At 38.2% G+C, this 57,671-nt stretch carries 54 protein-coding genes (2 of these 54 cut by a window edge); 36 read left to right on the top strand and 18 right to left on the bottom strand.

Translation table 11 applies throughout. The features are described from left to right. Positions 1–2,189 carry the 3' portion of a methionine synthase gene (gene metH / locus QF042_RS25545; RefSeq protein ID WP_307532960.1) on the top strand. The gene continues 1,528 nt to the left of window position 1, outside the view, so the window shows 2,189 of its 3,717 coding nt (coding positions 1,529–3,717); its start codon lies beyond the left edge, outside the window; it ends in the stop codon at positions 2,187–2,189. Between the two features lie 143 nt (positions 2,190–2,332). Then, positions 2,333–3,286 carry a methylenetetrahydrofolate reductase gene (locus tag QF042_RS25540; RefSeq protein ID WP_307532959.1) on the top strand — a complete coding sequence of 318 codons (954 nt, stop codon included), beginning with the start codon at positions 2,333–2,335 and terminating at the stop codon, positions 3,284–3,286. A 38-nt stretch (positions 3,287–3,324) separates the two neighbouring features. Here the strand turns inward: QF042_RS25540 and QF042_RS25535 are convergent, their stop codons facing one another. Next, on the bottom strand, positions 3,325–3,519 hold the full coding sequence (locus QF042_RS25535; RefSeq protein ID WP_307532958.1) for a hypothetical protein: 195 nt from the start codon (positions 3,517–3,519) through the stop codon (positions 3,325–3,327). Positions 3,520–3,574: 55 nt separating this feature from the next. On the opposite strand from QF042_RS25535, the gene QF042_RS25530 reads away from it, so the two are divergent. From QF042_RS25530 to QF042_RS25520, 3 genes are all read left to right on the top strand, one after another. Next, entirely contained in the window at positions 3,575–4,966 is a 1,392-nt protein-coding gene (locus QF042_RS25530) for a pyridoxal-dependent decarboxylase (RefSeq protein ID WP_307532957.1), read from the top strand. 45 nt (positions 4,967–5,011) lie between these two features. Continuing rightward, positions 5,012–5,314, top strand: coding sequence for a hypothetical protein (locus QF042_RS25525; RefSeq protein WP_307532956.1), 303 nt, complete (start codon positions 5,012–5,014; stop codon positions 5,312–5,314). A gap of 78 nt (positions 5,315–5,392) precedes the next feature. Beyond that, complete coding sequence (locus tag QF042_RS25520; protein WP_307532955.1) at positions 5,393–5,806, top strand: tail fiber domain-containing protein; 414 nt, start codon at positions 5,393–5,395, stop codon at positions 5,804–5,806. A gap of 102 nt (positions 5,807–5,908) precedes the next feature. Here QF042_RS25520 and thrC read toward each other — a convergent pair whose 3' ends face one another. From thrC to thrA, 3 genes are all read right to left on the bottom strand, one after another. Then, positions 5,909–7,216, bottom strand: coding sequence for a threonine synthase (thrC, locus tag QF042_RS25515; RefSeq protein ID WP_307532954.1), 1,308 nt, complete (start codon positions 7,214–7,216; stop codon positions 5,909–5,911). 90 nt (positions 7,217–7,306) lie between these two features. Further along, the gene (locus tag QF042_RS25510; protein ID WP_307532953.1) at positions 7,307–8,239 is read right to left on the bottom strand and encodes a homoserine kinase; all 933 of its coding nucleotides are present in this window, start codon (positions 8,237–8,239) and stop codon (positions 7,307–7,309) included. A 15-nt stretch (positions 8,240–8,254) separates the two neighbouring features. Then, entirely contained in the window at positions 8,255–10,708 is a 2,454-nt protein-coding gene (gene thrA, locus QF042_RS25505) for a bifunctional aspartate kinase/homoserine dehydrogenase I (protein ID WP_307532952.1), read from the bottom strand. 1,550 nt (positions 10,709–12,258) lie between these two features. On the opposite strand from thrA, the gene pckA reads away from it, so the two are divergent. The 22 genes from pckA (at position 12,259) to QF042_RS25395 (ending at position 33,869) form a co-directional block, all read left to right on the top strand. Then, positions 12,259–13,854, top strand: coding sequence for a phosphoenolpyruvate carboxykinase (ATP) (pckA, locus tag QF042_RS25500; protein ID WP_307532951.1), 1,596 nt, complete (start codon positions 12,259–12,261; stop codon positions 13,852–13,854). Positions 13,855–14,153: 299 nt separating this feature from the next. Continuing rightward, on the top strand, positions 14,154–14,984 hold the full coding sequence (locus QF042_RS25495) for a MotA/TolQ/ExbB proton channel family protein (protein ID WP_086548865.1): 831 nt from the start codon (positions 14,154–14,156) through the stop codon (positions 14,982–14,984). Between the two features lie 79 nt (positions 14,985–15,063). Next, positions 15,064–15,678: a biopolymer transporter ExbD gene (locus tag QF042_RS25490; protein WP_307532950.1), complete on the top strand. Its 615-nt coding sequence runs from the start codon at positions 15,064–15,066 to the stop codon at positions 15,676–15,678. Positions 15,679–15,681: 3 nt separating this feature from the next. Further along, positions 15,682–16,188: a biopolymer transporter ExbD gene (locus QF042_RS25485; RefSeq protein WP_131028084.1), complete on the top strand. Its 507-nt coding sequence runs from the start codon at positions 15,682–15,684 to the stop codon at positions 16,186–16,188. 19 nt (positions 16,189–16,207) lie between these two features. Beyond that, positions 16,208–17,026, top strand: a complete 819-nt coding sequence (locus QF042_RS25480; RefSeq protein ID WP_307532949.1) for an energy transducer TonB — start codon at positions 16,208–16,210, stop codon at positions 17,024–17,026. A 237-nt stretch (positions 17,027–17,263) separates the two neighbouring features. Beyond that, positions 17,264–18,166 carry a PstS family phosphate ABC transporter substrate-binding protein gene (locus QF042_RS25475; protein ID WP_307532948.1) on the top strand — a complete coding sequence of 301 codons (903 nt, stop codon included), beginning with the start codon at positions 17,264–17,266 and terminating at the stop codon, positions 18,164–18,166. A gap of 79 nt (positions 18,167–18,245) precedes the next feature. Continuing rightward, on the top strand, positions 18,246–19,961 hold the full coding sequence (locus tag QF042_RS25470) for a hypothetical protein (RefSeq protein WP_307532947.1): 1,716 nt from the start codon (positions 18,246–18,248) through the stop codon (positions 19,959–19,961). 81 nt (positions 19,962–20,042) lie between these two features. After that, entirely contained in the window at positions 20,043–20,414 is a 372-nt protein-coding gene (locus tag QF042_RS25465; RefSeq protein ID WP_307532946.1) for an NADH-quinone oxidoreductase subunit A, read from the top strand. A 206-nt stretch (positions 20,415–20,620) separates the two neighbouring features. Further along, positions 20,621–21,163: an NADH-quinone oxidoreductase subunit B gene (locus tag QF042_RS25460; protein WP_307532945.1), complete on the top strand. Its 543-nt coding sequence runs from the start codon at positions 20,621–20,623 to the stop codon at positions 21,161–21,163. Beyond that, positions 21,163–21,663: an NADH-quinone oxidoreductase subunit C gene (locus QF042_RS25455; protein ID WP_307532944.1), complete on the top strand. Its 501-nt coding sequence runs from the start codon at positions 21,163–21,165 to the stop codon at positions 21,661–21,663. The genes QF042_RS25460 and QF042_RS25455 overlap by 1 nt, the downstream gene beginning before the upstream one ends. Positions 21,664–21,666: 3 nt before the next feature. Beyond that, positions 21,667–22,881 carry an NADH-quinone oxidoreductase subunit D gene (locus tag QF042_RS25450; protein ID WP_307532943.1) on the top strand — a complete coding sequence of 405 codons (1,215 nt, stop codon included), beginning with the start codon at positions 21,667–21,669 and terminating at the stop codon, positions 22,879–22,881. Next, complete coding sequence (nuoE, locus tag QF042_RS25445) at positions 22,874–23,389, top strand: NAD(P)H-dependent oxidoreductase subunit E (RefSeq protein WP_307532942.1); 516 nt, start codon at positions 22,874–22,876, stop codon at positions 23,387–23,389. Before QF042_RS25450 ends, nuoE begins: the two co-directional genes overlap by 8 nt. A 75-nt stretch (positions 23,390–23,464) precedes the next feature. Next, entirely contained in the window at positions 23,465–24,832 is a 1,368-nt protein-coding gene (nuoF, locus tag QF042_RS25440; RefSeq protein WP_307532941.1) for an NADH-quinone oxidoreductase subunit NuoF, read from the top strand. 87 nt (positions 24,833–24,919) lie between these two features. Further along, positions 24,920–25,459, top strand: a complete 540-nt coding sequence (locus QF042_RS25435) for an ORF6N domain-containing protein (protein WP_307532940.1) — start codon at positions 24,920–24,922, stop codon at positions 25,457–25,459. Between the two features lie 66 nt (positions 25,460–25,525). Then, positions 25,526–26,536 (top strand): 2Fe-2S iron-sulfur cluster-binding protein, encoded by a 1,011-nt coding sequence (locus QF042_RS25430; RefSeq protein WP_029274750.1) that lies wholly within the window; start codon positions 25,526–25,528, stop codon positions 26,534–26,536. Next, the gene (gene nuoH, locus QF042_RS25425; RefSeq protein WP_029274749.1) at positions 26,536–27,573 is read left to right on the top strand and encodes an NADH-quinone oxidoreductase subunit NuoH; all 1,038 of its coding nucleotides are present in this window, start codon (positions 26,536–26,538) and stop codon (positions 27,571–27,573) included. The genes QF042_RS25430 and nuoH overlap by 1 nt, the downstream gene beginning before the upstream one ends. Before the next feature lie 2 nt (positions 27,574–27,575). Next, positions 27,576–28,079, top strand: a complete 504-nt coding sequence (locus QF042_RS25420) for an NADH-quinone oxidoreductase subunit I (RefSeq protein WP_025146332.1) — start codon at positions 27,576–27,578, stop codon at positions 28,077–28,079. Between the two features lie 181 nt (positions 28,080–28,260). Then, positions 28,261–28,764, top strand: coding sequence for an NADH-quinone oxidoreductase subunit J (locus QF042_RS25415; protein WP_108197414.1), 504 nt, complete (start codon positions 28,261–28,263; stop codon positions 28,762–28,764). Continuing rightward, positions 28,764–29,093, top strand: a complete 330-nt coding sequence (gene nuoK / locus QF042_RS25410) for an NADH-quinone oxidoreductase subunit NuoK (RefSeq protein ID WP_029274746.1) — start codon at positions 28,764–28,766, stop codon at positions 29,091–29,093. Before QF042_RS25415 ends, nuoK begins: the two co-directional genes overlap by 1 nt. A 13-nt stretch (positions 29,094–29,106) precedes the next feature. Then, positions 29,107–31,011, top strand: a complete 1,905-nt coding sequence (nuoL, locus tag QF042_RS25405; RefSeq protein ID WP_373459096.1) for an NADH-quinone oxidoreductase subunit L — start codon at positions 29,107–29,109, stop codon at positions 31,009–31,011. 20 nt (positions 31,012–31,031) lie between these two features. After that, positions 31,032–32,495, top strand: coding sequence for a NuoM family protein (locus QF042_RS25400; RefSeq protein ID WP_307532939.1), 1,464 nt, complete (start codon positions 31,032–31,034; stop codon positions 32,493–32,495). Between the two features lie 3 nt (positions 32,496–32,498). Next, complete coding sequence (locus tag QF042_RS25395; protein WP_307532938.1) at positions 32,499–33,869, top strand: NADH-quinone oxidoreductase subunit N; 1,371 nt, start codon at positions 32,499–32,501, stop codon at positions 33,867–33,869. A gap of 53 nt (positions 33,870–33,922) precedes the next feature. Here the strand turns inward: QF042_RS25395 and QF042_RS25390 are convergent, their stop codons facing one another. Continuing rightward, on the bottom strand, positions 33,923–35,026 hold the full coding sequence (locus QF042_RS25390) for a J domain-containing protein (RefSeq protein WP_307532937.1): 1,104 nt from the start codon (positions 35,024–35,026) through the stop codon (positions 33,923–33,925). A gap of 192 nt (positions 35,027–35,218) precedes the next feature. Here QF042_RS25390 and QF042_RS25385 point away from each other — a divergent pair, with 192 nt between their 5' ends. From QF042_RS25385 to QF042_RS25360, 6 genes are all read left to right on the top strand, one after another. After that, positions 35,219–35,878 carry a DedA family protein gene (locus tag QF042_RS25385; protein WP_307532936.1) on the top strand — a complete coding sequence of 220 codons (660 nt, stop codon included), beginning with the start codon at positions 35,219–35,221 and terminating at the stop codon, positions 35,876–35,878. Positions 35,879–35,880: 2 nt separating this feature from the next. Beyond that, positions 35,881–36,432, top strand: coding sequence for an inorganic diphosphatase (locus QF042_RS25380; protein WP_025146339.1), 552 nt, complete (start codon positions 35,881–35,883; stop codon positions 36,430–36,432). After that, the gene (locus tag QF042_RS25375; protein WP_307532935.1) at positions 36,432–37,856 is read left to right on the top strand and encodes a hemolysin family protein; all 1,425 of its coding nucleotides are present in this window, start codon (positions 36,432–36,434) and stop codon (positions 37,854–37,856) included. Before QF042_RS25380 ends, QF042_RS25375 begins: the two co-directional genes overlap by 1 nt. An 8-nt stretch (positions 37,857–37,864) precedes the next feature. Next, positions 37,865–38,569, top strand: a complete 705-nt coding sequence (locus QF042_RS25370; protein WP_307532934.1) for a 16S rRNA (uracil(1498)-N(3))-methyltransferase — start codon at positions 37,865–37,867, stop codon at positions 38,567–38,569. Between the two features lie 125 nt (positions 38,570–38,694). Further along, positions 38,695–39,279, top strand: a complete 585-nt coding sequence (locus QF042_RS25365) for a DUF4159 domain-containing protein (protein WP_307533336.1) — start codon at positions 38,695–38,697, stop codon at positions 39,277–39,279. 3 nt (positions 39,280–39,282) lie between these two features. Next, the gene (locus QF042_RS25360; RefSeq protein ID WP_307532933.1) at positions 39,283–39,783 is read left to right on the top strand and encodes an acetyl-CoA carboxylase biotin carboxyl carrier protein subunit; all 501 of its coding nucleotides are present in this window, start codon (positions 39,283–39,285) and stop codon (positions 39,781–39,783) included. Positions 39,784–39,995: 212 nt separating this feature from the next. Here the strand turns inward: QF042_RS25360 and QF042_RS25355 are convergent, their stop codons facing one another. After that, entirely contained in the window at positions 39,996–41,681 is a 1,686-nt protein-coding gene (locus QF042_RS25355) for an SUMF1/EgtB/PvdO family nonheme iron enzyme (protein WP_307532932.1), read from the bottom strand. A 649-nt stretch (positions 41,682–42,330) separates the two neighbouring features. On the opposite strand from QF042_RS25355, the gene porV reads away from it, so the two are divergent. Both porV and ispF read left to right on the top strand, forming a co-directional pair. Next, positions 42,331–43,518, top strand: a complete 1,188-nt coding sequence (porV, locus tag QF042_RS25350) for a type IX secretion system outer membrane channel protein PorV (RefSeq protein WP_307532931.1) — start codon at positions 42,331–42,333, stop codon at positions 43,516–43,518. Between the two features lie 20 nt (positions 43,519–43,538). Further along, positions 43,539–44,018: a 2-C-methyl-D-erythritol 2,4-cyclodiphosphate synthase gene (gene ispF / locus QF042_RS25345; RefSeq protein ID WP_108197423.1), complete on the top strand. Its 480-nt coding sequence runs from the start codon at positions 43,539–43,541 to the stop codon at positions 44,016–44,018. A gap of 6 nt (positions 44,019–44,024) precedes the next feature. On the opposite strand, the gene QF042_RS25340 is transcribed toward ispF, so the two are convergent. The 11 genes from QF042_RS25340 to QF042_RS25290 all read right to left on the bottom strand — a co-directional run bounded on the left by QF042_RS25340 (position 44,025) and on the right by QF042_RS25290 (position 56,305). Then, positions 44,025–44,483 (bottom strand): hypothetical protein, encoded by a 459-nt coding sequence (locus QF042_RS25340; RefSeq protein WP_307532930.1) that lies wholly within the window; start codon positions 44,481–44,483, stop codon positions 44,025–44,027. A 172-nt stretch (positions 44,484–44,655) separates the two neighbouring features. Further along, on the bottom strand, positions 44,656–48,060 hold the full coding sequence (locus QF042_RS25335) for a glycosyltransferase (RefSeq protein ID WP_307532929.1): 3,405 nt from the start codon (positions 48,058–48,060) through the stop codon (positions 44,656–44,658). Positions 48,061–48,400: 340 nt separating this feature from the next. Continuing rightward, entirely contained in the window at positions 48,401–49,270 is an 870-nt protein-coding gene (locus QF042_RS25330) for a pirin family protein (RefSeq protein WP_307532928.1), read from the bottom strand. A 67-nt stretch (positions 49,271–49,337) separates the two neighbouring features. Beyond that, positions 49,338–49,868 carry a YceI family protein gene (locus QF042_RS25325; protein ID WP_307532927.1) on the bottom strand — a complete coding sequence of 177 codons (531 nt, stop codon included), beginning with the start codon at positions 49,866–49,868 and terminating at the stop codon, positions 49,338–49,340. Between the two features lie 226 nt (positions 49,869–50,094). Then, a complete protein-coding gene (locus QF042_RS25320) occupies positions 50,095–50,682 on the bottom strand; it encodes a Crp/Fnr family transcriptional regulator (RefSeq protein ID WP_029274727.1) in 588 nt (195 codons plus the stop codon). A 12-nt stretch (positions 50,683–50,694) separates the two neighbouring features. After that, entirely contained in the window at positions 50,695–50,853 is a 159-nt protein-coding gene (locus QF042_RS25315) for a FeoB-associated Cys-rich membrane protein (RefSeq protein WP_082458743.1), read from the bottom strand. Positions 50,854–51,077: 224 nt separating this feature from the next. Next, on the bottom strand, positions 51,078–52,265 hold the full coding sequence (locus tag QF042_RS25310; protein WP_307532926.1) for a hypothetical protein: 1,188 nt from the start codon (positions 52,263–52,265) through the stop codon (positions 51,078–51,080). Positions 52,266–52,435: 170 nt separating this feature from the next. Further along, on the bottom strand, positions 52,436–53,260 hold the full coding sequence (locus tag QF042_RS25305; protein WP_307532925.1) for a type 1 glutamine amidotransferase: 825 nt from the start codon (positions 53,258–53,260) through the stop codon (positions 52,436–52,438). A gap of 7 nt (positions 53,261–53,267) precedes the next feature. Then, positions 53,268–54,368, bottom strand: a complete 1,101-nt coding sequence (locus QF042_RS25300; protein ID WP_029274724.1) for a carboxylate-amine ligase — start codon at positions 54,366–54,368, stop codon at positions 53,268–53,270. A 28-nt stretch (positions 54,369–54,396) separates the two neighbouring features. Then, complete coding sequence (locus QF042_RS25295; RefSeq protein ID WP_307532924.1) at positions 54,397–55,476, bottom strand: RimK family alpha-L-glutamate ligase; 1,080 nt, start codon at positions 55,474–55,476, stop codon at positions 54,397–54,399. A gap of 121 nt (positions 55,477–55,597) precedes the next feature. Next, positions 55,598–56,305 (bottom strand): esterase family protein, encoded by a 708-nt coding sequence (locus tag QF042_RS25290; RefSeq protein WP_307532923.1) that lies wholly within the window; start codon positions 56,303–56,305, stop codon positions 55,598–55,600. A gap of 181 nt (positions 56,306–56,486) precedes the next feature. Between QF042_RS25290 and QF042_RS25285 the strand changes: the two genes are divergently transcribed. Continuing rightward, entirely contained in the window at positions 56,487–57,299 is an 813-nt protein-coding gene (locus QF042_RS25285; protein ID WP_307532922.1) for an esterase family protein, read from the top strand. A gap of 4 nt (positions 57,300–57,303) precedes the next feature. Here QF042_RS25285 and QF042_RS25280 read toward each other — a convergent pair whose 3' ends face one another. After that, on the bottom strand, positions 57,304–57,671 hold the final stretch of the coding sequence (locus tag QF042_RS25280) for a hypothetical protein (protein WP_307532921.1). 541 nt of this gene lie beyond the right edge of the window; the window shows 368 of its 909 coding nt (coding positions 542–909); its start codon lies off the right edge, out of view — the gene reads right to left on this strand; the stop codon is at positions 57,304–57,306.

Here is a 57,671-nt window from a genome sequence, read left to right as displayed (position 1 = left end):
CGGCAGAGGATATTATTTTCGATCCGAACATCTTAACCGTCGCAACCGGATTAGAAGAGCATAATAATTATGCTGTCGATTTTATAAATGCTACCCGCTGGATCAAAGAAAACCTGCCTCATGCCAAAGTGAGTGGTGGGGTTTCTAACATTTCTTTCTCTTTCAGGGGGAATAATACCGTTCGCGAAGCCATGCACTCCGCATTTCTTTATCATGCCATTCAGGCCGGTTTAGATATGGGAATTGTAAATGCGGGGATGTTAGAGGTTTATCAGGAAATTCCACCCGAATTGTTAGAAAGGGTAGAGGATGTGCTCTTAAACCGAAGAGACGATGCTACGGAGCGTTTGGTAGAATATGCCGATACCGTAAAATCGAAAGGTAAAGAAGTGGTTAAAGATGAAGAGTGGAGGAAAGGTTCTGTTGAAGAAAGATTATCTCATTCCTTAGTTAAGGGAATTGTAGAATATCTGGATGATGATGTGGAAGAAGCCAGGCAAAAATATGCCCGCCCGATTCAGGTAATCGAAGGGCCATTGATGGACGGGATGAACATCGTAGGTGATTTATTCGGCGCCGGGAAAATGTTCCTGCCTCAGGTAGTAAAGTCGGCAAGGGTAATGAAAAAAGCCGTAGCCTATTTATTGCCATTTATTGAACAGGAGAAATTAGATAATCCCGATCAGGATCAGAATTCGTCAGCAGGAAGAGTATTAATGGCCACTGTAAAAGGTGATGTGCATGATATTGGGAAAAATATTGTGGGCGTGGTATTGGCCTGTAATAACTTCGAAATTGTTGATATGGGTGTGATGGTTCCTGCGCAGGAAATCATCAAAAAAGCCAGAGAAATAAAAGCCGATATTATTGGTTTAAGTGGTTTAATTACGCCATCGCTGGATGAAATGGTTCACTTTGCCAAAGAAATGGAGCGCGAAGGTTTCACCATTCCATTAATTATCGGTGGAGCAACTACTTCAAGAATCCATGCTGCTGTAAAAGTAGCACCGCATTATTCGGGACCTGCTATCCACGTGTTAGATGCTTCCAGAAGTGTTACCGTTTGCAGCACCCTGATGAATCCTGAAACAAAAGATGACTATGTAGCAGGCATTAGAGCTGAATATGATAAAGCACGTGAAGCGCATTTAAATAAGCGATCGGATAAACGTTTTAAAACCTTAGATGAAGCACGTGCAAATAAATTTAAGATCGATTTTCAGCCCAACTTACCTGTTCCGGAATTTACAGGCACAAGGGTTTTCGATAACTATCCCTTAGAAGAATTGGTTCCCTATATCGATTGGACGCCTTTTTTCCATACCTGGGAACTCCGCGGAAGTTATCCGAAAATTTTCGACGATAAAAATGTAGGCGACGAAGCGAAGAAACTTTTTGATGATGCACAGACTTTATTAAAACGCATCCTCGACGAAAAACTGTTAACAGCAAGAGCCGTGATCGGTTTCTGGCCAGCAAATGCGGTAGGAGACGACATCGTTTTAGAAGTCCAGAGTCCGGAGTCCAAAGTCCGAAGTCAACCTAGTGACTCAGGACTCAGGACTGAAGACTCAAGACTAGTTACTATCCACACCCTCCGCCAGCAGGCCGAAAAAGTAGATGGGCAGCCTTATTACGCCTTATCTGATTTTATTGCACCGAAAGAAAGTGGTATTCAGGATTATTTCGGTGGTTTTGCCGTAACGGCGGGTATCGGGATTGATGAACTGGTGAAAGAGTTCGAATCCAATTACGATGATTATAACAGTATCATGGCCAAAGCACTGGCCGATCGTTTGGCTGAAGCCTTTGCCGAGCGCCTGCATGAACGTGTACGCAAAGAATATTGGGGTTATGCACAGGATGAAAATCTGAGCAATCAGGAATTGATTAAGGAAGAATACGCAGGGATCCGTCCCGCGCCAGGTTATCCTGCCTGCCCGGAACACACCGAAAAAGGAACTTTATTCCAGTTGCTTGATGCGGAGAATAAAATTGGACTTCACTTAACCGAAAGTTATGCCATGTATCCAACAGCAGCGGTAAGTGGGTTTTATTTCGCGCACCCTGATTCGAGGTATTTTGGATTAGGAAAAATTACCAAAGATCAGATTGAAGATTATGCCATCAGAAAGAATATGCCGGTTGAAGAAGTGGAGCGGTGGTTAAGTCCGAATTTAGCTTATTAACATCGTCGATTTGTCATCCTGAGTGAACGAAGGATCTCGAACCGAAGAACATATAAATTGATATTTGCAGTCATCAAAAAAATAGGAACTGCTATATGTTAGAGATGCTTCATTAGCATTCAGCATGACAACCAAAACAGGGTATGAAGATTACAGACCATATAAAAAACGCAAAGGGTAAAACCTTATTCTCTTTTGAATTATTGCCGCCTATTAAAGGGCAAAGTATACAGTGGATTTATGATGCAATAGAACCGTTGCTAGAGTTTAATCCTCCTTTTATTGATGTGACTTCGCTTCGTGAAGATTACATTTATAAAGAACAAGCCAATGGTTTGCTACAAAAGGTATCTTATCGCAAGCGGCCGGGTACCATTGCCATTTGTGCGGCTATTATCCATAAATATAAGGTTGATGCCGTTCCACATCTTATTTGCGGTGGGTTTACGAAAGAAGAAACCGAAAATGCATTGATCGATTTACAGTTTTTGGGTATTGATAATGTTTTGGCTTTGCGTGGCGATGCCCGTAAGGCAGATGGAAATTTTGTGCCAACTCCCGGTGGACACTGTTATGCTACAGATTTGATTGAGCACATTAAGAACCATAACGAAGGTAAATTTCTCCATGAAGATGTAGAAACCTTTAAAAGCGATTTCTGTATCGGCGTAGCTGGCTATCCTGAAAAACATTTTGAAGCACCTAATTTAAATACTGATTTTAGGTATTTGAAAAAGAAAGTAGATTTAGGGGCTGAGTTTATTGTAACGCAGATGTTTTTCGATAACCAGAAGTATTTCGATTTTGTAAAGAAATGTAGGGAAAACGATATCAATGTGCCGATTATACCAGGTTTGAAGCCCATCAGTACCTTATCGCAGTTAAATGTATTGCCTAAGATTTTTCATATCGACTTACCTGATGAATTAACGGATGCGCTATCGCATGCTAAAAACAATAACGAGGCAAAAGAAATTGGTACTGAAGCCATGATTAAACAATGTAAAGAACTGATTGATTTTGGCGCTCCGGTATTGCACTTTTATACCATGGGCCGCCCTGAACAGACTAAAAAGATAGCGAAGGCTATATTTTAATGAGAGCCGTCACTCTGAATTTATTTCAGAGTCACTGGTTAGTCGGGATTTGTAATCCCGTCTTCTGATTTAATTTTTAATGGATTTAAAATCCACAGTGCATAACGTCGAGATTTATTCTTGACTAGGAAATGAAAGTCAGTATTCCATTGATGCTTTAGCCCTGCCATTTGCTGTAGCCCGATAGAAAAAATCGGGGCTGCCGCTGCTGTCAGGTTTATTAATATTGGCATAATATCACTTGTTAGTCGGAATTTGTAATCGACGCTAGAAAAATTGAAAATAATCATGAATAATTTAAATACCGATCAACAAAACCTTGATGCCATACTCACAGAAGTTAAACAACAGGGTATTGATTATTTAAACCACATTCAGGAACGCTCAACAGCGAGTTCGGGTGAAGTGGAGATTGTTAGTGATTTAAACGAGCATGGCTCAGGTACTATCGAAGCCTTGAAACAATTTAATCAGCGTTTTGAGCCTATTATGGTGGCGTCATCCGGTCCAAGATACTGGGGCTTTGTAACCGGCGGAACAACACCTGCGGCCATTGCCGGCGATTGGTTATCAACGATCTACGATCAAAACACACAGAGCGCAAAAGGCGATGGAGATGTTTCGGCGATCATCGAACTCGAAACTATCCAATTATTACTTTCCTTATTTAATTTACCCAAAGATTTTTTTGGCGGTTTTGTAACAGGTGCTACACTATCTAATTTTGCCTGTTTAGCCGTAGCCAGACAATGGATTGGTAAACAACAAGGTAAAGATTTCGCCATAGAAGGTATATCAGGTACTGTAAAAGTGCTATCGGCTACACCACACTCATCAGCCATCAAATCCTTATCAATGCTGGGCTTAGGTAGTGGCAATTTTATTCCGGTAAACGTAATGCAGGGCAACCGCGAAGCATTGGACGTTGCCGATCTCGAACTTAAAATACAAGCCTTAAAAGGAGAACCATTCATTTTAATTTCCAGCGCCGGAACAGTAAATACGGTTGATTTTGATGATTTTGAAGCCATTAATACCTTAAAAGAGAAATATAATTTCTGGTGGCATATCGATGCAGCCTTTGGTGGTTTTGCAGCCTGCTCTCCTAAATACAGCCATTTGCTTAAGGGCTGGGAAAATGCCGATAGCATTACGGTAGATTGCCACAAGTGGCTAAATGTACCTTACGAAAGCGCGGTGTTTTTTGTCAAAGAAAAACACCAGTTGCTGCAGGTAGAAACCTTTCAGAATTCAAATGCAGCCTATTTAGGCAATCCGATGGAGAATTTTAGTTATTTAAATTTCCTGCCCGAAAACTCCCGCCGTTTAAAAGCTTTACCTGCATGGTTTACCCTTACAAGCTACGGAAAACAAGGGTATCAGGAAATTGTAGAAAGTAATGTTGAAATGGCCTTACGGTTTGCCGATTTCATTAATGAAAATCCGAACTTCGAACTACTGGCACCTGTACGTTTAAATACTGTTTGTTTTTCGTTGATAGATGAAAGTTTAGTTGCAACATTTCTGAATATGTTAAACGCAAGCGGAAAAGTATTTATGACCCCTACATTTTATAACGGGAAGAAAGGAATACGCGCTGCTTTTGTAAACTGGCGGACCTCAGCCGCTGATGTTGAGCTGGCTACGAGAGCTATGCTCGAAATTCTTACAGAACTTTAACCTGAAAATTATTGTTTTAATGCTATAGCTTTTATCTTTGTACCGATGAAATTGGAAGGCCTTAAATATGTACTGATTGCCTGCATTGCAATAGCTTTTTTCTTAAAAGTAAGCCATGCGATTTCGTATTTAAACTATTCTGCCAGTAATGTTGAAGTTTTATCTACAAATGATGACGCAACAGAGAAGGAAGAAAAGAAAGTGGAAACCGAATATGCCGTGCAGCAGATCGTGTTTCACGGAGCGTTATATTTTCCACTTCAAACTTCAAAAAAAGTGCTCATTCCTGACCATTCTTTCCAACTGGCTTATTTTCCAGAGGTTTTAACACCACCACCATCCGTATAACCATATCCTTTTTTGTTTATATCCCGCTTCGCAAAAGCGGAACCAATTCTCTATTTTAAAAATTACAAATAATAAGATATGAAACGAGCAATTTCATTTACCGTGCTGTTAATCGCAGCTACTTTAAAAATCAGTGCACAAGAAGTGGTGCAGAACAATGTTAAACCAGTAGAAAATGCCTTAAGTCAGGTTGCAAGGCTCCAGCCGGTAAGCTTTAATTATGATAAAGCCTGGGCCGAAAAACTGAGGTTATCTGCCAAAACACAATATGGTTTTGTAGGGGCTGATGCTAAAACCGCTTTTCCTGAAATTGTTTCTGTACAAGCCAAAAGTTATCCATCGGGCAAAAATGCTTTTAAAAATGCTACTATTACCAAGGTAGATTATGAAAGTTTAGTACCACTTTTAGTTGCCAGCATAAAGGAGCAACAGCAACAGATTGAAGCGCTGCAGCGCGAGCTGAAAACGCTAAAATCGCAGAATGCTAAGTAAGAGAAAGGAGTCGTCATCTCGACTGAAGCGCAGTGGAATGGAGAGATCTATCTCGTTAGATTTCTCGGCTTCGCTGCACTCCGCTCGAAATGACGATCAATTTTATCCTTTAAGCAAATACTTTTTAAATCCTTCAAAATCTACACCTAATTGATCAGCATGCTTAGGTTTGCTTTCTAAAGCTTTTACCTGCTCAGGGATTTCTATTTTAGCTGCAATATCAGCAGGAAAAATATCAGGGAATTTACAGGCATGTGCGGTAGATAAGAAAACTGCAGCACTTTCATCTGTTGGATTTTCGTTTCTGTATTTTTCAACTGCTAAATAAGCAATAGCAGTATGAGGACAAGCAACATAGTTTAATTTGCTATCAATTTCTTTAATGCCTGCTAATGTTTCATCATCTGTAAAACGGTAAGAAGTAACCACTTTTTTTATGGCTTGTACATCCTGATTAAACAGGTCCATAATGCGTATCCAATTGCTTGGTGCACCAACATCCATGGCATTCGAGTAGGTTTGGGTTGACGGCTTGGTTTCATAAACACCACTTTCTAAAAAACGTGGCACAGTATCATTAACATTGGTAGCTGCTATAAACTGTTTAACAGGCAATCCTAGTTTGTATGCTAACAAACCTGCGCCAATGTTTCCAAAGTTTCCGCTGGGTACTGAAAATATCACATCATTAAAACCTTGCTTTTTTAGTTGAGCATAAGTGTTAAAATAGTAAAACGTTTGCGGAATCAATCGGGAGATATTAATCGAATTGGCAGAGGTTAATCTGAATTTTGTATTCAAATCCTCATCAGCAAAAGCCTGTTTTACCAAAGCCTGGCAATCATCGAAAGTTCCTTTAACCTCAATGGCTCTAATATTTTCTCCGTTGGTGGTTAACTGAAGCTCCTGTATCGGACTCACTTTCCCTTCCGGATAAAGGATCGTTACCCTGGTATTTGGTACGCCTAAGAAACCCAAAGCTACTGCGCCGCCAGTATCACCTGAAGTAGCGACCAGGACATCTAAAAGTTGTTCACCATCTTTTAAGAAATAAGCCATTACACGGCTCATAAAACGGGCGCCAAAATCTTTAAAAGCTAAAGACGGACCATGGAACAATTCGAGCACAAAGGTTTTGTCATCTAATTTAACAGCCGGTGCTTCAAAATTAATGGCATCATCAATTAAGGCTTTTAAATCTTCAGCCGGAATCTCATCTTTTAATAATGTTGAAGCTACTTTGTAAGCTATTTCTGGTAAAGAATACTGTTCGATATTCTGAATGAATTCGGGGTCAAGCTGCGGGATTTCAACAGGCATATATAGGCCTTTATCCTGTGGCATGCTGTTAAAAACGGCTTCTTTAAAAGAAACACGTAAATCTTTATTGTTGGTTGAGTATAGTTTCATTTTTAATGAGGTTGAAGGGTTGAAAGGTAAGGTTGGAAGGTTTTGGGTGTTTAACCCTCAGCCTAAAAGCCCTCTACCTTCCAGCCTACTTTAAAGTACTCTTGGTCCTTCGGCATTAACCGGAGATACAAAGGCTTTGCTGTTAATATTTATTTTATGTAAATGTTGCTGTTGCGATTTGGTTATTTTTCTGGCTGTTTCTTCATCTTTCGTTAATGCGAAAACAGATGGACCGGAACCTGATATTCCGAAGCCGATTGCCCCATTTTCCATCGCCAGTTTTCTCATTTCTTCAAAACCTGGTATCAAGATCGAACGTGTTGGTTCTACCAGAACATCTTTCATGCTTCTTCCGATCAGATCAAAATCATTCATGAATAGTCCACTCACTAAACCTGCAACATTTCCCCATTGTGTAACCGCATCTTTTAAGGCAACTTTACTGCGGATCATTTGGCGTGCATCTTTAGTAGGTACATCTACTTCCGGGTAAACAATTGCTGCATACATGCCAGCGGGAGTAGGTAAAGAGATTACATCCAGCGGTTCGTAACTTCTTACCAGTACAAAACCGCCTAATAAAGCAGGCGCAACATTATCAGCATGGCCGTAACCACAGGCAAGTTCTTCACCTTTCATGGCAAAAGGAACCAGCTCCTTAGTGGTTAATAAGTCGCCCATTAATTTGTTAATGGCAAATAAACCAGCAACTGTACTGGCCGAACTTGAGCCCAATCCACTACCAATAGGCATTTTCTTGTGCAGTTCAATTTCTACACCAACATCCAAACGGTTTATATGCTTTAAATAATGCTGAACACTGGCACTTACGGTATTTTTCGTTGCATCTAATGGTAAACGGCCATCATCGCCGGTAATTCTTTTGATCACCACACCTGGTGTATCGGTAAATCGCATTTCAACTTCATCACCTGGTTCGTTTACAGCGAAACCAAGTACATCGAAACCACAAACTACGTTTGCAACGGTAGCCGGGGCGAAAACTTTTATACTATTTTTCATTATTAATTGGCTTAGCTATTTGTTTAAAGTACCTACGTTAATGATATCAGCAAAAACACCAGCAGCAGTAACTTCGGCACCTGCACCTGGGCCTTTTACCACGAGTGGACGGGTTTTATAACGATCTGTAGTGAAAGAGATGATGTTATCACTTCCCGATAGCATATAAAAAGGGTGGCTGTCATCAACCATTTGCAGACTGATTTCAACATTTCCATCTTCAAGCTTACCGATGTAACGCAAAACTTTTCCATCGTTGGCTGCGGTATTCTTTAAATTTTCGAAGTAAGCTGCATTGGCCTGTAATTCAGAATAGAAATCTTCAACAGATGTGGCATTTAAACAGGCTTCCGGCAAAATGTTGTCGATTTTCACATCACTGGCTTCTAACGGATAGCCAGCATCGCGGGCAAGGATTAGCATTTTACGCATAAAATCTTTTCCATTTAAATCATCGCGTGGATCTGGTTCAGTATAGCCCAGTTCCTGCGCTTCCTTAACCGTTTCATAAAAGCCGGCATCGCCTTTGAAATTATTGAAGATGTAAGAAATCGTGCCTGATAAAATGGCCTCGATCCGGGCTACCTTATCGCCGCTCATCATCAGTTCTCTTAAAGTTCGGATGATTGGTAAACCTGCACCTACATTGGTTTCGTAATAAAAATCCACACCGAATTTACGGGCTGTATCTTTAAATGATTTATACTGAGCATAATCTGCTGAGTTTCCTTTTTTATTGCAGGTTACTACTGAGATGCTGCTCTCAAAGATGCCTTGATAAAATTCTATTGGCGATTCTGCAGCGGTGTTATCTACAAAAACACAGTTTGGTAAGTTTAGGGCTTTCATTTTGGCAACAAAACCAGCTAAATCTGCCTGTTCACCATTTGTATTTAATTCCGCTTCCCAATTTTCTAAAGAAAGACCATCAGCATTGAAAATCATTTTGCGTGTATTGCTGATGCCCGTTACCTTAACTTGTAAATCGTTATTGGCTGCCAGAAATGGCATCTGCTCTTTCAATTGGTTAAATAATGTTTTACCTATGTTTCCAGTGCCCAAACAGAAAACATTTAATGTTCTTTTCAGATCGGTAAAAAAAGCATCATGTACTGCATTTACTGCTTTCGATAAATCATCTTTGCTGATAATAACCGAGATGTTATATTCTGAAGAACCTTGAGCGATAGCCCTTACATTGATACCGTTACGACCTAAAGCGCTGAATAGACGTCCGCTCATACCTGGTGTACGTTTCATGTTTTCACCAACAATAGCCAATACAGCCAAATTATTTTCAACTTCCGGCAGTTCCAGTTTTTTAGCATCTAACTCCAGCTCGAATTCTTTTTTGATTAAAGAAATGGCCTGCGAGGCATCTGTTGGTTTAACCGCGAAAGTAATACTATGTTCTGATGAAGATTGCGTAATCAATACTACATTGATCTGTTCACGCGAAAGCAGTGAGAATAATCTTCCGCTAAAACCTGCCTTACCCACCATACCACTTCCGGTTAGGTTGATGATGCTGATATGATTGATAGAGGAAATTCCTTTTATGGGTAAACTTGATGCTTTTACATCGCTTTTGATATAAGTTCCTGCGAAATCAGGTTCGAAAGTGTTTTTAATTACAATCGGAATCTTTTTCATAAAAGCAGGGATCATTGTTGGTGGATAGATCACTTTTGCGCCGAAATAACTCAGTTCCATGGCTTCGGTATAACTCAGTTCAGGTAATGAGAAAGCCTTTTTCACCATGCGCGGGTCAGCGGTCATCATACCATTTACATCCGTCCATATTTCTATCTCTTCAGCATTTAAAGCTGCACCCCAAACCGCTGCGGTATAATCAGAGCCTCCACGGCCTAAAGTGGTTACCCTGCCTGCTGCATTGCTCGCTATAAAACCAGTAACAAAAAGTACTTTGCCTTTATGTTCCTGGTAAAAATTGTTGATCAGCAGCTCGGTCAGCACAGTATCTACCTTTGCCTGCCCAAAATTGCTGTCGGTTTTAATCAGGTCAGAACCGTTTACATAAACCGCATCACCAAAATTTTGCGAAGCAATATGACTGATCATAAAGGTAGAACAGCGTTCACCGTAGCTCAGAATCTGATCTTTGGTTTGCAAGCTCAGTTCCTTTAAATTGCTTACTGCCTGTAATAAATCTTCTAACTCGTTAAAAAAGATTTTCAAACGCGTAAACACGGGGTTTTGTGCTGCCGCAGGTAAAAGCGCACGGATTACAGCAAAGTGTTTTGCTTCGATTTCTTTTAAATGGGTGTCGTAATCTTCCCCACGCTCGGCCATTTCGGCCATATCGGTAAGTAAATTGGTTACACCACTCATTGCCGATAATACAACTACCGGGCTGTTCTTCTGTTTTTCTTCGCCCACCAGGCGTAAGAGGGTTTTAATGTTCTCGGCCGAACCTACGGATGTGCCGCCGAATTTAAGTACTTTCATTAGTCTATAATTGGTTTTAACTGTTTGATGCTGTTCGGATAATTATGGTTGCTCGTACAGGTTTCATTCAGCATGGGTTAAAAAAAAAGCGTCCCGACTTTCATCGGGACGCTCTCTGTGTTTTATGTTTTTTCAATTTACAACAAATTAGCCCCGCTGGTTTATACCGGTGGTAATAATAATCGTTGTAATAATCGAAGTGTTAAAATTCATCTTGTCTTTGTGTACTTTATACACCGTAAAGTAGGAGATTATTTTTTTAAAATGCAAATGTTTTTTGATTTTTATTTCGAAATTTCTATTAAAACGTTTAAGTGGATGAAATAGCTGTATTTTTTGAACCCAAAACTGATATGGGTTTTACTACGATGGTTCTAACTCCACTCCTTTTTTTAAGGAGGGGTGCCCGCAGGGCGGGGTGGTTTTTATGCTGTCTATACGCGAAAAGATAATTCAACTCCCCTCCTTTTTTTAAGGAGAGGTGCCCGTAGGGTGGGGTGGTAAATGATAATAGTTTATTTATTAGAAAAGGTGCTGTCGTAATTCTTCGGATAAGGCAGTCCTGCTAACCGCTGTAGTCCCGATGGCAATGCTGTTTGATCGATAGGGGATCGGGAGCTGCCGCTTTTATCAGGTTTAGTTAAATTTAGGTTGTGGTACTATTTAGGTTAACTACCTTTCTAGCGCTGATTTATTCCCCTCTTGAGGGGTGCCCGAAGGGTGGGGTGGTTTTTATGCTACCTATATGCGAAAAAGGTAATTTCAACTCCACTATGTATTTTCAAAGAGGGCGAACCCGTTGGGCGGGTGGTTAATAAGCGGTTTAAATATTAGAAAAGGTGCTGTCGTAATTCTTCGGATAAGGCAGCCCTGCTAACAGCTGTAGTCCCGATGGTATTGCTTTTTGATCGATAGGAAGATCGGGTAATTTCCTTTCTAGCGCTGATTTATTCCCCTCTTGAGGGGTGCCCGCAGGGTGGGGTGGTTTTTATGCTGTCAATATGCGAAAAAGATAATTCAACTCCCCTCCTTTTTTTAAGGAGGGGTGCCCGTAGGGTGGGGTGGTCAATAATAGTTTATTTATTAGAAAAGGTGCTGTCGTAATTCTTCGGATAAGGCAGTCCTGCTAACCGCTGTAGTCCCGATGGTATTGCTTTTTGATCGATAGGGGATTGGGAGCTGCCGCTTTTATCAGGTTTAGTTAAATTTGGGTTGCCGTACTATTTAGGTTAATTACCTTTCAGCGTCTAACTCCCCTCCTTTGGAGGGGTGCCCACTGGGCGGGGTGGTCAATATTTAATCATTTAACAATGCGTCATTGATTTTCAAAACCTTACCTATTAAAAGTTTAAACCAGCTAAAACCATTTAACTGATTTTACTTAGTGTAATTTTTTAATTTTTTTTGCCTTGTAAAAACGAATGTAAATAGCTGTAAATAAAATGTTTACATAATAGTGTATTTGCTACAATATGTAAAAAATTACGCTTCAAAACTAGTTTTTGTCGAAGATAAGTATTTACCTTTGCTGTACTAACTAACTTATTGTTATGAGCAAAAAGAAACTGCAAACGCCAGATTTAAGCTATTTAAATCTAGGTGGAAACATTGCTGTAAAGTACCAATTATCTCCAACGGAATTAATTGATGATGCCTTATTAAATAAAGAAGGTACGCTGGCCACTTCGGGGGCACTGGCGGTTGATACCGGAAAGTTTACCGGACGTTCTCCTAAAGATCGTTTTATTGTATGCGACGAAGTAACCGAAGATCAGGTTTGGTGGGGCGATGTAAACATTAAAATTTCTCCGGAAAAATTCGATCAGCTATTTTATAAGCTAACGAATTACCTTGAAGATAAGAAAATCTATGTTCGCGATTCTTCCGCCTGTGCCAATCCGGATTATTCGATATCAATCAGGGTAATTACAGAAACGGCTTATCAGAATCTTTTTGCTCATCATTTGTTTATTCGCCCACAAGAAGATCATTTGGGGATCACACCAGAGTGGACCATCATTGCTGCGCCAGGCTTCCTGGCCGATCCGGCTATTGATGGAACCAGGCAGGAAAATTTCTCCATCATCAATTTTACCAAAAAAATGATTTTGATTGGAGGAACAGGCTATACAGGTGAAATCAAAAAGGGAATTTTTTCTATTTTAAACTTTGTTCTGCCCGTATATAAAAATACCCTTTCCATGCATTGCTCGGCCAATGTGGGTAAAAATGGCGATACCGCTATATTTTTCGGTTTATCAGGCACAGGAAAAACCACCCTGTCAGCCGATCCCGAAAGAGGATTAATAGGCGATGATGAACACGGCTGGGGCAAAGATTCGGTATTTAATTTCGAAGGGGGTTGCTATGCAAAATGTGTAGATTTAACCGAAGAGAAAGAGCCTCAGATCTTTAAGGCGATTAAATTTGGCTCATTACTGGAGAATATTAATTTTTTTCCGGGTACGCAGGAGGTTGATTATAGCAATATCAGTAAAACGGAGAACACCCGTGTAGCCTATCCTATAGATTATATTGACAATGCCATTTTACCATCAATAGCGGCCGTTCCGAAAAATATCTTTTTCTTAACCGCAGATGCGTTTGGGGTATTGCCTCCGATTTCAAAATTAAATGTAGAACAGGCCATGTTCCACTTTATGAGCGGCTATACTGCAAAGGTTGCAGGAACAGAAACAGGGGTAACAGAGCCTCAGTTAACGTTTTCGGCTTGTTTCGGTAAAGCTTTCTTACCACTGCATCCATCTAAATATGCCGCATTATTAGGTGAGAAGATGGAAAAACACCAGGTAAACGTATGGTTAGTAAATACAGGTTGGAGCGGAGGCGCTTATGGTGTAGGTAAAAGGATGAAATTAAGTTATACCAGAGCGATGATTACCGCGGCATTAAACGGAGATTTAGATCATAATAAATATAAGCAACACCACGTATTTAAATTGATGATGCCATTAAATTGTCCAGGGGTACCGAACGAAATTTTAGACCCCTCTAAAACTTGGGATAATCAGGAAGAATACTTTTTAAAGGCCTATGAACTGGCTAATGCCTTCACCGAGAATTTTAAGCAATTTGAACTGACAAAAGTACCAAAAAGCAGACACGAAGCGTTAAAATTATGTTAAATGCACTTTAAAATGCATTTTTTGCACGAAAAATTTGCAATTCGATTTTTTTTTAGTTTTTATTGTGAAAGAATTGCCTCGGCTGGGGCAATTTTTTTGTTATACACCCTTTGGTGATTTACCGGAACAAAATTCTAAGTAACGATTTAATTGCTTATTGATTTATTAATTTGTAATTTAAAATCAATTTATAAATTTGTTTTTCGCAACAATTTCGGATATGAAACGTTGAGTGTAGTACAAAAGAAAAAAACAGCTAAAAATTAAAAACAAGAACTAAAACTAAAATTTCAAAAAAAATGGCAAACGCACCAAAACCAACAACTGTTAAAAAAGAGAGCTCTTCTAGCGCTTCAAATGTATTTGCAACATTCGTTATTCCAATTTGTATTATCATTGGATTCTGTGTTTGGAGATTCGTATTCGGAGAAGGAAGTAACTTTATCGATGGTGACAGAGAAAAATTACCATTACCTGGTAACTATCTTGGAACAGCTTACAAAGGAGGTCCTATCGTAGCGATCCTAGTTGGATTACTATTAGTGGTAATTGTATTCTCTATCGAACGTTTCATCGTTATTGGTAAAGCAAGTGGAAAATCTAGCTTAGACACTTTCATTCGCAAAGTACAAGGTTTATTAAGCGCAGGTAACATCGAGGCTGCAAAAGCTGAGTGTGATAAACAACAAGGTTCAGTTGCTAACGTAATTAAATCTGGTTTGAAAAAATACAGCGAAGTTGAAGCTGATACTAATATGGATGTTGAGCAATCAATCGTTGCTATCCAAAAAGAAGTAGAAGAAGCTACAGCTTTAGAAATGCCAATGTTAGAGCAAAACTTAACCGTAATTGCAACTTTGGTATCAATTGGTACATTAGTAGGTTTATTGGGTACAGTAACAGGTATGATCCGTGCATTCGCCGGTTTAGCAAACTCTGGAGCACCAGATCAGTCAGCATTAGCGGTAGGTATCTCTGAGGCATTGATCAACACTGCAACTGGTATCTTGGTATCTACTGTGGCAATTATCATGTATAACGTATTAACTTCTAAAATCGACAAGTTAACTTACGCTATCGATGAGGCTGGTTTCAGCATCGTTCAAACATACGCTAGTTCGCATAAATAAGAATTTTGAAAAAATTTTTACCGGCTTTATGGAAAACCGGAAAAAAGATCATCATTATTAAAAACTAGTAAAAAATATTATGCCTAGAATTAAAGTTAAAAGAACAAGTACAGTAACAGATATGACGGCCATGTGTGATGTGGCATCATTGTTACTTACTTTCTTCATCTTAACTGCTACAGCAAGGCAACCAGAACCTCTGGCCGTTTCTACACCCTCATCTACGTATGAGTTTAAAGTACCGGCAGAAAATAATGCGATTTTAACAATCGGACAAGGTAAGGTATTCTTTGAAGTAGCAGGAAATAACGTAAGAAGAAGAACATTAGAACTAATGGGCGAGCAATACAGTGTAAAGTTTACACCTGAAGAACTTCAACGTTTCTCAGTAATATCAACTTTCGGTGTGCCGTTTGCAAGTTTAAAAGGATTTATCGCAATGAATGGGTCAGACCGCATGAAACCAGGAGTACAAACTGGTATCCCTACCGATTCTACCGATAATCAATTAAACTCGTGGGTTCTTAATGCTCGTAAAGCAACTAAAGAAATAAATAATCAGGATATGCGTGTGAGTATCAAAGGTGATGCTAAAGAAGAATATCCAGTTGTGAAAAAGATTATTGATGTGCTTCAGAAGCAAAGTGTAAACAAATTTTTATTGGTTACTAACGCTGAAGCTAAAAAGAAATAAGAAATGGCAGAATTAAATACAGGCGGGAAGAAAGCCACACCAAGGGTTGATATGACTCCAATGGTGGATCTAATGTTTCTTTTGGTAACGTTCTTTATCTTAACTACATCAATATCTACACCACAGGCGATGGATATTGCAAAACCAGATAAAAACGAAAAGTTACCTGAAAACAGATTAGAACTGAAAGCAAGTAAAACCATGACCATCTTATTGGGTAAAAAAGATAAGGTAGCTTGGTACATGGGCGTAGCAGGTGAAACTGCTCCAAATATCGAATCTGTATCACAAGTTGGCGAATCTATTGTTAAAAATAGAAAAACTGCTGATGCTTCTGGCGTGGCTGGAGACTTTGTTGTGTTGGTAAAGCCAACCTCAGGATCTACTTTCCAGAACTTTGTTGATATTATGGACGAATTGGAAATTCTTAAAGTTAAGGTTCGTCAGATTGATGATGATAATATCCTTGATAACGAGAAACAGGCCATGAAGGAACAAGGAATTTTATAATCAATAAAAACCAATAGTTATGTCGAAGTTAGATATATTCAGAAAAGAATGGCTTGAAGTGGTTTTTGCGGATAAAAACAAAAGCTATGGTGCGTACCAATTGCGTAAAACCAATGGTGCAAACACCACAAAAGCATTAATTATTGGCTCTGTAATATTTCTAGTGTTATTTTTCTCACCTAAAATCTATAGCCTGATTAAAGGCTCAATGGAGCATGAAGATGAGCAATTAAAAGCACAGGAAGTAATTTTAGCGCCACCACCACCAGTAGATCCTAAAACACCACCACCACCACCGGTAGAGCCGCCGCCACCGAAAGTTGACCAGGTGAAAATGCCACCTCCAATTGTAAAACCTGATATCGAGGTTCGTGATGAACCACCTACGGTTGAAAAGTTGAAGGAAGCAGATCCAGGTCAGAGAGATATCAAAGGTGACCCAACAGCTGATATTGTTATCGCTGAACCGGTAGGTGAAGGACCAAAAAGAGAAGCTGCTGTTGCGGTTGATGATAATAAAGTTTACGACTTTGTTAGTATCGAGAAGCAACCAGAATTTCCTGGAGGTATCTCTAAGTTCTATGGATACTTAAGTAAAGCAATAAAGTACCCGCCAATGGCACAGGAAAACAACGTTCAAGGTAAAGTGTTTTTATCATTCGTTGTTGAAAAAGATGGTAAATTGACTGATATCACAGTTACCCGTGGTTTGGGTAGCGGAACTGATGAAGAAGCCATCCGTGTATTGAAAGCTAGTCCACGTTGGAACCCAGGTATCCAAAATGGTAAGCCGGTAAGGGTAAAATACAACATCAACGTTAACTTTACATTGAACTAATAGTAGATGTTAAATTTTGATATTTTTAAGCAAAAATCGCCTAAACAGCGGTTTTTGCTCATTTTAGGCCTTATCATGTTCGTCTTTTATGTGGTATTGGGGCTTGCATTTATCTTTTGGGAACCAATAGCCCTACGCTTGAGCGCTATTCCGCACTGGGGTAGGATCGCGATTGGAATTTTCTTAATTATTTATGCTTTTGTAAGACTATTAAGCCTAAGCAGGCGAGACTAATCAATGAGAAATTTCCTTTTTATATTCTTAATCCTGGCCCTTGTAGCCTGTAAGCGTAAAAACAAGACTGAAGCAGTTAAAGAAACCCGCACAAGCGGTACACTTAAAATGCTGGTTGATGAAAGCGTTAGCCCTATTGTGCAGGATCAGATTGATATATTCAGTCTGGATTATCCACAGGCAAAAATCGAAACTACAGTAAAGCCGGAAGAAAAACTTTTACCTGTATTTTTAAACGATAGTGTAAGGGTAATTGTGTTGCCAAGGTTATTAACCAAGGCCGAAGAAAAATATTATAACCAGCGGAGTATAAAAATAAACACCTCACGATTTGCTGTAGATGGTATTGCTTTAATTACAAATCAGGGCAATATTGACAGTACAATTAACGTTAAAGATGTGATTGATATATTACGGGGGAAGAAATCAGATAAAAAATTGGTCTTTGATAACGCTTATTCAAGTACCTTTCAATATTTTAAAGAACTGGCTAATATCAGCCAATTTCCAGCTACAGGTGTTTACTCTAAAAATTCCAGCAAAGAAGTAATTAAACTTATTGCAGAAGATAAAAATTTTATTGGTATTTTGGGCGTGAATTGGATCACGGGTAAAGATACAGAGATGAGTGAATACCTTTCTCAGATAAAAGTCCTGGGCGTAAAGAATGTAAAAGGCAAGGTAGGAGATGATCAGTTCTATAAACCAACTCAAGATAACTTAATCAACGGTGTTTATCCTTTCCTAAGAAATATAAATATTATAGATTGCGAAGGAAGAGATGGTTTAGGCACAGGATTTGCAACATGGTTAAGAAGTCAGAGGGGACAATTAATTGTACTTAAATCTGGACTTGGTCCACATAAATTAATGCCAAGACAAATTAACCTGACAAAAGGAAATTAAATTAAAAATTATAAATTGAACCACGAAGTAAATCTAAAGAGACACTTCATTTTTATTAAATAAAAAAACAGAATATCCGATGAAAATTTTAAAGAAAGCAATAACCTTAAATGTAGGTTTGGTGTTGATGGGTTCTGCAGTTTTTGCTCAAGATTTAAATGACGCGAAAAAAGCCATCGACGCGGAGCAGTATCAAAAAGCATCATCAATGCTTAAATCATTGGTGAGTTCAAAAGCATCAGATGGTAATAACTATTACAATCTTGGTTTGGTTTACTTAAAAACCGGTTACATCGACTCTGCTAGAGCCGTATTTACCAAAGGTGTTACCGCTGATCCGAAAAACAACTTAAACTTAATCGGTTTAGGTGAAGCAGATATGTTATCTAATAACCCAAGTTCTGCTAAAACGAACTTCGACAAGGCAGTAGCTTTGGCGTCGAAAGATTACAAAACTTATTTGTATATCGGTAAAGCCTATTTAGCACAGGATAAACCTAGCGATGACGTATCTAAACCTGATTTCACTAATGCTTTGGCCAACATTACTAAAGCAGACGAATTAGATTCTAAAGATAAAGATGCTGAAGTTTTCTTAGCACTGGGTGATGCCTATGCTTTACAGAAGAAAAACTCTGAGGCATTAGGTCCATACATGCGTGTTGGTGATGTTGATCCAAACAACAGAAGAGCTAAAACGCAAATTGGCAAAATGTATAAAGAGTCTAGAGCTTTTCCTGAAGGCGAAAAAGAATTACAAGATGTAATTGCTGCTGATGCAAACTATGGTCCGGCTTACCGCGAGTTAGGTGAGTTATATTTACAATGGAGTAGCTTTGGTACAGATAAAGAAAAAGCAAAAAAAGCTATTGAGAATTACAAAAAATACATGGATTTAACTGATAAATCTTTGGAATCTCAATTGCGTTATGCTCAATTCTTATTTTATGCAAAGGATTTTCCAACTTTAGAGCAAGTAGCAACAGCGATACAAGCCCCTGCTAATGATCCTAAAAGTGCAATTGTTTCTAGAATGAAGGGTTGGGCAGCTTATGAAAATAAAAACTATCCAGCCGCACTTACAAGTATGAATGATTTTTTTGCTAAAGAAAAAGATCCAAACAAAATTCTTGCCTTTGATTATTTATATTTAGGTAAAGCTCAATTAAAAGCTGGTCAAGATAGTTTAGCATTAATCAATATCACTAAAGCTGTAGAAAAAGATTCAACCAATGCTGATGCACTAGCTGAAGTTGCTAAAAGTTTTTACGATGCTAAAAAGTATGCTAAATCATCTGAAATTTATGAGAAAGCTATAAAAGCTAATCCTAACGGAAAAGGAGCTTTATATAACTATTACTATAATGCAATGGCGAATTACTTTGATTACGCAGCAAAATTAACTGCAAAACAAAATCCCTCAAAAGATATCTTAGTAAAAGCTGATTCTTCAATTGCTAAAGTAACACAATTAGCTCCAGAAACTTATGATGCATATTTAACAAGAGCACGTATTAACAGCTTATTGGATGATGAAAAAGAGCCTAAAGGTCTGATGCTTCCTTTCTATGAAGAATACATTAAAAAAATAACTGAAAAACCAGAATTAGCTACTGCAAATGCTAAAAAACTTTCAGAAGCTTATGATACTATTGGTGGTTTTTACTACTATAAAGATAAAGAAAAAGCGAAAGAATATTTTAACAAAAGTGTAGCTGTATATCCTAGTGGAACTTTCGCCGCAGCTAAGTTAAAAGAATTAGCTGCTCCAGCTCCAAAAGGTAAAGGCAAATAATTCGAAAGTTAAATAATTTAGAAAAGGCAGAGTTTGGTTACTCTGCCTTTTTCTTTTACTTTTGCATCACAAATAAAAATTATGCAAGCGCAAAGTTCCTCTATAGATTTTTTACCAATTATATTTCAAGTAGTTGTTGCTTTAGGTTTTGTGGTAACCACATTGGTTGCTACCCACTTTTTAGGCCCAAAACGTAAAACGAGTGATAAGTTAGAAACTTTTGAGGCTGGTATTAAATCAGTAGGTAATGCCCGTCAGCCCTTCTCTATCAAATATTTTGTAGTAGCCATCTTATTTGTACTGTTCGATGTGGAGGTTATCTTTATGTATCCCTGGGCGGTTAATTTCCGTACATTACGAATGGATGGAATGATCGAAATGTTCATTTTCATGGGTACATTGTTGCTAGGTTTTATCTACGTGATCAAGAAAAAAGTTTTAGACTGGAACTAGTCAGTTGGCAGTTTTCAGTTCACAATTGGCAGTTAATAGTTCTCGGTTTAAAAACTGCAAACCGAATGTGTATCACTTACACTAACTCAGGGCTCTTTTAATTATTTAGAAAGATTCTAAATCGAGTAAAGCTAGTTTGTTTGCCTTTAAAATATTGTAAATTTGTTGCTCATTCTGCAAAGGGATGAGCATTTTTTGTTTATAACATGAGTGAAATTAATATAGTTGATGCGCCTCCAGGCATAGAAGGATCTGGCTTTTTTGCCACTTCTTTTGATAAAGTGATTGGTTTAGCCCGCTCAAATTCATTATGGCCATTACCTTTCGCAACTTCTTGTTGTGGAATCGAGTTTATGGCAACCATGGGTTCTCACTACGATTTAGGTCGTTTTGGTGCCGAGCGGCTGAGCTTTTCTCCCCGTCAGGCTGATGTTTTAATGGTTATGGGTACTATCGCTAAAAAGATGGCCCCGGTATTAAAACAGGTTTATATCCAAATGGCAGAGCCACGTTGGGTAATGGCGGTAGGTGCCTGCGCAAGTAGTGGCGGTATTTTCGATACTTATTCCGTATTGCAAGGTATTGATGAGGTTATCCCTGTGGATGTTTACGTTCCGGGTTGCCCACCAAGACCTGAAGCTATTTTAGATGGCTTCCAACGTATTCAGGATTTAGTGAAAAGCGAATCAGGCAGAAGAAGGAATTCTGATTATTACAAAGAACTTTTAGGTCAATACGGCATTAAGTAATGGAAGAAACGACCCTAAATAATGATATCCACGTTAAGCTGACTGAAAAGTTCGGCGAAAAAGTTACTGCCATTTCTGAGCCTTATGGTTTATTAACCTTTGTAACTTATAAAGATGTGATCATCAATGTATTATCGTTCCTTAAAAACGATTTAAGTTTTAATTTCTTAACCGATATTACCGCGGTTCATTATCCTGGTAAAGATCATGGTATTGCAGTGGTTTACCACCTGCACAACATGGTGGGGAAAGTTAGAATTAGGATTAAGGTTTTCATTTCAGAGCAAAATCCAACTATTCCTACAGCAACAACTATTTGGAAAGGTGCCAACTGGATGGAGCGCGAAACTTATGATCTGTTTGGGGTTAAATTTGAAGGTCACCCTGATTTACGCCGTATTTTAAATATGGATGATTTAGGCGTTCATCCAATGTTGAAACAATATCCATTGGAAGATCCGAACAGAGTAGATAAAAAAGACGAATTTTTTGGAAGGTAAACTATGAATCATAACCATCCGGTATTTACAGATAACGACCCGCAAAGTGAGCTGGTAACCCTAAACTTAGGCCCAACACACCCTGCAACACACGGCGTTTTTCAGAACGTTTTGCAATTAGATGGCGAACGTATTGTAAGCGGCGTTTCTACTATTGGGTACATTCACCGTGCATTCGAAAAGATTGCCGAACATCGCCCGTTTTATCAAATTACCCCACTTACCGATCGTTTAAACTACTGCTCGTCGCCTATTAACAATATGGGCTGGCATATGACGGTTGAGAAGCTGTTAAACATTCAGATGCCGAAACGTGTAGATTATCTTCGGGTAATCATTATGGAACTTTCGCGTATTGCCGATCACATTATCTGTAACACGATTATTGGTCAGGATACGGGAGCAACCACCACTTTCTTATACCTTTTCCAGTTCCGTGAGCATATTTACGAAATCTTCGAAGAAGTTTGTGGCGCACGTTTAACCACAAATATTGGCCGCATCGGTGGTTTCGAAAGAGATTTCAATGATATTGCCTTTGCTAAAATCGATAAGTTTTTAAAAGAATTCCCTAAAGCATTAAAAGAGTTCGAAAATCTGTTAACACGTAACCGTATTTTTATTGACAGAACCGCGGGTGTTGCAGAGGTAACTAAAGAAACCGCTTTAGAATACAGCTGGACCGGCCCGCTTTTACGTGCTACCGGTGTAGATTATGATGTTCGTGTAAGCGATCCATATTCTTCATATCAGGATTTCGACTTTGAAGTGCCGGTTGGTACAAGCGGTGATATTTATGATAGGTATTTAGTACGTAACGAAGAGATGTGGCAAAGTCTTCGCATTGTTGAACAGGCGCTTGTGAAGTTAAAAACAGAGCCAAAAGGTATTTTCCATGCCGATGTTCCTGAATTTTACCTTCCTCCAAAACAAGAAGTTTACAACAATATGGAGGCATTGATCTATCACTTCAAAATTGTGATGGGTGAGATTGATGCACCAAAAGCAGAAGTTTATCACGCTGTAGAAGGCGGAAACGGTGAATTAGGATTCTATCTGATTAACGATGGAGGCCGTACACCATACCGTTTACACTTCCGCAGGCCAAGTTTTATAAACTACCAAATGTTTGCACCAATGAGCGAAGGCATGTTATTGTCTGATGCCATTATCAACATGAGTAGTATGAATATTATTGCAGGAGAATTAGATGCTTAAAGTAGAAGAACAAACACCTGTAGTGTTTTCGTCAGAATTGCTAGCCAAATTTGATGATGTAAAGAGCCGTTATCCGGCAGATAAGAGCAAATCAGCTTTGCTACCACTTTTGCACATGGTACAAGCAGAATACCTTTGGGTAAGTACATCAGCAATGGATAAAGTTGCTGAATATTTAAATATTCAGCCAATTGAAGTTTACGAGGTAGCAACATTTTATAGCATGTACTTCTTAAAGCCACAAGGCAAATATGCTTTGGAAGTTTGTCGTACCGGTCCATGCTGTTTAGTTGGAGCCGAAAAAATATTAAGCCACCTGGAAAACAAGTTAGGTGTTAAAGAAGGTGAAGTTACCGCCGATGGTTTATTCAGCTTTAGAGGAGTTGAATGTTTAGCCGCCTGTGGTTTCGGACCGGTGTTACAAATTAGCCCGGAATATACTTTCTACGAAAACCTTACTGAAACCAGTGTAGATAAATTGATTGAAGATTTGAAAAATAAGTCCTAAGTCGAGAGTCTTAAGTCGAGAGTCGTTATGATTTTGGACTAAGGACTATGGACTACAGACTATAGACTAATTAAAATGTCTCGAAAACTGTTACTTGAGCATATAAACGTACCAGGCATCAATACACTTGAAGTCTATCGCCAAAAAGGCGGGTATCGTGCTGTGGAAAAAGCCCTTAAAACTTTAACACCTGAAGAAATTGTTGAAGAAGTTAAGAAATCGGGCTTACGCGGTCGCGGAGGTGCGGGTTTCCCAACCGGAATGAAATGGAGCTTTTTGGCTAAACCAGAAGGTGTTGCACGTTATTTGGTGTGTAATGCTGATGAATCAGAGCCAGGAACCTTTAAAGACCGTTATTTAATGACCTATATTCCCCATGCTTTAATTGAGGGAATGATTGTATCAAGTTTCGCATTAGGTGCCAAGGTTTCTTACATCTATGTACGTGGCGAAATGATGCCACAGATCCGCATTTTAGAAAAAGCAATTGCTGAAGCTAAAGCTGCCGGATGGTTAGGTAAAAACATTTTAGGAACAGGTTACGATTTAGAATTATATGTTCAGCCAGGTGGTGGTGCTTACATTTGCGGTGAAGAAACTGCTTTGTTAGAATCGTTAGAAGGTAAAAGAGGTAATCCACGTATTAAACCACCGTTTCCGGCAATTGCAGGTTTATATGGTTGCCCTACTGTGGTGAATAATGTTGAGTCGATTGCAGCAGTTGTACCGATTATTAACGATGGTGGTGATGAATATGCAAAAATTGGTATCGGTAGAAGTACAGGTACAAAATTAATATCGGCATCGGGTAATTTAGTAAGACCAGGTGTTTACGAAATCGAATTGGGTTTACCTGTAGAAGAATTTATCTACTCGGATGAATATTGCGGTGGTATTGCCAATGGTAAACGTTTAAAGGCAACGGTTGCAGGTGGATCATCTGTGCCAATTTTACCTGCTAATTTAACCTTGAAATATGCCAACGGCGAGCCTCGTTTAATGAGTTACGAATCGTTGTCAGAAGGTGGATTTGCTACAGGAACCATGATGGGTTCAGGTGGTTTTATCGCTTTTGATGAAGATCAGTGTATCGTTAGAAATACCTGGAATTTTTCACGTTTTTATCACCACGAAAGCTGTGGACAATGTTCGCCTTGCCGTGAGGGTACCGGATGGATGGAAAAAGTGTTGCACAAAATCGAACACGGCCATGGCAGCATGGAAGATGTTGATTTATTGTGGGATATTCAACGCAAAATTGAAGGAAATACAATCTGTCCGCTGGGTGATGCAGCAGCTTGGCCAGTAGCCAGTGCAATCCGTCACTTCAGGGATGAATTTGAATGGCACATTAAAGAACCGGTTAAAAGTCAGAGCCAAAACTACGGTATTGCAAATTATGCAACCCCGATTGAAAAAGCTCCGGTAACGGAAGAGAAATAGAATATAAGGCATCACAGTTTATGAATGCAAATTCTAAGGTCGCATTTTGCGACCTTAAAAGAATAACTTAACACAATGAATATGTAAATGAAAGAAGAAATATCACCAGCAATCATCCCCAACGAAGTAATAGTTAATAAAATATATCTTTTTAGAGGAGTTAAGGTGATGTTAGATTCTGATTTGGCAGAGCTCTTTGGCGTTGAGACTAAAAGATTAAAAGAACAAGTTAGAAGAAATATAGAGCGTTTTCCAGAACACTTTATGTTCGAATTGACGAAAGAAGAAAATGAAGTTCTAAGGTCACAATTTGTGACCTTAGAACAAGGAAAATATTCAAAGTATCTTCCGTTTGCATTTAGCGAGCATGGTATTTTGCAACTATCAAACGTTTTAAAAAGCAAACAGGCGATAGAAGTAAGTATTAAAATTATTGATGTGTTTGTACAGCTTAGAACGATGCTTTTAAGCAATACAGAAATAAGATTAGAAGTAGAAAAGATTAAAAAGAAGGTAGATAACCAAGATAAAAATATTGAAGTGATCTTCAGGTATTTTGATGAGCTACTAGAACAGAAAGCACAACCAAGAAAAGAAATTGGTTACAAAACCTCGAAAGAGAAATAATATAAAATAGAATTGGTTCGTGGAGACACGAACCAAGGCGAGATAAAAAAAAGAATATCATTAACCATGAGTGAAAAAGTTAAGGTTACGATAGATGGGATAACAGTAGAGGTTGATAACGGAACAACCATTCTGAATGCTGCAAGGCAGATCGGAGGGGATATTGTTCCACCAGCAATGTGCTATTATTCTAAATTACAAGGCAGTGGCGGTAAATGCCGTACCTGTATTGTAAAAGTGACTAAAGGTTCGGAGAAAGATCCTCGCCCAATGCCAAAGTTGGTGGCTTCTTGCCGCACAACCGTAATGGATGGGATGGAAGTGCTTAACATTACTTCACCAGAAGTTTTGGAAGCACGTGCAGGCGTTGTAGAGATTTTATTGATTAACCACCCCTTAGATTGCCCTGTTTGCGATCAGGCAGGAGAGTGCGATTTGCAGAATTTGGGCTACGAACATGGTTTGCAAAAAACAAGGTATGAGTTTGAGCGTCGTACTTTCGAGCGCATCGATATAGGTGATAAGATCCAGTTGCACATGAACCGTTGTATTTTATGCTACCGTTGTGTTTTCACTGCTGATCAGATTACTAATAAACGTGTACATGGTATCTTAAACCGTGGCGATCACTCTGAAATTTCTACTTACATTACCCAGGCTGTTGATAACGATTTCTCAGGAAACGTAATCGATGTTTGTCCTGTAGGTGCCTTAACCGATAAAACTTTCCGTTTTAAAAACCGTGTTTGGTTTACCAAGCCAGTTGATGCGCACCGCGATTGCGATCACGAAAAATGCAACGGTAAAGTAACACTTTGGTATAAAGGAGCTGATGTTTTACGTGTTACTGCACGTAAAGATCAGTTTGGTGAAGTAGAAGAATTTATTTGCAATACTTGCCGCTTTGATAAAAAAGCAACTGCTGATTGGGTAATTGAACACCCAACGCACATTGATGATACTTCGGTAATTGCATCTAACCACTACGAAACATTAAAACCTTTGCATGTTATTCAGCCAAATGAGGCATTACAAGCTGCAAATGAAATTGAATTACATAAAACAGTTAAATACTAATGGATAGCGCTTTTGTTATAGAAAAATTTATCCTGGTAGCTGTAATTTTCGGCATCAGTTTAGTTATTGCCATGTATTCTACTTATGCAGAACGTAAGGTTGCTGCATATTTACAAGATCGCTTAGGTCCGGATAGAGCTGGTCCCTTTGGTATTTTACAACCATTGGCCGATGGATTAAAAATGTTTATGAAAGAGGAGATTATTCCGACATCATCAAACAGATTTTTATTTATCGCTGGGCCCGGTTTGGCTTTGCTTTGTGCCTGTATCGGTACTGCAGTTATTCCATGGGGTAGCCCTGTTTTAATTGCTGGCAAAACTATTCCACTGCAGGTTTCAGATATCAACGTTGGTGTTTTATACATTTTCGGCGTAGTATCTTTAGGTGTTTATGGTGTAATGATTGGTGGATGGGCCTCTAACAACAAATACTCTTTGTTAAGTGCGATCCGTGCAGCTTCACAGAACATCAGTTATGAAATTGCAATGGGATTATCAATCATCGCTTTGCTTTTAATGACCAATACTTTAAGCTTAAAGGAAATTGTTGATCAGCAACATGGCTGGAGATGGAATGTATTATATCAGCCACTTGGATTTTTAATCTTTATGGTTTGTTCTTTTGCCGAAACTAACCGTGCGCCATTCGATTTACCGGAATGTGAAACGGAATTAATCGGTGGTTATCATACCGAATATTCCTCAATGAAATTAGGATTTTACCTGTTTGCTGAGTATATCAATATGTTCGTATCATCTGCAGTAATGGCGGCTTTATACTGGGGCGGTTATAATTACCCTGGTATGGATTCGATGGCGGTGTGGTTAGGCCCAACCTGGGCACCACTTTTTGGTACGGCAGTTTTCTTCGGTAAAATATGTGCGTTCATCTTTTTCTTCATGTGGGTACGTTGGACAATCCCTCGTTTCCGTTACGATCAATTGATGAATTTAGGTTGGAAAGGTTTAATACCTTTGGCTATTGCCAATATTATAATAACAGGGGTTGTGATTGCGATTATTGAGAAGTTTTAATTATGGAATCATTAAGTAATAAGAAAAAAGTACTGGAACAAAAGCCATTGAGCTTTATGGAGCGGATGTACCTACCGGCAATTGCCAAGGGCATGGGCATCACTATCAGTCACTTATTTAAGAAAGAGGCAACAATAAGATATCCTGAAGTAGAACGCGAATTTTCGACCAACTTTAGGGGGATGCACTCGCTAAAACGCGATGAGAATGGTAAAGAGCGTTGTACTGCCTGTGGTTTGTGCGCTTTATCTTGTCCGGCTGAAGCCATTACCATGATTGCTGCAGAACGTAAACCCGAGGAGAAAGATTTATATCGCGAGGAAAAATATGCAGCAACTTACGAAATTAATATGTTGCGTTGCATTTTCTGTGGATTGTGTGAAGAGGCTTGTCCAAAAGAGGCAATTTACTTAGATGGCCCGATTGTACCTGCTGATTATTTACGTAAAGATTTTATTTACGGAAAAGATAAGCTGGTAGAGGCACCATTGGAAATGAAAAAATAGTTAGATAGAATCGTCATGCTGACTCGTTTCAGTATCTATCAAGCCAGATCCTGAAATAAATTCAGGATGACGAAGACATAAATAAAATTGCTTAAGCCTCGGTTCGTGTCTTCACGAAACGAAAGAATAATTAATGGTTTGTGGAGACACAAACCATGGAACATAAATAAATAAACAATTAATGAGTACACAAGTATTCTATTTCGTAGCCACATTAAGTATCATCTTTTCGCTGCTGGTGATTTTTGCAAAAAATCCAATCCACAGTGTATTGTACTTAATCCTTACCTTTTTTACCTTCACTGTTCATTATGTGCTGTTAAACGCGCAGTTTTTAGCGGTAGTAAACTTTATCGTTTACATGGGGGCCATCATGGTATTGTTCCTTTTTGTACTGATGCTACTTAACCTGAACAAAGAAACTGAACCAAGTAAATCACCTTTGATCAAAATTGTAGGGGTAATTGCCGGCGGCTGTTTGGTTGTAACCTTAATTGGTTCTTTAAAATCAGCAAGTATTACAAGCCCATTGATTTTGAAAAATCCAGGATTAGGATTGGTAGAAAATCTGGGCAAGGAGCTTTTTGGCCCATTCTTATTACCATTCGAATTGTCATCTCTATTACTGTTGGCAGCAATGGTTGGTGCCGTTTTATTATCTAAAAGAGATGAGGTAGAAGCATAATGGAAAATTTATTCACACAAGCAGCAGGCGTTCCGCTAAACCACTACATTTATTTAAGTGCCATTATTTTTTCTATTGGTGTAATAGGTGTACTTACCCGAAGAAATGCCATTGTTATTTTTATGTCGGTTGAGCTGATGCTTAATGCAGTTAACTTACTTTTAACAGCATTTTCGGTTCATAACAATGACCCATCAGGGCAGGTTTTCGTATTCTTCATTATGGCATTGGCAGCTGCAGAGGTTGCAGTAGGCCTGGCAATTATCGTAATGGTTTATAGAAATACGAAATCAGTAGATATTAATGTTTTAAATCGCCTTAAGTGGTAAATATATAATAAGAATGACAATAGAACAATTGATTTGGTTGGTTCCGTTACTTCCTTTTTTAGGGTTTGTAATTAATGGGCTAGGCAGAAACTCTTTATCTAAAGGACTTGTTGGTATTATCGGAAGCGGGGTAATCCTGGCCTCCTTTATCATCAGCGTAGTTATTTTCTTTAGTTTACAAGGCGACACACAAAAATCTCACGAAGTATTTTTATTCGATTGGATTAGCGCGGGCGCATTACACATTCCATTATCTTTCCTGGTTGATCCTTTAAGTTCGATTATGCTTTTGATCATCACTGGAATTGGTTTCCTGATCCATTTATATTCTACCAGCTACATGCATGATGATGCTGGATTTGGGAAATTTTTCTCTTACCTGAACCTGTTTGTATTCTTCATGCTTTTATTGGTATTGGGTTCAAACTATATCGTCATGTTTATCGGCTGGGAGGGCGTAGGTTTATGCTCTTACCTGTTAATCGGGTTCTGGTATACAAACAGTGCTTATGCTTCAGCAGCTAAAAAAGCTTTTGTAATGAACCGTATTGGTGATTTAGGCTTTTTATTAGGTGTGTTCTTAATCTTCACCACTTTCGGTAGTGTAGAATTTGCTAAAGTTTTCCCTCAAGCAGCTAATATGTTGCCAGGCAATGATACGCTGGTTTTAATTACCATTTTATTGTTTATTGGTGCCTGCGGTAAATCGGCACAGTTGCCATTGTTTACCTGGTTACCAGATGCAATGGCCGGACCAACGCCAGTTTCGGCTTTGATTCACGCAGCAACGATGGTAACCGCTGGTATTTACATGATTGCACGTTCGAGCGTGTTGTTCGATCTTGCGCCGCTTACCCAGCACATCATTGCTATTGTTGGCGCAGCTACAGCTTTAATTGCAGCAATTATTGCTTTAACGCAGACTGATATTAAAAAAGTATTGGCTTATTCAACAGTGTCTCAATTGGGATATATGTTTTTAGGTCTGGGTGTTGGTGCTTATACAGGTTCATTTTTCCATGTATTAACTCACGCATTCTTTAAAGCACTATTATTCTTGGGCGCTGGTTCGGTAATCCATGCCATGCACCATGAACAAGATATGCGCCATATGGGCGGATTGAGAAAGAAACTTCCTGTTACTTTTTTAACTATGCTGATCGGTACCATTGCCATTGCGGGTTTACCACCATTCTCTGGTTTCTTCTCGAAAGACGAAATTTTGGCTTACGCTTTTCAATATAGTCCGGTTCTTTGGGGAATTGGTGTATTAACGGCGTTTTTAACAGCATTCTATATGTTCAGAATGATGTTTTTAACCTTTTCTGGCAAATACCGTGGAACACATCATGAAGAAAGCCATGTGCACGAATCGCCAAAAGCAATGACTTTACCTTTAATCATTTTAGCTATTTTTGCTGCAATTGGTGGAGCAATCAACTTCCCGCATATTTTTGGTGGAAACGAATGGTTGGCACATTGGTTAACTGGAGCAGGTGTTGCACAGCACGAATTGGATTTAAGCCACTCAACTGAAATTGGTTTAATGGCAATATCGGTAACCGCCGCTGTAGCAGCTTTATTTTATGCTTATAGCAGATATGTAAGGGGAGCACGTGTTCCTGTTGCTGATGAAGCACCACGTTCTGCATTGGCAAAATTATCGTACAATAAATTCTACCTGGATGAGATTTATGATTTCCTGATCACTAAACCATTAGATGCACTTTCGAAATTCTTTTATAGGATTATTGATAACAAAGTTATCGATGGAATTGTGAACGGACTGGGATGGAGTACAAATGAGGCCAGTAAAGGCATCCGTTTGTTGCAAAGTGGAAACGTAGGCTTCTATATATTTATGATGGTATTCGGTATCATCGCATTACTATTATATACATTTAGTTACATATTATAAAAAGGGTTCAAAATTAAATAATGGAACAACTTTTACTACTTATATTTCTTCCGCTTGTAGGTGCTATTATTACTGCATTTACGGGTAAGTCGGCTAAAATAGTTTCGACCATATTTTCGGTTGTTTCTTTAGGTTTGGCTTTGGTTATCGCCTGCAATTTCATTCCAAATGCAAGTACCCAATTTGAGGTTAATTTGCCGTGGATTGCAGACTTAGGCATCAATTTCCACGCAGGTATTGATGGCATCAGTATGCTTGTGGTATTGCTAACCAATTTACTGGTACCAATTATTATTTTATCAAGCTACAATCATGACTATAAAAATCCGGCTGCATTTTATGCCTTGATTTTATTTATGCAATGTGGCCTATTATTGGTATTTACTGCATTAGATGCATTCTTGTTCTATATCGGATGGGAAGCAGCATTAATTCCAATCTACTTTATCTGTGCCATCTGGGGAGGAAAAGACCGAATCCGGATCAACATGAAATTTTTCGTGTATACCATTGGAGGTTCGTTATTTATGTTGATGGGTATTATTTACCTATATCTTCAAAACCCGGCACACAATTTTGATATCCAGGCTTTTTATGCTTTAAACTTAGATAGTGCACAGCAAGGATGGATTTTCTGGGCTTTCTTTATTGCTTTTGCCATTAAGATGCCGATTTTCCCTTTCCACACCTGGCAGCCAGATACGTATACAGCCGCTCCCACACCAGGAACAATGCTCTTATCAGGTATCATGTTAAAAATGGGTATCTATGGTGTAATTAGATGGCTGTTGCCAATTGTTCCGGCAGGCGTTCACGATTGGGGCCAGGTAGTTATCATTCTATCGATCATCGGTATCGTTTACGCTTCGCTAATTGCCTTTACACAAAAGGATGCCAAACGTTTAGTAGCTTATTCATCTATTGCTCACGTTGGATTAATATCGGCAGGTATTTTCGCTTTTAACCAGCAAGGTATGCAAGGTGCAATGGTACAAATGTTGAGCCACGGGATTAACGTAGTAGGTTTATTCTTTGTTTTAGATATCATCTTCTCTCGTGTTAAAACCAATAAAATTGAAGAATTGGGTGGAATTGCAAAAGTAGCACCACAGTTGGCGCTTACTTTTCTGATCATTGTTTTAGGCACAGTAGCGTTACCGGGAACAAACGGATTTATTGGCGAGTTTTTATTGCTGATGGGCGTTTACAACTACGGCATTTGGGCTGCAGCTCTTGCAGGGTTAACCATTATCTTCGGTGCAGTTTACATGTTACGCATGTACCAGAATGTAATGCTGGGCGAAACCAATAGCTTAACCATCACTTTCACCGATATTAAAGGAACTGAAAAATTGGTTCTTTATACAATTTGTGCACTGATTATTGTTTTGGGTGTTTATCCGAAACCAATTTTGCACTTAACAGAGGCGTCTGTACAACATTTATTAGAACAGGTAAATCAAAAATTAAACACAGTAAATTAAGCAATGAATATTATTATAACCATTAGTATAACAGCTTTTATAGTGCTTTATGCAGGTTTGTTTAAGGCAAATAAAGCATTACTACCACTTACCGTTGTTGGCTTACTTACTGCATTAGGATTTACTTTTTGTGCATGGAATGGCAATGCTGTTCATTTCGGAATGATGCAGACAGATAACTTTGCTCTGGCATTTTCAGGGATCTGTATTATCGGTACACTTTTAATCTTTTTATTAACACAGAATTATTTCCACGCCAAAAGCGATAACATAGCCGAATATTATACCTTAATTCTTTTCGCACTTGCGGGAATGATTATGATGGTATCGTATAAAAATATGGCCATGTTATTTGTAGGCTTAGAAATCATGTCCGTGAGTTTATATATTTTGGCAGGTATCCGTAAAAAGGATTTTGCCTCTAACGAAGCTTCCTTAAAATATTTCTTAATGGGTGCCTTCTCCACAGGCTTCCTGTTATTTGGTATCACCTTAATTTATGGTGCTACAGGATCATTTGATTTAGATAAAATACAAGCCTATCTGGTAAATAGCCAAGTTATTGCTCCAATATTCTATCCAGGCGTTATCCTGATGATGATTGGCTTAAGTTTTAAGGTTGGTGCTGCCCCATTCCACTTCTGGACTCCAGATGTATACGAAGGCGCTCCGTCTTTAATCACCACTTTCATGAGTACCGTGGTTAAAACTGCAGGTTTTGCTGCTTTCTTACGTTTATTTGCTGGTGCATTTGCGCCGCTTCACGATTTCTGGGTTGTACCTTTAATGGTTATCGTTTGTTTAACCTTATTTATCGGAAACGTAACCGCCTTATTCCAAAAAAACTTCAAACGCATGCTGGCTTACTCTAGTATTTCGCATGCAGGCTACTTATTGTTTTCGCTTATCGTATTAACTAAAAACTCTGGCAACAATGTTTTGGTTTATGCAGCAGCTTATACATTCGCATCTATCATTGCCTTTGCAGTTTTAATTTTGGTAAAACAAAAAACAGGTAGCGATAGCTTTGATAGCTTTAATGGTTTGGCTAAGCGTAATCCATTAGTGGCATTGTGCTTAACTGTTGCCATGCTTTCTTTAGCGGGTATTCCTTTAACTGCGGGTTTCATAGGGAAATATTTAATGTTCCTGAATGTGATGACAGAGTATAAGACTTTACTTGTTGCATTTGCGATTTTAAATGCGCTGGTTGGCTTCTATTATTATTTTAGGGTAATTGTAGCCATGTGGTTTAAAGATGGCGCAGAAACAGAACTTTCAACACCAGGCCAATATAAAGTGGTTTTACTTGTTTCGGTAGTAATTACAATTTTAATGGGTATATATCCATCGCTTATTTTAAATTTGATATAAAATTTAGATGCCGCAGAAATTTGAACACCTGAAGCAGTTTTGATGATCATTAATTAGTTAATGCTCAATTGAAACGATGCAGTATCAATCACTTTTTTTTGTTTCTTTTTATTTATAGCATTAAATTTTTTATTCAACGAAATAATAACTTCTTTAAAAAGAAGTGAGTCAATATGCTTTTTGGGGTCGTTACTTACTATCGGAGTTAAATACAGTTTGCAATTAGGGTAGCGAGAGAACGTTTGAACAATTGACCACATAAAAACATCATCTATTAGTTCCTCTTTACTATTAAAATTTAAATAAACGCTACTGTAAAGCTTTTCTTTATTCAAAACAACCTCCTTCCCATTTGGAAGTTTAAATGTTTTATGAGGTATTTCATCATTGATATCATATATTGCTAACTGTAACATTTTACCTTCTCCTTTCCTATAAACGCTACTAGCCGGCAAGTACATTTTGCCATCGCTAAGTGTTATCAATGTTACGACGCCTGTCAAATCGGGGTTTTTCAAAAAAGAATTTACATGAGCCGTATCATATCGCCAACTATTGTAATCATATGGATTACCGTAATATGAACCGTAAACTAGTGAGTCTGGTATATCTGGAAATATTTTTGCAGTAGCTCCCGTATCATTGGTATATAAATAAATGGGTTTATATTTTTTTAATACACTATCTATTTTGTTTAATACGATTTGGTGCCGGTGATCTTGTACAACGCTTTCCTTAATCACTCTATTTTTCTCTATTTTTTCAAAAAAAGGGGCAAAAATTATAAATAAATCAAACAATATAAAGATGCCTACAACAAAATAATAAAGGTATATATAGGTTTGCGATTCGGCATACACCTTATCATATTCGGCATACATTTTTGCATATGCCGCATCTTGGGCTGCTTGTTGTTCTTCAGTATATGGAGGTGGCGTATACTCTCCGGTATCTCCGTAACTATCGTATTTGCTCCTTTTTTCGGGATTGCTAAGCACTTCATATGCTTTATAAACTCTTCTAAAATGGCTGTCGGAATCTTCCTCTTTGTTTACATCAGGATGATACTTGTGTGCTAATTTTCTAAAAGCACTTTTTATTTCATCGGTTGTTGCGTATTTTTCAACACCTAAATCTTTATAGTAGTCTATTTCCATAGCACTTAATTTAAGGGTTGCTTAACGCCATTTTGCCTTTATACTCATTTATCGGATGTAGATGTTAGATCTTCATGCTTTCTATGGGGAAGTTAATATCAATTTTTTATAAAAGCAAAAAGGATGATTTGAACGATTTTTTTTTTGAGGCTATTCTTTAATAATTATTTGTAGTTTTACGGATAATTGAATATGCACGATTTTTGGAATAACCTGCATCAACTACTTGACCCCGAAAAATTATTGAGGGAGGGTGGTTTCTATCTAGTCATATTCGTTATCTATGCAGAAACAGGCCTGTTTTTTGGTTTTTTTCTTCCAGGTGATTATTTATTGTTTTTAGCGGGGATGTTTGTTGCAACAGGCAAGCTTGATGTGAACATTGCTGTACTTTTGGCAGGCTTATGTGTTGCAGCCATTTCAGGGAATTTTACCGGTTATTGGTTCGGGCGTAAAACTGGGCCTGTATTGTATACCAGAAAAGACAGTTTCTTTTTTAAAAAGAAATATTTAAAAGCTGCAGAAGATTATTATCATAAACAAGGTGCCTTTGCGTTAATAATGGGCAGATTTGTACCGATTGTTAGAACTTTTGCACCGATTTTTGCGGGGGTTGTAAAACTAGACTTTAAAAAATTTGCTTTATATAATGTAGTGGGTGGGGTACTTTGGATCTGTTCCTTAACTTTGCTTGGTTATTTTTTAGGCAAAAGATTTGAAAAAGAAATAAACGATTATTTATTATATATTATTATTGGCTTTATTCTTATTACAACTATACCATTATTAATTACCTTTGTAAAAAGTAAAGTAGTGAGTGGTCCTGAAGAGGATAAAACAGATTTAAATTAAAAATGGCAAAAGACGATCATCACGCGTGGCATAGCGTATCTCCCGGACATAATGTTCCAGAAATTGTAAACGCAATTATTGAAATTCCAAAAGGTTCAAAAGCAAAATACGAAATAGATAAAGAATCTGGCTTAATTAAGTTAGACAGGGTTCTTTTTTCATCCGTAATGTATCCTGCAAACTATGGTTTTATTCCGCAAACTTATTGCGATGATAAAGATCCATTGGATATTCTGGTGCTTTGCTCAGTAGATGTTTACCCAATGACATTGATCGAGGCGAAAGTGGTTGGTGTAATGCATATGGTTGATAATGGCGAACAGGACGATAAAATTATTGCCGTAGCTGCTCACGATATGTCGGTAAACTATATTAATGATTTAGATGAGTTGCCTCCACACCAAATGAAAGAGATTGTTCGTTTCTTTCAGGATTATAAAGCATTAGAAGATAAAAATGTAACTATCGAACATTTACTTGGTGTTCGTTATGCGCATAAAGTAATTAAAGAAAGCATAGAACTTTATAACACAACATTTAGAGAATTAGCTTAATGGATTTACCCACGGTATGTTTGTTTTTAAATTTAGAGCTAAGTGCAATCCTGCCCACAAACGTAGTTTTGGTTGCTGTACAAGAACCTGATACCACTTCCGTAGGCTGGCGATTATTCTTTGCATTATTTTTGGTGTTACTTAACGGATTTTTTGTTGCAGCAGAGTTTGCAATTGTAAAAGTTCGGGCATCACAAATTGAAATTAAAGCAAAAACGGGCAGTCGTGTAGGCAAAATGGCCAAAGGGATTATTCATAATCTTGATGGGTATTTAGCCGCCACACAGCTAGGTATAACGCTTGCATCACTCGGCTTAGGTTGGGTAGGTGAAGGCGTTATGCATACTATTTTCAAAAATCTTTTCGATAGTTTACAATGGGGTTTAAGCGATGCTTCTATCCATACCGCATCTACGATTGTTGCCTTTTCGCTCATTACAGTTATGCATATTGTATTTGGCGAATTAGCACCGAAATCTTTTGCCATCCAACGGCCAGTAGCTACAACCCTTTTCGTTTCTGTTCCACTGCAAATATTTTATGTGGTATTTAAGCCATTCATTTGGACGTTAAATAGCCTTGCTGCTATCATTCTTAAACCATTCGGAATCGACACTTCCAGTGGGCACGAATCGCTACACAGTACCGAAGAACTTCAGTATTTATTAGATCAGGGTAAAGAAAGTGGTGCATTAGATAATAACGAACATGAGCTGATTAAAAACGTATTCGATTTTAATGAGCGCGTGGTTAAGAATATCATGGTACCTCGGACCAAGATTTCTGGTATTGAATTAACTTCTCCAAAAGAAGAAGTGATTGATACGATTATTAAAGAAGGATATTCCCGCTTGCCGGTTTATGATGAAATTATGGATAAAATCGTTGGAATTATCCATGCAAAAGACATCTTGCCATTAGTAGCCGCAGGTAACCAGCACTGGACATTAAACGATATCATCAGAAAACCATATTTCGTTACAGAAACCAAGAAAATTAACGATCTGATGAGCGAACTGCAAAGTAACCGCATACAGATTGCGATTGTATTAGACGAGTTTGGGGGAACAGCTGGTATGGTTACCTTAGAAGATATTGTTGAAGAGCTTGTTGGAGAAATTCAGGATGAATACGATGAAGAAAAGCCGCTGGTAGAAAAAGTTTCTGACAATGAGTTTATCGTAAATGCGTTCGCTACTGTATATGATGTAAACGAGCATCTGCCTCACGATTTACCTGAGGATGAAGATTTCGATACCATTGGTGGACTCGTTTCTCACGTTTTTGAACGTATTCCTGAGGTAGGTGAAAGCAACGAATCATATGGTTACCTGTTTACTATCCTTAAAAAGACAGAACAGAACATCGAAACCATTAAATTAGAATTGGTGATCAATAAAGCAGATATGGTTGATAATCATTAATTTCAACTATGCATATTTTTTATACACCAGATATAACCCAAAATACTTACACACTTAACGAAGAAGAGAGCAAACACTGCGTTAGGGTACTTCGCCTTACTATTGGCTCGATCGTTAACCTGGTTGATGGGAAAGGCGGTTTTTACACTGCTGAAATCACCACTGATAATCCAAAAAAAGTTTCTTTATCTATTTTAAAAGTAGAAACTGAGTTCCATAAAAGAAATCATTACTTACACATTGCTGTTGCACCAACTAAAAATATCGACCGTATAGAATGGTTTTTAGAGAAAGCCACAGAGTTGGGCATTGATGAGATTACGCCAATTATTACCGATCGATCGGAGCGTAGGATAGTTAAAGAAGATCGTCTGAATAAAGTAATTACTTCTGCCGTAAAACAATCTATTAAAGCTTATCATCCTAAATTAAACGATGCCATTTCTTTTGATGCTTTTTTAAAAGAACCATTTGATGGTGATAAACTAATCGCGCATTGTATCGATAACGGTGAGAAACAATATATATCCAAACTTGTAGCTCCACATCAAAAATATTTAATTCTTATTGGTCCTGAAGGAGATTTCACACCTGATGAAGTTAATTTAGCTTTGAACAAAGGCTTTAAAGCATTAACTTTAGGTGATAACAGGTTGCGCACAGAAACGGCTGCATTATCTGTTTGTTTTGAAATCAATTACCTTAACCGATAATCAATTTGAAATTTTCAGTTTTCAGTTTTCAATTTTCCAGGTTTCAGCTTTGGTCTTTCAGCTTTAGTCTTTTAGCTCTTAGCTTTGTGCTTTTTGCTTTTAGCGCTCTTCCACCAACCTACCGCATGGCCAAATTAAAGTATAACGGAGGTGGCGATTGGTATGCCGACAGAACAGCCCTGCCTAATTTAATTGCATATTGCAACGCGAATTTGAAAACTAATTTTTATGCTGAAGAAAGCATCGTTGAAGTAGGCTCAAAAGAAATTTTTAATTACCCATTTGTTTATATGACCGGCCACGGAAACGTAGTTTTTAATGATCAGGAAATTAAAAATTTAAGGCAGTACCTTATAGGTGGTGGCTTTCTTCATATAGACGATAATTATGGATTGGATAAATTTATCCGCCCGCAGATGAAAAAAGTATTTCCGGAACTTAGTTTTGTCGAATTGCCTGCTAACCATGCAATATATAACCAGAAATTTAAGTTTCCGGGAGGCTTGCCCAAAATCCATGAGCATGATAATAAAAGACCTCAAGGGTTTGCACTGATATATAAGGGAAGAGTAGTTTGTTATTATACCTTTGAATGCGATTTAGGGAACGGTTGGGAAGATTTTGGTACTTATCCTGAAGATACCCAGGAAACAAGGACAAAGGCGCTAAAAATGGGCGCGAATTTAGTTCAGTATGCTTTAACTCAATAGTGAATGTATAAAGTAAAAGTAAACGATCAGTTTTTATTCGAAATTGAGCATAATGAATCGGCCTTGCTGGTAAATGGCGATCCTGTTCAGCTTGATCTAGCTACGCTGCGCAATAGCAGCACCCATGTTTTATATCAGAATAAATCTTTTAATACAGAAATCGTTGAGCTCAACAGAGTAGATAAAACCTGTAAAGTAAAGGTTAATGGTCATATTTATCAGATTAGCATCGAAGATCAGTTTGATGTTTTGTTAAAACAGCTTGGTCTGGATAATTTAACCGCTAATAAAGTTTCAGAGATTAAAGCACCGATGCCCGGTTTGGTATTAAAGGTTTTGGTTGAAGAAAATGCTGAAGTAAAGAAAGGCGATAACCTATTGGTGCTGGAAGCGATGAAAATGGAAAACATCTTAAAATCATCAACCGATGGTGTGATAAAGAAAGTTTTGATTAAGCAGGGCGATAAAGTAGAGAAGAATCAAATTTTGATTCAGTTTAAGTAGTGTTTTTATTCCTCACGACCTAAGTTATCTAAATAGTCGTCATTTCGAGCGGAGTGCAACGCAGTCGAGAAATCTGTTTAGGTAGATCTCTCCATTCCGCTACACTCCAGTCGAGATGACGATTTTTTCTTTGAATCCAGTCCAGACTATATCATATAAAAAAATATAAAGCATAAAAAGAAAAGTCCCGATAATGTCGGGACTTTTCTTTTTTATTTACCTCTACTAACCCTATAAGGTTTTTGAGGTGGGTTTTTAAAACTTCTTTTTCCTGCAGTACTAATCTCTGGAGCGCCAAGCATCGTCATGGCACAACGGAAACCAACTTCTGCTGATGATTCATCTTGTTGCATAAAACGGCGTGTTGCCGGGTTTAACCAGTAAGCCATATCGTTCCAGGAACCACCTTTATAAACCCTGGATTTATCGTTTACCAGCGTTACACCTTCTTCATTTAATAAGATGTTTTGTCTGTCACGATAACCTCTTTGATCGGCTTGATAGCTGGTTGCTGCTATCGGAGATTGTGGATCAGTCGATTTTGAAATCGAATCAGAACGTTTCGCCTGCGCCTGTTTTTCTGCCCAGGTTTGTTTTCTTCCAGCATAAGCATTTTCCTTAATCGGATTGCCATATTTATCCAATGCAATTTTTCCGCTTTGAGAATCTTCTAGTTTTTTATTAGTGAAGTAGTTACCACGATAAGGGTTAAACGCATCAGCATCCGTAAATGTACCTGTTCTGTACACATCATTAACCCATTCGTTCACGTTTCCTGCCATATTGTATAAGCCGAAGTCGTTTGGTGTATATTGAATAACCGGAACAGTTAAATCTCCTTTATCATTTAATGAACCGCCAACACCCATATAATCGCCAGGTGCTCTTTTAAAGTTGGCCTGAATCATACCTCTGGTTTTCTTTTTGGCAGAACTAACACCTAAACCATTCCAAGGGTAAATTTTATTCTGATTGATGTTCTCATATTCCGTATTACCAATTAAGCCTAAAGCTGCATATTCCCATTCTGCTTCTGTTGGTAAACGGTAAGGTTGCATAATTACACCATCCTCTAGTGTTGCAGTTCTTCGTGGTTGGTTGTTTTTCCCACCAGTTGCAGCTGTTGCTGTTCCGGCAGTTGTTGTAGCAGCACCTGATCTGGTATTGTAATCTATTGGTGCATTTTTGCCTTTGTCATCATATTGGCCATTTAAATACGCATCTGTATTAAATGGTTTGTCTGGTTTTGGAGTCGCTGCAGCTGTAGTAGCAGCAGTATTGCCTTTTCCATTACCAGCTAAAGTTTTATAATCGGTTAAAATTCCTTTTTCGCGTAGAATAAATTCGTTAGCTCTCGAAGTTCTCCATTCGCAGTAACGTGATGCCTGCTCCCATGAAACGCCTACAACAGGGTAATCACGATAGGCTGGGTGCCTTAAATAGTTATCTACATAAGGTTCGTTATAAGATAATGCACGGCGCCATACTAAAGTATCAGGAAGCTCATTATAATAAAACTCACGATCTTCAGGGTAGTTATATCTGATCCAGTGCAGGTATTCTAACCAATCGGTATTTGATACCTCGGTTTCATCCATGTAAAAAGATGGCACAGTAACCTGTCTTTTATAATTATAAATGTTTGGTTCAACACCTGGAACCTCGATGGCACTACCACCCACAACTAAAACTCCACCTTCTATTGGAATTAAGCCAGGCCCCGGAGCTCTCTTGTATTGAGTAGCTACAGCAAAAGCACCAGATTGGTTGTTTTTGCTTTTCCTATCGGCGTAAGGAATACCTGTTTTACTAGAACTGTTCCCTCCTTTTGAGCTACAACTCGCAAGTAAGGCGGCTAATGACAAACAAGTAAAAGAATATAGTAATAGTTTTTTCATATAGTTCGTTGGGAGTATCGGCCCTGTAGAGATTCAACCGATAAAATTAAACAATTTTAAATGAATATATAAATAATGTGATAATAAAATATCGATTATATTTTTGAGTGATAACGTATTATTTTATTTCGTATTGTGTCTGTTTACTTTTTAAGTTAAAATTAGGCTAAATATTTATAAATAAGCAAGATAAAAAGATTAATTGGTAATTGTAGAGCGGTGTCAATAAGCTATTGGCTTAGTAGATAGGATTATTTTTATTAAAATGCGGACCTTATGAATTATTAATATTTTTGTTTTTTGGGCTACTATTTAATCTCTTGCAGATAAAAAAGAGTACTGTACAATTTATAAAGTTGTAAATAAATTAACCATATTTGATTTAAAGATTATGAAGGCCAAATTAGCAAATTGAACAAATAATTTTTTTATGGGAAAAAAGAAAATAGCTTAATTACGATGCTAATCGACTACTAGTTATAAGTTTACGTTTTACATAGGTACACGGGTATGTAAAAATCGTAGGTTTAATTAGTAAATAATCATAGAATTCGTAATTTGGTGAAATATAAGGTTTGGTTTTACGTTACAGAATATATTCTCCAGTTATTGCTAAATACCCAAATCTAAAATTACGTACCTTTAAAGGATGAATTTCAAGTACATCAGTAAACTTGCTTTTTCTGCACTCTCAATGGCCTTGGTGTTTGGTAAAACAAATGCTCAGGTTACCATAGGCAATACTCAAACAAATGGTAGTGAGGCAAACAACATTGTAACAGCAGTTCCATTTCTGCTTATAACACCCGATGCCCGTGCTGGTGCAATGGGCGATGCCGGCGTGGCCGTTGCAGGTGATGTAAATTCGGCCAGTATTAATGCGTCTAAACTTGCTTTTTTAGATAAACCTTACGGGTTTTCAGTTTCATATAGCCCATGGTTAAAAAGCCTGGTGCCTGATATTAATCTCGCTTATTTAAGTGGTTTTTATAAATTGGATGACCGCAATACCATTGGTGCATCTTTAAGATATTTTTCTTTAGGCTCCATCCAGCTTACTGATATCAATCAACAGGACCTGGGTATTTCCAATCCAAATGAGTTGGCTTTTGATGTTTCTTTCGCCCGTAATTTTGGTAAAGAGTTTTCATTGGGTACTTCATTAAGATACATTTATTCAAACTTAGTTTCAGGCCAGTTTTCATCTTCCGGACAAGTACACAGTGGAAATGCGGTAGCGGTTGATGTTTCGGGATTATATAAAACAGCTACAACATTATTTGGTAAACAGGCTGTTCTTTCTGCTGGTGCCAATATTTCTAACATAGGAACAAAAATGAGCTATTCGGATGGTGGAGAGAATTTCTTTTTACCTACCAATTTTAAACTAGGGGGAGCGTCTACAATCACGATGGACGATTTTAGTACTTTAACCTTCGCGCTCGATTTTAATAAACTTTTGGTGCCAACGCAACCTATATACGATTCGAACAATAACATCGTAAGTGGAAAAAATCCAAACCGCTCGGTTCCTGCAGGGATTTTTGGTTCGTTTAGTGATGCTCCTGGTGGTTTTAGTGAAGAACTGAAAGAAGTTGGAATTTCTACAGGATTGGAATATTGGTATAATCAACAATTTGCCGTTAGGGCTGGATACAACTACCAAAGCCCAATGAAAGGTGATAGCCGCTATTTTACCTTAGGACTTGGGTTAAAATACAACGTTTTTAACATCGATTTCTCTTATTTAATTGCAAATGCACAAACTAGTCCACTTGCAAATACCTTACGTTTTGGTCTATTGTTTAACTTCGGCGAGAATAAAAGCAAAAGATAAAAAGACTAAAGCAAATAAACATGAAAATTAGAGTAGGTTTCGGATTCGATGTACATCAGTTAAAAGATCAGCATCCATTTGTTGTTGGTGGGGTTACATTAGATCATCATAAAGGCGCTTTTGGGCATTCAGACGCTGATGTTTTGCTTCACGCCATTTGCGATGCGCTTTTAGGTGCAGCCAACCTTCGCGATATCGGTTTCCATTTTAAAAATACAGATGATAGGTGGAAAGGCATCAGTAGCATCATCTTATTGAAAGAAACGGTTAAATTGCTGGCCGAAAAAGGTTGGCAGATTGGCAATATCGATGCGATGCTTTGTTTAGAAGCACCAAAAATTAATCCCCATATTCCTGCTATGCAACAAAATATTGCTGATGCAATTGGAATTTCTACCGAAGACATTTCGATAAAAGCAACAACCAATGAACAAATGGGCTTTATTGGTAGAGAAGAGGGCGTTGTTTCTTATGCCGTTTGTTTAATAGAAAAACCTTAATCAAGTTTAAAATTTTCTGGCAGTTAGATAAGAAATCGGTAAGCCAATACAGAAGATTAGAATAACAGCATTTAAAATTGCCCGCTCGTAATTAAACGGTACAGCTGGTATTTTAGTTAGTGGAACAATCAATAGCGTCATGATGGTCCACACTACAATACCATAAATTATTCCTGATAGGATGATATTCTTCCGTAAAACAGGTGTTTTTGTTGATGCTATTGTAAAAACCAATGTAAAGCTAAAAGCAATAAAGTAGTGTAAAACTAATCCAATAAGCGCCGTTTTAATCCCTCCGGCAAAAGCTTTTGTTCCGAAGATAGCGCTGGCGATATATTGAAATACTCCCATAAAATTCATCTTTCCTAAAAATATAACGGCCGCCAGTCCATCTAATGTTCCGGCAACAAGCGTAGTTAATAATACCTTTTTAAAGGAAAATGGCATTTGGTTAGATTTTTCCATTAACAATAATAATAATTTTTTAAATAGCTTGTTATGAATTGTTTATGTTTTTCGTTAAGGGAGGGGGTAGATAGCGAAAAAAGAAGCCAAGTTTCAAAAAAACTTGGCTTCTTTTTAAATAGTCTTTCCATTAAGACCCTGAAATAAATTCAGGGTGACGCAGCGATAAATATTAAGCCACTTGCTCTTTAACGTTTCCTGTTCGCTTTAACGTTCCCCAGGTTTCCAGTTCTCCCTTTATTGCTTTTCTGAACGAACGGAATAGCACAACATACATTAATTGTCGCCAGAAAAACCGTTGTGGGAAAAGGTAAAGTAAATTCGTGTACTTTTCTTTTTCCATTCTGAAAGCAATTGCAGCAAAGATCATATCTACAACGATAAAAATAATGTAGTAGAAAAGCACCTGACCGAAACCATTGTGCAGACTTAAAATCCCTGAAAATCCGGTTAGGGTTAAATTGTTTATAGCGCTTAGCGAAAATAGGCCGCTAATTAACGAGATAAACATAAAAAGATCGGCAAGTGGAGAAAATAATGGTAAAATAATCTGATAGATCAAGATATTTGGCATGCCTACCATTCCAAAATAGCCATACTTCTTGTTAAGCAATGTTTTTCTGTTTTTCCAGAAACTTTGCATTACACCGAAACTCCAGCGGAAACGTTGTTTAAGCAACATGCTCACCGTTTCTGGCGCCTCAGTATAAGCAATTGCAGTATCACAGTTTTTTACGCGGTAACCTGCTTTTAAAATACGCATGGTTAAATCGCAGTCTTCGGCAAGTGTATCAATGGTAAATCCGCCGATCTCTAAGATCACATTTTTTCTAAAGGCACCTATTGCCCCTGGTACAACGGTAATTGTATTTAATAAGTCGAAGGCCCGTCTATCCATATTTTGAGCCGTAATGTATTCGATTGATTGCCATTTGGTAATAATGTTGTTGGCATTTCCCACTTTTACCGTTCCGGCTACAGCTGCTATTTTCTTACTATAGAAATAACGCATCAATTCGGTAACGGCATCGTCTTTCAACTGGGTATCGGCATCGATACAGATCACAAACTCAGCACTGGCTTTTGAAATACCATAATTTAAAGCTGATGCTTTACCTCCATTTGCTTTGCGGAAAACCTTTACCTGAGGATGATTTCCGAAATGTTCATTAATGATTTCGAAGGTTTTATCTTTCGAACCATCATCAACAAAAATTAATTCAAAATCGGGGTAAGTGGTTTTTAAAAGACTGTTAATGGTTTGTACAGCAGTAACTTCTTCATTGTAAGCCGGAATGATAATGCTCACTTTCTCTGATGGATTTGTTATTAATTTACCCGCATAGCGTTTCGCTCTTTTTCTTTGTCTGATGGCTAAATAGGCAATAAATATGGTTCTTAAGATCGCAAGCACAATAGCAACGGAAAATATGATGTTTAAAATCATGTTTCCATAGTAAAAGAAATTGATGAAAAAGTAATCACCTGAGCCTGAAAAACCGCTATTTGCGGTAGATTTAACTGCCGGCATGAGTTCTGATCTTTTTTTGCCCATTAAATCGCCGACTGTTGTAAAAGTATAACCTTTGGCTTTGAAGAATTTTATAATCCGGGGTAAGGCTGCTACAGTAGCCTCACGATTTCCGCCGGCATCATGCAGTAAAAGGATATTGCCGTTGTCTTGCTGTTTTACCACCTCATTAAAAATCTGGTCGGCAGTTTTGCCCGGTTCCCAATCTTCGGGATCGATATATTCACCGATATTGATGTAATTCTCTTTACGGCTTTGTGCAACCGGTAAAATTTCGGAAATATTTTGGGGTTCGGCATCGGCATTAAATGGTGCACGGAACAGGATTGTGCTGTGGCCGGTAACGGCTTCAATTAACCTACGGGTAGCGTTCAGCTCGAATTTTACACGTCTGGGGCCAATTGCCGACATATCCGGGTGGAAAAAAGTATGGTTTCCAATTTCGTAACCATCATTATATTCCTGTCTTAACAATTCCATGTTTTGCTCGGACATAATGCCAACAACAAAGAAACAGCCTGGTACTTTTTCCTGTTTCAAAATATTTAACACCTGTGGCGTATAAACAGGATCGGGACCATCATCAAAGGTTAAGGCGATTTTTTTATCGGCCTCTCCAAATCTTTTAATTACGTATTGCTCTGGGAGTCGGGTATATTTTTGATCGGCAATAGAGAAATTGTCTTTATTTAATGTAAATTTTACACTACCCGGCGTAGGAGTAGAGATCAGATCCAGAATTTCACCATCACCTAAGTAGGAGATGCCACCCATATTTAACGAAGCAATTTTACGTAAATCGAATGGTTTTTTCTTTAATGTATCCAGACTAAGATCATTAGATATAAAAGACCATAAGCGCTTGTCTTCCGAACCTAATCGCCATAAGGCTACACCAGCAATATCCCAATCATCAGCCTTGCGGATTAAGTTAAAATAGGTTGCTGCATCAGTAAAGTAAACTTCATGTTTAATTCCACTTCCATCATTATAGGTGTAATTTAAATTGGCCGAAGCAGGATTGAAGTTTATTTTACTTTTGTAATTAACAGCTGTAGTCATTGCATCTTCATAGGTAATCGGTTTACCAATACTATTGTTTGGCCAATCGTAACCATAACAGGCCAAGGCCAGAATTACTTTGCTGGCATCTACCTTACTACAGATATCATCCAGTTTTTCTTCTACCCATTCCTGGTGTGAAATATCACCCGCATTACTTTGTTCAGTGTGCTGATCGTAGGCCATCAGTACGAGATAATCGTTATATTTTTGAAGGATTTCTGGTTTATAATCGTCGTTTTCGGGTGAAATATCCTGAGACACAATCAACTTCTCGGCGTGAAATTGGCTGTAAAGATTTTTCATAAAAGTATTAAAGCTGTCACCATTTTCGAGATTAAGTTCTTCGAAATCTATATTGATGCCGCTGTAGCCATATTTTTTGGTAATTGCAATGAGGTCGTAAATCAATTTTTGCTGTGCAGGCTGATCATTTAATAGTCGTCTTACCGCTGCGCCATCCCAATGATCTTTATTAAAGTTAGAAACTACCGCAATTGCTGATTTTTTGGCTGTATGGATTACCTTCAAAGCGGCAGTATCAGCTTTGTCAACAATAGAATCACCATTTAAAAAGAATGATTCTGTGGCTACCATATCCAAATGGCCTATATTACGTTTTAAATCCGATATTGATCTTTCTTTACTTGCCGCCCAGCTTACGTAAAAAGCCATGTTTATACGTTTGTTATTGCCATGATGGGTTAAAATGCGATATTCACGATCTTTTTTGATTTTTTGCAGTTTAGATTTTTCGATGGTGAAATCTTTGTACTGTTGCGATTTCTTTAACTTCTCTAACTGTTTTTGTGTTAAGGGTGTATTGGTATTAATAAATGGCAAATTGGGTGCCTGTACTGAAGACAGTGTGTACACCACGCAGATAATTGCGATAATGAAAACTAAAAAAAAAGTGCGGCTTACCCAGGTAAAGGCATGCCAGCGTCTCTTAGTCTCAGTTTGAAATATTTGTTTTCCGGACATTTTTCTGTTCTGATTTATAATCAAATGTCACTAACGAATATGAAGATTGTATGAATGATTAATGGGGAGTGGTTGAGATGATAGTTCCTGAGATATCGTCATTTCGACCGCAGCGGAGAAATCCTTTAACATGGTTCAAGGATTTCTCCATTTCGCTATGCTTCAGTCGAAATGACGACCGACTTTTAAATCTGTCATTGGTAACTTGTTTCAGGATCTATTTAGTTCTGTTAATTTTGAAAGGGGGGCAACTGGGTTATCCTGTAATATACCGTCACAAAAAAAGCCGACAAATTTTACAAAAAATGCCGGCTCAAAAATATAATTTATTTAAACCTTTTTACTCTTCTAAATAACCAAATCTACCTTGGTTATAATCTTCAATGGCCTGGTGGATTTCGGCCTCTGTATTCATTAAAAATGGACCGTATTGAGCAATTGGTTCGTCTATCGGTTCTCCGCTTAAAATCAAAACAACACTGTTTTCCAAAGCTTCGATTTTTATTTCTTCACCTTTATTTTTGAAGTGCACAAAATCATCTACAGATGCGGTTTCAGACCCGTTAATTTTGATCGAACCTTCAATCACCATAAATCCGGTATTAAAGTTTTCGGGGAAGTTAAATCTAGCTTCGCCGCCTTTATTTAACCTTGCATTATACAGTTCGATTGGAGTAAAGCTATTTGCATTGCCTTTTAAACCATTATAATTACCAGCAATGATCTCGATTTTCCCTCCATTTTCTGGAAGGTCAAAGTGAGCCATATCGGCCTGTTTAATTGCCTGATACCTTGGTTTACCCATTTTGTCTTTAGCAGGTAAATTAATCCAAAGTTGAACCATTTGAAAGGGACCTCCAGCTAAGCTGTACTGCGTTTCATGATATTCTTTATGTAATACACCACTTGCAGCGGTCATCCATTGTACATCACCTGGATAAATTACTCCGCTATTTCCGGAACTATCATGATGTGCAACCGCACCATGATAGGCAATAGTTACCGTTTCAAAGCCCCGGTGTGGGTGAATACCAACGCCTCTTGGTTCTTTCCTGGCAGAAAATTCAATCTTTGAGCCATAATCCATTAAGAAAAATGGACTCATGTTGATTTCGTAACCGCTTGGAAAAAAATTGTGTACCCTAAAGCCATCGCCAACCATATGTGGGGCAGGAGCTTTTAATACTTTTTCTATTTGTTTTGTTTCCATTACCTTTTATAATTAGATAAGGCATGGGGCTAAGCGCATAGTGCCGCCATACGCTTAGCTCTACGCGCTATGCTTGTTTAACAAACTGTAATTCGCCTAAAATGCGAACTTCTTCACTTACCATTACACCACCAGTTTCTAATGCAGCATTCCAGGTTAAACCGAATTCGGAACGGTTAATTTTTCCGCTTAAAGTAAACCCTGCTTTGGTATTTCCCCAAGGATCGGTAGCAATACCACCAAATTCTGCAGTTAATTTTACTGGTTTAGTTTCGCCTTTAATGGTTAAATCACCTTTAACGATATAATCGTCACCATCTTTTTCTACTGAATTGGATTTGAATTCGATGTGCGCAAATTTTTCGGCATCGAAAAAATCACCACTTTTTAAGTGATTGTCGCGATCTGTATTTCCGGTATCAATTGAACCGATGTCACCTTTAAAAGAAATCTCTGCATTTTCAAATTCATCACCTTCAGATGATAATTCTGCTGAAAAAGATTTTAAACTACCGGTTACAGTAGTAATCATGAGGTGTTTTACTTTAAATTGTAATTCGCTGTGGGTTGGATCTAATGTCCATTTTGTAGTTGCCATATCTTTTGTTTTTTGAGATGTTTAATATTTACAACACAAAAGTACAGCACAGGTTTTTACTACAGATTGATGTATGGTAAGAAAGGGAAATAATTGAATGAGAGAGTAATAGAATGATTGAGTTATTAAATGACAGATTGAGTGAATGTTTAAATGATAGAATTATTGAATGTTAGGATTTAGCTAAACCATTCACTCATTCAAAACTCAATCATTCACTAATTCGTTATGGCCTAAAGTGTTTATTGGCCAGTTCTTTTCTTACCCGGCTTAGCGATTCTGGTGTAATGCCCAGATAAGATGCAATCATCCATTGTGGTACGCGTAGGGTAAGGTTAGGATAAAGTTTAATAAAATCGAGGTATCTTTCTTCCGCCGTTGCACTTAATAACATGTTAATTCTCTTCTGCATAAAGCGGATCGAATTGTTGAGTAGTTTGATTTGCATGGGCTGTAAGCATGGTACTTGTCTGGCAGCTTCTTCCATGAAATTGTTGGGCATTAATACGGCTTCGGTTGCTTCGATGGCATCGATAAAAAATATTGATGGCTCATTGTTCATGTTGTTACGGTCAGAAACCAGCCAGTTTTCGGGGGCGAACTGGAGGATGTGTTCTTTGCCTTTTGCATCAATTGAGTATGCCCGTAATAAGCCTTTGCCTACAAAATATCCGTGTTTAAAATTATCGCCGGTATATTGAACTATTTCGTTTTTCTCGAATTTTTTAACCTTTAAAACCGATGATATGCTTTCGAACTGCTCATCAGTTATCTCTATTTTTTCCTGTAAGTATTTTTGGAACTGATGAATCATAGAGGTAGGATGTTATTTTTTTACGGGCTTAATATCGGAAAAATCTACTCCACATTTGCAATTACCACCACATCCATCTTTTTTTACCTGTAAAGATTTAAAAACCAAACGGCCAACATATACCAGTGCTACCGCAAAAAGTAAAAAGACTAAAATCGTTTGAATATCCATGACACAAATATAAAGGGTTTTAAGAGGAAGGTGTTCAGCTAAATGTAAATATATTGGAGTACTATCAATAGTTAACCGCAAAGCATGCAAAGCATTTCGCTAAGAAGCGCCAAGTAGGGCGGATATTTTACGCTACATTTATGTGTGAAATAAATTTGTCGCCATTGTAGTATACTTTGTGTCCTTAGCGCCTTAACACTGCGGGCTTTGCGGTTAAAGTAAAGTTATTCCTCCATAAAACCAACTGTGCCACCAACCCAGTCGAAATCTGCATTATAGCGAACGCCGATCATTTTACCTTTGCTTAACCTGGCCAGGTTAATGCACAACTGAGGTTCGCCGCCATCGGGCCATAGGTACATCATTCTGATCTCGGCTTTTACACCGCCATCAGGTGCCTTAACTGCTGGCTCATAGCTCACTTTTCTTTGCAAAATCCAGTTTTCAGGATCTTTTATTTTGGTGATATCTGATTCAGTAATATCGATAATTACACCCATACCAGCAAAAGAGAATAATGGCTTAAGTACGTAATTTTCTAAATCTTTAGGGATAACCATTACTTCATTTAAAAAACGTGTTTCGGGCACAAATTCGCTTTTCAAGAAAGGCATAGTGTATTTGCTGATGCGATAAAACCAGTTTGGATGGGTTACCCATTCAATATCCAATTCTTCGCGTGGGTCAAAACTATTTTTGAAAATTTCAGTATTATTGGCCACCTCATCAAAAATAAGGCGGTTGTAAATTCTTTTTAACTGAATCTTTTTGCCATCCTCTTCGTAAAAGAGCTGTTTGCCTACTTTTTTAATGTCTTCCAGTGCCAAAATCTTAATGCCCAACAGTTTTTGGGTTACAAAAAAATCAATGGCTGTTTTTTGGTTGGGCGCATCTACATCCATTAGCGCCACCTCTTCTGGCAGGTGTTTGCCAATAATGACTTCTTTCAGCAGTCTAATGTACTGTTCTTCATTAAAACCATTTAAGAAATAATTTACCGAATGGCCGATTTCAAAACTGGTTTGAAAGGTTTTGGCCAGATGATGCTGAAAGCCATACAAGGAAGGAAATCCCTGCATTTCGATTAACATGGGAACAAGTTCTCCTGCTTCATTTTTACAAATACCAAAATCGAAAGTTAAAAAATGAGGTTGATCATTTTCATTAGGCACATTCCAGTCTTTTGGGATCGCCTTTTGGGTGAGTGCTTTAAAGTTTGGCTGTTTAATCAGGTTTATAATTTCTTCTCCTGCTGCAATTAACTTTTCCTTTAGTGCTTTCGGAATAAACACCGGGGTTTCTGCAACCCTGAAAGGAATTGGAGGGTAGCCACTTTGCAATTGAGTAAGAAAGTTTTTATACTTCTCACCCGTAAATTGTTGGTTGTATTTTTGGCGTTGAGCAGGTATCATAAGTTTTATTTGATTTTTGTTGCCCAAATCGTCATTTCGACTGAAGCAAAGTCCCGAACTTTCGGGAGAGAAATCTCTGAATTATTTTGTGCAATATTTTGCTTCGCAGAGCCTTCGGGTTCTCCACTGCGGTCGAAATGACGAATGATCAGAATGACAATCTCATTTGTTTACACTTCCTGCAAGTTCCCAATTGCTTTTTGTAAGAAATTAGGTAAAATAACGCTTTGTGTAAGCACAATCCTTGCCGGATCGTCTAAACTGTTTAACATATCCAAGTATTTTTGTTCGCCATGCATATCAACAATTGCTTTTTTCTTTTCTTCCTGAAGCAAATACATTTTCATGCCTACCGGATCGGCCTCTGGATGAAACTGTGTGCCAATGATCTCATCAGAAAAGCGGATCGACATCATGCATCGCTCTAAATCGACATGTTTGCGCTCTTTTTCAATGGCCAATAGTTTTGCGCCTTTTCTTTCAAAAGCTGCAAAATCTGGTTCGATCACCTGCCAATCTCTGCTGTCAACAGAAAAGAAAGGGTTAGTAATGCCATTAAAAATTTCGTCGTTTTCTCCATCTTCAGTTAAGGTAATCGGGAAAATACCAAAAGCATTTGATCGTCTTTCCGTTACGTTGCCCAATTCATATTTTCTACAAGCCAATTGGAAGGAATGGCAGATCAAAAAAGCATATTTTTTTCTTTCATTTTTATGGTTAAAGGCTTCTATCTGGTCCAAAAGATTGAAGAAATCGTTTTCCCATTGTTCTCCTTTACTTTCAATCGGGCTTCCTGGTCCACCACTAGAAATATAAGCATCATATCCGATGCCTGGTATTTCACCTTTTTGCCTTAAATCAAAAATATCAAAGCTTAAATCGATATTGTTTTCGTTTCTAAAACGGGATAAAATTTCCTGAATCCCCCGCATCCCCTGATTAGGTGCACCGTTATTCATGTCAATAACGGCCACCTTTAAGCTACTTTTATCCATTATAAAATTACTTTGCGCCTATAAGTGTTTGAGTAGTAATGTAATCTACCACCGCCTCAAAGTTACCAGTTTGCTGGTAAACTGCCAACTGCCGGTCTGCGCCCGTGCCATGTTCCAGAATTTTATGCACGTAATTAATGTCATCACGGCAACCTAAATCATCCACAACATCATCTACAAAATCCAATAATTCTAAAATAAGATTGCGGCAGTTTACTTCCATCTCTTTTCCAAAATCGATGAGGTTCCCATCAATTCCATAACGTGCAGCCCGCCATTTGTTCTCATTAATTAACGCCCTCGAATAACTGATAAATTCCATGTTCTGCAAACGTAATTTATATAGTTTGGCGCATAATGCCTGAAATAAGGCGGTAAAAGCCATGGTTTCATCAATCAGCATCGGGCAATCGCAAATGCGGAATTCAACCGTATCAAAAAATGGATGTACACGGATATCCCACCAAATCTTTTTTGCATTATCCATGCAATTGGTTTTGATGAGTAGTTTTACATAGTTATCGTAATCCTCTATGCTATTAAAAATATCAGGAATGCCGGTACGGGGAAATTTATCGAAAATTTTAGTGCGGAAAGATTTGTAACCGGTGTTCCGCGATTCCCAGAAAGGAGAATTGGTAGATAAAGCAAAAACGTGTGGTAAAAAATACCTCACCTGGTTGGCGATATGAATGGCCAGTTCGCGCGATTGGAAACCTACATGTACGTGCAGACCAAAAATGAGGTTAGAACGTGCGGCTTCCTGCAGTTCATTCACAATCTCGTTATAGCGGGGATGTTCTGTAATTAACTGCTTTTCCCAGTGTGAAAAAGGGTGAGTACCAGCAGCTCCAATCCTTAAGCCTTGTTCTCCGGCGAGTTGCGATACGGTATAACGCAATTGAGAAATCTCTTTACGTGCTTCGGTGGTGGTTTTGCAAATGCCAGTTCCAACTTCTACTACAGCCTGGTGCATTTCTGCCTTTACCTGGTCTTTGTGAATCTTTTGCGCAGCCTCTACAATTTTTTGGTCGTGAGAAGTAAGTTCTCTGGTAACGGGATCAATTACCATGTATTCTTCTTCTATGCCCAGCGTAAACTCGTTCATCCTAATATTGATTAAAATTAAATCCCAATTATTTTTTTGCTGCAGCTTTTTTAGGCTTTACAGCTGTTTTTTCTGTTGTTGCAGCTTTAGCCTTTTCTGTTGCGGTCGCTTTCTTTGGTGTGGCTGTTTTAGCCACCTTTGGTGCAGCCTTTGCAATTAACGGTTTACCACCAACCGACGATTTAATGTATTCGCCCCAGGTTAAATTATCCTGACCGTCTTTTTGTGTTTTTGCTCTTTCAATGGCATAATTTGCTGTGGTTTCTACTACCCAGTCAAAATTTTCCTGACCAACGCTTTTAATATCAGCATCAGGGGCAGGGTTACAGAAATCGATCGCAATAGGCACTCCATCACGCACCGCGAATTCAACCGTATTGAAATCGTATCCTAAATATTTACATAGTTTTAAGGTGTATTCTTCTACAGTTTTAAGCAATTTCGGATCGGGCGATTTACCTTCAGTTGCATACCGTAAATGATGTGGATTTCGTGGATCATACTGCATAATACGAACGTATTTGCCACCTATGCAATAACACCTGAAATATTCTTCAAAAATGATTTCTTCCTGCAAAAGCATTACCAGTTGTTGGGTACCGCTGTGTTTATCAAAAAAATCTTCTTTATCATGAAGTTTATAAACATCTCTCCAGCCACCACCATCGTAAGGTTTCATATAGGCCGGGAACCCTGTATATTCAAAAATGGCATCCCAATCTAAAGGCATGGTTAGGTTCGAAAACGATTCTCCAGTGGTTCCTGTAGGGTGTTCTCTAGATGGAATTAATGCTGTTTTCGGTACGGGAACACCAATTTGTTCGGCCAGGGCATTATTGAAAAACTTTTCGTCGGCGCTCCACCAAAATGGGTTGTTGATTACGGCAGTTCCGGTAATTGCGGCATTTTTTAACGATGCACGATAGAATGGTACATCTTGCGAAATGCGGTCGATAATTACCGAATAACCCAATGGCACATTCTGAAATATTTTGTCGATTTTAACAGCTTCGGCAGTAATGCCTTTTTCTGCTTTTTGATTGATTCTTTCGATTACGGCTTCAGGAAAAGAGCGTTCCTGTCCAAATAAAATCCCTATTTTTTTCATCGGTATATTAAGTTTAATTGTTAACCATTACGGTTAATTGTTTAACTGGTTAATCGGTTAATTGTTTGATAATTATAGCCTAAATCGACTCGGGACTTAAGACTGCCGACTTTGGTCTAAACTAAAGCTGTGCAATATAATCTGGAAACATCTCTCTCCAGATGGGCCAATCGTGATCGGCATTTTGCCTGATATCCAACCAGTGGTCGATGCCCTTTTTACTTAAGATTTCAGACAAACGCTCATTGTCTGGTCTGCACATATCATGGTCTGTTGTGCCCAAAACAATTTTCATGTAATGCAGCTCGGGGTTACTGTTGTTCAGCAGATAATCAACCGGGTTGTTAAAATAAACATCATCGTTGTAAAAGCCTTCCAGCTGACCAGAAATATCGAAAGCGCCGCTCATGCTAAACATATGGCTAACCAACCACGGATGCCGGAAAGCAAAATTTGCTGCATGATAACCGCCGAAGCTACAGCCAGCAGTAATGATTTTACTGTGCCCGGTTTCGTGCCTGGCCAAAGGCGCTACCTCTTCCAATAAATACTTGTCGTACCAGATGTGGTTTTTAACCCTGTCTGCGGGATGAATACTTTTATTATACCAGCTTAATTTGTCAACGCCATCCGGGCAATAGATCTTAATTTTTCCTTCGTTAATAAAACCCTCAACAGAATCTATTAACTTGAAATCTTTATTTTCAAAATATCGACCCATGCTTGTCGGGAACAGTAGAATAGGGATACCACCGTGACCAAAGATGAGCATGTCGATTTCGCCACTTAAATTCGGGCTGTACCATTTCTTATGTTCTTCTTTAACCATAATAAAAATTGAATGACTTAAGGTATAAATTAAAATCTACAAAAAGAATAGCTTAAGCCGTAAAATGATACAAATCAAAAGCGTATTGTAAAAATTAACCTATGATAATTAATAGTTTAGCAAGATTTGTACCTTTGCCCCGAATTATGAGGCGATAGCCATGTGATAGGGGATTTTGATTATGATGTACACTACAATTTTATCGGTAAAAGTTAACACCAGCCATTTTAAAATACCTTCAGCTTATTTAAAGCATGAGGTAGAAATAGATATTTACACGCCTGAAGGTATTTTGGGGAATGAGAAAATAGAGCTTCTTTTATTAAACGATGGTCAGGATGTGGCCAAAATGGATTTCCGCCGGATTTTAGAAGAGGCCCACCATGCCAAGAGAAACCATAGGTTAATTGTTGTGGCTATTAAGGCGTCAGAAGACCGATTAATGGAATATGGTGTGGCAGGTGTTCCCGATTTTAAGGGACGTGGAGCGAAAGCTAACCTTTACAGCGATTTTGTGATCAAAGAACTTTTACCTTTCGTTAAAAAGAAAATTGCAATGCCGATTACTGGCAAAGTGGGTTTTGCAGGATTTTCTTTGGGCGGTTTATCTGCTTTTGATATTTCCTGGAATAATCCATCAGCTTTTGATGTTGTCGGCGTTTTTTCAGGCGCATTTTGGTGGAGAAAAAAAGATTTGGCAGAAGGTTATACCGATGCCGACCGGATTATGCATCAGCAAATGGAAAATACTTCTACCAAGCCGGATATGAAATTCTGGTTAATGACCGGAACGGAAGATGAAAAGGCCGACAGGAATAAAAATATGATCATCGATTCGATAGATGATACGATTGATGTGGTTAAAATACTCTTGAATAAAGGCTATAAACGACCTGAAAATGTTTTTTATTATGAAAAAGTTGGCGGTAAACACGATGTTCCAACATGGGAAAGTGTAATGCCAGCCTTTTTAGATTGGGCATTCGAAGTTTAACAGCTTATAGCTTACCTAAAAGCACATTCATTTTTAAACTTAGTTTTTTTGCGCCGATTTCGTTAAGATGGTCGCCATCGTAAAAATCCTGGGCATGGAATGAGCTATCCTGTAAAAGATTGAAATACTTCACTGTACTATGTGCGGTATTCAGTTTCTTGATGGTTGAAAGCGTGGTATTCAGCTGGTTTTTGCTTAAATGTGATACATAAGTTTTATAAGCCGGGCTGGTAAACAACACCACCTTAATATTTTTGTGCGCTGCAAAGGCGATCATTTCATCCAATAAACGCAGGTTAGTTGAAAATTGAAGATTATCTTTTGCGGTATGTCGTGCTGCGGCTGTTACGCCACTTTTGATTAAATCTTTAT

The sequence above is a fragment of the Pedobacter sp. W3I1 genome (genome assembly GCF_030816015.1).
Taxonomy (GTDB): Bacteria; Bacteroidota; Bacteroidia; order Sphingobacteriales; family Sphingobacteriaceae; genus Pedobacter.
This window is presented reverse-complemented; position numbering and strand designations above follow the sequence as displayed.

What these genes read in the sequence shown, in the direction of transcription:
- QF042_RS25285 (WP_307532922.1), top strand. Translation starts at nt 56,487, where the DNA reads ATGATGTACACTACAATTTTATCGGTAAAAGTTAACACCAGCCATTTT.
- QF042_RS25435 (WP_307532940.1), top strand. Translation starts at nt 24,920, where the DNA reads ATGAAAGAAGAAATATCACCAGCAATCATCCCCAACGAAGTAATAGTT.
- pckA (WP_307532951.1), top strand. Translation starts at nt 12,259, where the DNA reads ATGAGCAAAAAGAAACTGCAAACGCCAGATTTAAGCTATTTAAATCTA.
- QF042_RS25415 (WP_108197414.1), top strand. Translation starts at nt 28,261, where the DNA reads ATGAGTACACAAGTATTCTATTTCGTAGCCACATTAAGTATCATCTTT.
- QF042_RS25450 (WP_307532943.1), top strand. Translation starts at nt 21,667, where the DNA reads ATGAATCATAACCATCCGGTATTTACAGATAACGACCCGCAAAGTGAG.
- QF042_RS25320 (WP_029274727.1), bottom strand. Translation starts at nt 50,682, where the DNA reads ATGATTCATCAGTTCCAAAAATACTTACAGGAAAAAATAGAGATAACT.
- QF042_RS25300 (WP_029274724.1), bottom strand. Translation starts at nt 54,368, where the DNA reads ATGAACGAGTTTACGCTGGGCATAGAAGAAGAATACATGGTAATTGAT.
- QF042_RS25355 (WP_307532932.1), bottom strand. Translation starts at nt 41,681, where the DNA reads ATGAAAAAACTATTACTATATTCTTTTACTTGTTTGTCATTAGCCGCC.
- QF042_RS25315 (WP_082458743.1), bottom strand. Translation starts at nt 50,853, where the DNA reads ATGGATATTCAAACGATTTTAGTCTTTTTACTTTTTGCGGTAGCACTG.
- QF042_RS25325 (WP_307532927.1), bottom strand. Translation starts at nt 49,868, where the DNA reads ATGGCAACTACAAAATGGACATTAGATCCAACCCACAGCGAATTACAA.
- QF042_RS25470 (WP_307532947.1), top strand. Translation starts at nt 18,246, where the DNA reads ATGAAAATTTTAAAGAAAGCAATAACCTTAAATGTAGGTTTGGTGTTG.
- QF042_RS25290 (WP_307532923.1), bottom strand. Translation starts at nt 56,305, where the DNA reads ATGGTTAAAGAAGAACATAAGAAATGGTACAGCCCGAATTTAAGTGGC.
- QF042_RS25375 (WP_307532935.1), top strand. Translation starts at nt 36,432, where the DNA reads ATGGATTTACCCACGGTATGTTTGTTTTTAAATTTAGAGCTAAGTGCA.
- nuoK (WP_029274746.1), top strand. Translation starts at nt 28,764, where the DNA reads ATGGAAAATTTATTCACACAAGCAGCAGGCGTTCCGCTAAACCACTAC.
- QF042_RS25380 (WP_025146339.1), top strand. Translation starts at nt 35,881, where the DNA reads ATGGCAAAAGACGATCATCACGCGTGGCATAGCGTATCTCCCGGACAT.
- porV (WP_307532931.1), top strand. Translation starts at nt 42,331, where the DNA reads ATGAATTTCAAGTACATCAGTAAACTTGCTTTTTCTGCACTCTCAATG.
- nuoL (WP_373459096.1), top strand. Translation starts at nt 29,107, where the DNA reads ATGACAATAGAACAATTGATTTGGTTGGTTCCGTTACTTCCTTTTTTA.
- nuoE (WP_307532942.1), top strand. Translation starts at nt 22,874, where the DNA reads ATGCTTAAAGTAGAAGAACAAACACCTGTAGTGTTTTCGTCAGAATTG.
- QF042_RS25365 (WP_307533336.1), top strand. Translation starts at nt 38,695, where the DNA reads ATGGCCAAATTAAAGTATAACGGAGGTGGCGATTGGTATGCCGACAGA.
- thrC (WP_307532954.1), bottom strand. Translation starts at nt 7,216, where the DNA reads ATGAAACTATACTCAACCAACAATAAAGATTTACGTGTTTCTTTTAAA.
- QF042_RS25370 (WP_307532934.1), top strand. Translation starts at nt 37,865, where the DNA reads ATGCATATTTTTTATACACCAGATATAACCCAAAATACTTACACACTT.
- QF042_RS25400 (WP_307532939.1), top strand. Translation starts at nt 31,032, where the DNA reads ATGGAACAACTTTTACTACTTATATTTCTTCCGCTTGTAGGTGCTATT.
- QF042_RS25395 (WP_307532938.1), top strand. Translation starts at nt 32,499, where the DNA reads ATGAATATTATTATAACCATTAGTATAACAGCTTTTATAGTGCTTTAT.
- QF042_RS25485 (WP_131028084.1), top strand. Translation starts at nt 15,682, where the DNA reads ATGGCAGAATTAAATACAGGCGGGAAGAAAGCCACACCAAGGGTTGAT.
- nuoH (WP_029274749.1), top strand. Translation starts at nt 26,536, where the DNA reads ATGGATAGCGCTTTTGTTATAGAAAAATTTATCCTGGTAGCTGTAATT.
- QF042_RS25430 (WP_029274750.1), top strand. Translation starts at nt 25,526, where the DNA reads ATGAGTGAAAAAGTTAAGGTTACGATAGATGGGATAACAGTAGAGGTT.
- QF042_RS25305 (WP_307532925.1), bottom strand. Translation starts at nt 53,260, where the DNA reads ATGGATAAAAGTAGCTTAAAGGTGGCCGTTATTGACATGAATAACGGT.
- QF042_RS25480 (WP_307532949.1), top strand. Translation starts at nt 16,208, where the DNA reads ATGTCGAAGTTAGATATATTCAGAAAAGAATGGCTTGAAGTGGTTTTT.
- QF042_RS25330 (WP_307532928.1), bottom strand. Translation starts at nt 49,270, where the DNA reads ATGGAAACAAAACAAATAGAAAAAGTATTAAAAGCTCCTGCCCCACAT.
- QF042_RS25360 (WP_307532933.1), top strand. Translation starts at nt 39,283, where the DNA reads ATGTATAAAGTAAAAGTAAACGATCAGTTTTTATTCGAAATTGAGCAT.
- QF042_RS25490 (WP_307532950.1), top strand. Translation starts at nt 15,064, where the DNA reads ATGCCTAGAATTAAAGTTAAAAGAACAAGTACAGTAACAGATATGACG.
- QF042_RS25335 (WP_307532929.1), bottom strand. Translation starts at nt 48,060, where the DNA reads ATGTCCGGAAAACAAATATTTCAAACTGAGACTAAGAGACGCTGGCAT.
- QF042_RS25310 (WP_307532926.1), bottom strand. Translation starts at nt 52,265, where the DNA reads ATGATACCTGCTCAACGCCAAAAATACAACCAACAATTTACGGGTGAG.
- QF042_RS25495 (WP_086548865.1), top strand. Translation starts at nt 14,154, where the DNA reads ATGGCAAACGCACCAAAACCAACAACTGTTAAAAAAGAGAGCTCTTCT.
- QF042_RS25535 (WP_307532958.1), bottom strand. Translation starts at nt 3,519, where the DNA reads ATGCCAATATTAATAAACCTGACAGCAGCGGCAGCCCCGATTTTTTCT.
- QF042_RS25475 (WP_307532948.1), top strand. Translation starts at nt 17,264, where the DNA reads ATGAGAAATTTCCTTTTTATATTCTTAATCCTGGCCCTTGTAGCCTGT.
- QF042_RS25530 (WP_307532957.1), top strand. Translation starts at nt 3,575, where the DNA reads ATGAATAATTTAAATACCGATCAACAAAACCTTGATGCCATACTCACA.
- QF042_RS25460 (WP_307532945.1), top strand. Translation starts at nt 20,621, where the DNA reads ATGAGTGAAATTAATATAGTTGATGCGCCTCCAGGCATAGAAGGATCT.
- QF042_RS25525 (WP_307532956.1), top strand. Translation starts at nt 5,012, where the DNA reads ATGAAATTGGAAGGCCTTAAATATGTACTGATTGCCTGCATTGCAATA.
- QF042_RS25420 (WP_025146332.1), top strand. Translation starts at nt 27,576, where the DNA reads ATGGAATCATTAAGTAATAAGAAAAAAGTACTGGAACAAAAGCCATTG.
- ispF (WP_108197423.1), top strand. Translation starts at nt 43,539, where the DNA reads ATGAAAATTAGAGTAGGTTTCGGATTCGATGTACATCAGTTAAAAGAT.
- QF042_RS25540 (WP_307532959.1), top strand. Translation starts at nt 2,333, where the DNA reads ATGAAGATTACAGACCATATAAAAAACGCAAAGGGTAAAACCTTATTC.
- QF042_RS25455 (WP_307532944.1), top strand. Translation starts at nt 21,163, where the DNA reads ATGGAAGAAACGACCCTAAATAATGATATCCACGTTAAGCTGACTGAA.
- QF042_RS25510 (WP_307532953.1), bottom strand. Translation starts at nt 8,239, where the DNA reads ATGAAAAATAGTATAAAAGTTTTCGCCCCGGCTACCGTTGCAAACGTA.
- nuoF (WP_307532941.1), top strand. Translation starts at nt 23,465, where the DNA reads ATGTCTCGAAAACTGTTACTTGAGCATATAAACGTACCAGGCATCAAT.
- QF042_RS25295 (WP_307532924.1), bottom strand. Translation starts at nt 55,476, where the DNA reads ATGAAAAAAATAGGGATTTTATTTGGACAGGAACGCTCTTTTCCTGAA.
- QF042_RS25465 (WP_307532946.1), top strand. Translation starts at nt 20,043, where the DNA reads ATGCAAGCGCAAAGTTCCTCTATAGATTTTTTACCAATTATATTTCAA.
- thrA (WP_307532952.1), bottom strand. Translation starts at nt 10,708, where the DNA reads ATGAAAGTACTTAAATTCGGCGGCACATCCGTAGGTTCGGCCGAGAAC.
- QF042_RS25390 (WP_307532937.1), bottom strand. Translation starts at nt 35,026, where the DNA reads ATGGAAATAGACTACTATAAAGATTTAGGTGTTGAAAAATACGCAACA.
- QF042_RS25340 (WP_307532930.1), bottom strand. Translation starts at nt 44,483, where the DNA reads ATGGAAAAATCTAACCAAATGCCATTTTCCTTTAAAAAGGTATTATTA.
- QF042_RS25520 (WP_307532955.1), top strand. Translation starts at nt 5,393, where the DNA reads ATGAAACGAGCAATTTCATTTACCGTGCTGTTAATCGCAGCTACTTTA.
- QF042_RS25385 (WP_307532936.1), top strand. Translation starts at nt 35,219, where the DNA reads ATGCACGATTTTTGGAATAACCTGCATCAACTACTTGACCCCGAAAAA.